Origin of the sequence: Nonomuraea lactucae (genome assembly GCF_003313395.1) — a bacterium.
GTDB lineage: Bacteria > Actinomycetota > Actinomycetes > Streptosporangiales > Streptosporangiaceae > Nonomuraea > Nonomuraea lactucae.
Genome location: NZ_QNFZ01000035.1, coordinates 1 through 55,209, shown reverse-complemented (window position 1 = coordinate 55,209; position 55,209 = coordinate 1). Strand labels below are relative to the sequence as shown.

Annotated in this window: 60 protein-coding genes, 1 tRNA gene and 2 pseudogenes; 23 read left to right on the top strand and 40 right to left on the bottom strand. The window is 66.6% G+C overall.

Features of this window, described 5'->3' with window-relative positions; genetic code table 11:
- Positions 1-211 precede the first annotated feature (211 nt).
- Positions 212-285, top strand: a tRNA-Ala gene (locus tag DQW85_RS02590).
- 81 nt (positions 286-366) lie between these two features.
- On the opposite strand, the gene DQW85_RS02585 is transcribed toward DQW85_RS02590, so the two are convergent.
- The 17 genes from DQW85_RS02585 to DQW85_RS02515 all read right to left on the bottom strand — a co-directional run bounded on the left by DQW85_RS02585 (position 367) and on the right by DQW85_RS02515 (position 9,834).
- Positions 367-1,539, bottom strand: coding sequence for a site-specific integrase (locus DQW85_RS02585; RefSeq protein WP_113698830.1), 1,173 nt, complete (start codon positions 1,537-1,539; stop codon positions 367-369).
- A complete protein-coding gene (locus DQW85_RS02580; protein WP_113698829.1) occupies positions 1,539-1,754 on the bottom strand; it encodes a helix-turn-helix domain-containing protein in 216 nt (71 codons plus the stop codon). The genes DQW85_RS02585 and DQW85_RS02580 overlap by 1 nt, the downstream gene beginning before the upstream one ends.
- A 31-nt stretch (positions 1,755-1,785) precedes the next feature.
- Complete coding sequence (locus DQW85_RS02575) at positions 1,786-3,414, bottom strand: replication initiator (protein ID WP_205314817.1); 1,629 nt, start codon at positions 3,412-3,414, stop codon at positions 1,786-1,788.
- A 4-nt stretch (positions 3,415-3,418) separates the two neighbouring features.
- Complete coding sequence (locus DQW85_RS02570; protein WP_113698828.1) at positions 3,419-4,015, bottom strand: DUF2637 domain-containing protein; 597 nt, start codon at positions 4,013-4,015, stop codon at positions 3,419-3,421.
- Positions 4,006-4,422 (bottom strand): RRQRL motif-containing zinc-binding protein, encoded by a 417-nt coding sequence (locus tag DQW85_RS02565; RefSeq protein ID WP_113698827.1) that lies wholly within the window; start codon positions 4,420-4,422, stop codon positions 4,006-4,008. Before DQW85_RS02565 ends, DQW85_RS02570 begins: the two co-directional genes overlap by 10 nt.
- On the bottom strand, positions 4,422-4,676 hold the full coding sequence (locus DQW85_RS02560) for a hypothetical protein (protein WP_113698826.1): 255 nt from the start codon (positions 4,674-4,676) through the stop codon (positions 4,422-4,424). The genes DQW85_RS02565 and DQW85_RS02560 overlap by 1 nt, the downstream gene beginning before the upstream one ends.
- Complete coding sequence (locus DQW85_RS02555; RefSeq protein WP_205314816.1) at positions 4,673-4,966, bottom strand: RRQRL motif-containing zinc-binding protein; 294 nt, start codon at positions 4,964-4,966, stop codon at positions 4,673-4,675. Before DQW85_RS02555 ends, DQW85_RS02560 begins: the two co-directional genes overlap by 4 nt.
- Before the next feature lie 148 nt (positions 4,967-5,114).
- Positions 5,115-5,498 (bottom strand): hypothetical protein, encoded by a 384-nt coding sequence (locus DQW85_RS02550; protein WP_113698825.1) that lies wholly within the window; start codon positions 5,496-5,498, stop codon positions 5,115-5,117.
- Positions 5,495-5,869, bottom strand: a complete 375-nt coding sequence (locus DQW85_RS02545) for a hypothetical protein (RefSeq protein ID WP_113698824.1) — start codon at positions 5,867-5,869, stop codon at positions 5,495-5,497. Before DQW85_RS02545 ends, DQW85_RS02550 begins: the two co-directional genes overlap by 4 nt.
- Entirely contained in the window at positions 5,866-6,063 is a 198-nt protein-coding gene (locus DQW85_RS02540; protein ID WP_113698823.1) for a hypothetical protein, read from the bottom strand. The genes DQW85_RS02545 and DQW85_RS02540 overlap by 4 nt, the downstream gene beginning before the upstream one ends.
- Positions 6,053-6,259: a hypothetical protein gene (locus DQW85_RS02535; RefSeq protein ID WP_113698822.1), complete on the bottom strand. Its 207-nt coding sequence runs from the start codon at positions 6,257-6,259 to the stop codon at positions 6,053-6,055. Before DQW85_RS02535 ends, DQW85_RS02540 begins: the two co-directional genes overlap by 11 nt.
- A gap of 13 nt (positions 6,260-6,272) precedes the next feature.
- Complete coding sequence (locus DQW85_RS02530) at positions 6,273-7,133, bottom strand: FtsK/SpoIIIE domain-containing protein (protein ID WP_113698821.1); 861 nt, start codon at positions 7,131-7,133, stop codon at positions 6,273-6,275.
- Positions 7,134-7,221: 88 nt separating this feature from the next.
- Complete coding sequence (locus DQW85_RS02525; protein ID WP_113698820.1) at positions 7,222-8,166, bottom strand: hypothetical protein; 945 nt, start codon at positions 8,164-8,166, stop codon at positions 7,222-7,224.
- A 163-nt stretch (positions 8,167-8,329) separates the two neighbouring features.
- Positions 8,330-8,533: a hypothetical protein gene (locus tag DQW85_RS44055; protein ID WP_162794669.1), complete on the bottom strand. Its 204-nt coding sequence runs from the start codon at positions 8,531-8,533 to the stop codon at positions 8,330-8,332.
- Positions 8,534-8,556: 23 nt separating this feature from the next.
- Positions 8,557-9,006 (bottom strand): DUF3307 domain-containing protein, encoded by a 450-nt coding sequence (locus DQW85_RS02520; RefSeq protein WP_113698819.1) that lies wholly within the window; start codon positions 9,004-9,006, stop codon positions 8,557-8,559.
- A 221-nt stretch (positions 9,007-9,227) separates the two neighbouring features.
- Positions 9,228-9,395, bottom strand: a complete 168-nt coding sequence (locus DQW85_RS44050) for a hypothetical protein (protein WP_162794668.1) — start codon at positions 9,393-9,395, stop codon at positions 9,228-9,230.
- 121 nt (positions 9,396-9,516) lie between these two features.
- A complete protein-coding gene (locus DQW85_RS02515) occupies positions 9,517-9,834 on the bottom strand; it encodes a hypothetical protein (protein ID WP_113698818.1) in 318 nt (105 codons plus the stop codon).
- Between the two features lie 179 nt (positions 9,835-10,013).
- Between DQW85_RS02515 and DQW85_RS02510 the strand changes: the two genes are divergently transcribed.
- From DQW85_RS02510 to DQW85_RS02490, 5 genes are all read left to right on the top strand, one after another.
- On the top strand, positions 10,014-11,393 hold the full coding sequence (locus DQW85_RS02510) for an NsdA family TPR-like regulatory protein (RefSeq protein WP_205314815.1): 1,380 nt from the start codon (positions 10,014-10,016) through the stop codon (positions 11,391-11,393).
- A gap of 33 nt (positions 11,394-11,426) precedes the next feature.
- A complete protein-coding gene (locus DQW85_RS02505) occupies positions 11,427-12,122 on the top strand; it encodes a RibD family protein (protein ID WP_113698816.1) in 696 nt (231 codons plus the stop codon).
- On the top strand, positions 12,119-12,577 hold the full coding sequence (locus DQW85_RS02500; protein WP_113698815.1) for a cytidine/deoxycytidylate deaminase family protein: 459 nt from the start codon (positions 12,119-12,121) through the stop codon (positions 12,575-12,577). The genes DQW85_RS02505 and DQW85_RS02500 overlap by 4 nt, the downstream gene beginning before the upstream one ends.
- A gap of 246 nt (positions 12,578-12,823) precedes the next feature.
- Positions 12,824-13,243 (top strand): SANT/Myb-like DNA-binding domain-containing protein, encoded by a 420-nt coding sequence (locus DQW85_RS02495; RefSeq protein ID WP_113698814.1) that lies wholly within the window; start codon positions 12,824-12,826, stop codon positions 13,241-13,243.
- 447 nt (positions 13,244-13,690) lie between these two features.
- A complete protein-coding gene (locus DQW85_RS02490; protein ID WP_113698813.1) occupies positions 13,691-14,716 on the top strand; it encodes a DUF4365 domain-containing protein in 1,026 nt (341 codons plus the stop codon).
- A 364-nt stretch (positions 14,717-15,080) separates the two neighbouring features.
- Here the strand turns inward: DQW85_RS02490 and DQW85_RS45575 are convergent, their stop codons facing one another.
- From DQW85_RS45575 to DQW85_RS02480, 3 genes are read right to left on the bottom strand one after another with little or no spacing between them, the layout of a single operon-like run.
- Positions 15,081-15,710: a site-specific integrase gene (locus DQW85_RS45575; RefSeq protein WP_275888162.1), complete on the bottom strand. Its 630-nt coding sequence runs from the start codon at positions 15,708-15,710 to the stop codon at positions 15,081-15,083.
- The gene (locus tag DQW85_RS48080) at positions 15,711-16,058 is read right to left on the bottom strand and encodes a tyrosine-type recombinase/integrase (RefSeq protein WP_205314813.1); all 348 of its coding nucleotides are present in this window, start codon (positions 16,056-16,058) and stop codon (positions 15,711-15,713) included.
- A gap of 53 nt (positions 16,059-16,111) precedes the next feature.
- The gene (locus DQW85_RS02480) at positions 16,112-16,942 is read right to left on the bottom strand and encodes a hypothetical protein (protein ID WP_113698812.1); all 831 of its coding nucleotides are present in this window, start codon (positions 16,940-16,942) and stop codon (positions 16,112-16,114) included.
- Between the two features lie 72 nt (positions 16,943-17,014).
- Here DQW85_RS02480 and DQW85_RS44045 point away from each other — a divergent pair, with 72 nt between their 5' ends.
- Complete coding sequence (locus DQW85_RS44045; RefSeq protein ID WP_162794667.1) at positions 17,015-17,320, top strand: helix-turn-helix domain-containing protein; 306 nt, start codon at positions 17,015-17,017, stop codon at positions 17,318-17,320.
- A 256-nt stretch (positions 17,321-17,576) separates the two neighbouring features.
- Here the strand turns inward: DQW85_RS44045 and DQW85_RS44040 are convergent, their stop codons facing one another.
- Positions 17,577-17,720: a hypothetical protein gene (locus DQW85_RS44040; RefSeq protein WP_162794666.1), complete on the bottom strand. Its 144-nt coding sequence runs from the start codon at positions 17,718-17,720 to the stop codon at positions 17,577-17,579.
- Positions 17,721-17,767: 47 nt separating this feature from the next.
- Entirely contained in the window at positions 17,768-18,100 is a 333-nt protein-coding gene (locus DQW85_RS02470) for a hypothetical protein (protein WP_162794665.1), read from the bottom strand.
- A 206-nt stretch (positions 18,101-18,306) separates the two neighbouring features.
- Between DQW85_RS02470 and DQW85_RS45565 the strand changes: the two genes are divergently transcribed.
- Complete coding sequence (locus tag DQW85_RS45565; RefSeq protein ID WP_240196874.1) at positions 18,307-18,945, top strand: DUF6461 domain-containing protein; 639 nt, start codon at positions 18,307-18,309, stop codon at positions 18,943-18,945.
- Positions 18,946-19,043: 98 nt separating this feature from the next.
- Here the strand turns inward: DQW85_RS45565 and DQW85_RS48075 are convergent.
- From DQW85_RS48075 to DQW85_RS02460, 3 genes and pseudogenes are all read right to left on the bottom strand, one after another.
- Positions 19,044-19,370, bottom strand: a pseudogene (locus DQW85_RS48075) (reverse transcriptase/maturase family protein); the annotation flags it as partial.
- A 77-nt stretch (positions 19,371-19,447) separates the two neighbouring features.
- Positions 19,448-19,558, bottom strand: coding sequence for a reverse transcriptase N-terminal domain-containing protein (locus tag DQW85_RS48070; protein WP_205314811.1), 111 nt, complete (start codon positions 19,556-19,558; stop codon positions 19,448-19,450).
- A 301-nt stretch (positions 19,559-19,859) separates the two neighbouring features.
- Positions 19,860-20,450 carry a TetR/AcrR family transcriptional regulator gene (locus DQW85_RS02460; RefSeq protein ID WP_113698810.1) on the bottom strand — a complete coding sequence of 197 codons (591 nt, stop codon included), beginning with the start codon at positions 20,448-20,450 and terminating at the stop codon, positions 19,860-19,862.
- A gap of 120 nt (positions 20,451-20,570) precedes the next feature.
- On the opposite strand from DQW85_RS02460, the gene DQW85_RS02455 reads away from it, so the two are divergent.
- Positions 20,571-21,512 carry an alpha/beta hydrolase family protein gene (locus DQW85_RS02455; protein ID WP_113698809.1) on the top strand — a complete coding sequence of 314 codons (942 nt, stop codon included), beginning with the start codon at positions 20,571-20,573 and terminating at the stop codon, positions 21,510-21,512.
- Positions 21,513-21,910: 398 nt separating this feature from the next.
- Here the strand turns inward: DQW85_RS02455 and DQW85_RS02445 are convergent, their stop codons facing one another.
- The 3 genes from DQW85_RS02445 to DQW85_RS02435 all read right to left on the bottom strand — a co-directional run bounded on the left by DQW85_RS02445 (position 21,911) and on the right by DQW85_RS02435 (position 23,544).
- On the bottom strand, positions 21,911-22,441 hold the full coding sequence (locus DQW85_RS02445) for a hypothetical protein (RefSeq protein WP_113698808.1): 531 nt from the start codon (positions 22,439-22,441) through the stop codon (positions 21,911-21,913).
- Positions 22,442-22,443: 2 nt separating this feature from the next.
- The gene (locus DQW85_RS02440; RefSeq protein ID WP_113698807.1) at positions 22,444-22,761 is read right to left on the bottom strand and encodes a hypothetical protein; all 318 of its coding nucleotides are present in this window, start codon (positions 22,759-22,761) and stop codon (positions 22,444-22,446) included.
- Between the two features lie 93 nt (positions 22,762-22,854).
- Positions 22,855-23,544 carry a DJ-1/PfpI family protein gene (locus tag DQW85_RS02435; protein WP_113698806.1) on the bottom strand — a complete coding sequence of 230 codons (690 nt, stop codon included), beginning with the start codon at positions 23,542-23,544 and terminating at the stop codon, positions 22,855-22,857.
- A 208-nt stretch (positions 23,545-23,752) separates the two neighbouring features.
- Between DQW85_RS02435 and DQW85_RS02430 the strand changes: the two genes are divergently transcribed.
- Positions 23,753-24,691 carry a GlxA family transcriptional regulator gene (locus DQW85_RS02430; RefSeq protein ID WP_113698805.1) on the top strand — a complete coding sequence of 313 codons (939 nt, stop codon included), beginning with the start codon at positions 23,753-23,755 and terminating at the stop codon, positions 24,689-24,691.
- A gap of 358 nt (positions 24,692-25,049) precedes the next feature.
- Here the strand turns inward: DQW85_RS02430 and DQW85_RS48065 are convergent, their stop codons facing one another.
- Positions 25,050-25,754 carry a serine integrase family protein gene (locus DQW85_RS48065; protein WP_420819138.1) on the bottom strand — a complete coding sequence of 235 codons (705 nt, stop codon included), beginning with the start codon at positions 25,752-25,754 and terminating at the stop codon, positions 25,050-25,052.
- A 109-nt stretch (positions 25,755-25,863) separates the two neighbouring features.
- A pseudogene (locus DQW85_RS48060) lies at positions 25,864-26,064 on the bottom strand (recombinase family protein); the annotation flags it as partial.
- Here DQW85_RS48060 and DQW85_RS02415 point away from each other — a divergent pair.
- From DQW85_RS02415 to DQW85_RS02400, 5 genes are all read left to right on the top strand, one after another.
- On the top strand, positions 26,018-26,875 hold the full coding sequence (locus DQW85_RS02415) for a hypothetical protein (RefSeq protein ID WP_205314809.1): 858 nt from the start codon (positions 26,018-26,020) through the stop codon (positions 26,873-26,875). The pseudogene DQW85_RS48060 and the gene DQW85_RS02415 overlap by 47 nt on opposite strands.
- The gene (locus tag DQW85_RS44035; RefSeq protein WP_162794663.1) at positions 26,872-27,021 is read left to right on the top strand and encodes a hypothetical protein; all 150 of its coding nucleotides are present in this window, start codon (positions 26,872-26,874) and stop codon (positions 27,019-27,021) included. The genes DQW85_RS02415 and DQW85_RS44035 overlap by 4 nt, the downstream gene beginning before the upstream one ends.
- A gap of 25 nt (positions 27,022-27,046) precedes the next feature.
- Positions 27,047-27,979 (top strand): helix-turn-helix domain-containing protein, encoded by a 933-nt coding sequence (locus DQW85_RS02410; RefSeq protein ID WP_113698834.1) that lies wholly within the window; start codon positions 27,047-27,049, stop codon positions 27,977-27,979.
- Between the two features lie 23 nt (positions 27,980-28,002).
- A complete protein-coding gene (locus tag DQW85_RS02405) occupies positions 28,003-29,253 on the top strand; it encodes an acyl-CoA dehydrogenase family protein (RefSeq protein ID WP_113698802.1) in 1,251 nt (416 codons plus the stop codon).
- Between the two features lie 105 nt (positions 29,254-29,358).
- Positions 29,359-29,916: a flavin reductase family protein gene (locus DQW85_RS02400; RefSeq protein ID WP_240196873.1), complete on the top strand. Its 558-nt coding sequence runs from the start codon at positions 29,359-29,361 to the stop codon at positions 29,914-29,916.
- Between the two features lie 693 nt (positions 29,917-30,609).
- On the opposite strand, the gene DQW85_RS02395 is transcribed toward DQW85_RS02400, so the two are convergent.
- Complete coding sequence (locus DQW85_RS02395; RefSeq protein WP_162794662.1) at positions 30,610-31,275, bottom strand: hypothetical protein; 666 nt, start codon at positions 31,273-31,275, stop codon at positions 30,610-30,612.
- Between the two features lie 420 nt (positions 31,276-31,695).
- Between DQW85_RS02395 and DQW85_RS02390 the strand changes: the two genes are divergently transcribed.
- Together DQW85_RS02390 and DQW85_RS02385 are read left to right on the top strand one after the other, a co-directional pair.
- A complete protein-coding gene (locus DQW85_RS02390) occupies positions 31,696-39,561 on the top strand; it encodes an RHS repeat-associated core domain-containing protein (RefSeq protein ID WP_162794661.1) in 7,866 nt (2,621 codons plus the stop codon).
- The gene (locus tag DQW85_RS02385) at positions 39,561-40,190 is read left to right on the top strand and encodes a hypothetical protein (protein WP_113698799.1); all 630 of its coding nucleotides are present in this window, start codon (positions 39,561-39,563) and stop codon (positions 40,188-40,190) included. Before DQW85_RS02390 ends, DQW85_RS02385 begins: the two co-directional genes overlap by 1 nt.
- A gap of 55 nt (positions 40,191-40,245) precedes the next feature.
- Here the strand turns inward: DQW85_RS02385 and DQW85_RS02380 are convergent, their stop codons facing one another.
- The 3 genes from DQW85_RS02380 to DQW85_RS02370 form a co-directional block, all read right to left on the bottom strand.
- On the bottom strand, positions 40,246-40,446 hold the full coding sequence (locus DQW85_RS02380; RefSeq protein WP_113698798.1) for a hypothetical protein: 201 nt from the start codon (positions 40,444-40,446) through the stop codon (positions 40,246-40,248).
- A gap of 118 nt (positions 40,447-40,564) precedes the next feature.
- Positions 40,565-40,807, bottom strand: a complete 243-nt coding sequence (locus DQW85_RS02375; protein ID WP_113698797.1) for a hypothetical protein — start codon at positions 40,805-40,807, stop codon at positions 40,565-40,567.
- 14 nt (positions 40,808-40,821) lie between these two features.
- Positions 40,822-41,037 carry a histidine kinase dimerization/phospho-acceptor domain-containing protein gene (locus DQW85_RS02370; RefSeq protein ID WP_162794660.1) on the bottom strand — a complete coding sequence of 72 codons (216 nt, stop codon included), beginning with the start codon at positions 41,035-41,037 and terminating at the stop codon, positions 40,822-40,824.
- Here DQW85_RS02370 and DQW85_RS44030 point away from each other — a divergent pair.
- The gene (locus tag DQW85_RS44030) at positions 41,036-41,173 is read left to right on the top strand and encodes a hypothetical protein (protein ID WP_162794659.1); all 138 of its coding nucleotides are present in this window, start codon (positions 41,036-41,038) and stop codon (positions 41,171-41,173) included. The two genes, DQW85_RS02370 and DQW85_RS44030, sit on opposite strands and share 2 nt — an antisense overlap.
- Positions 41,174-41,300: 127 nt before the next feature.
- Here DQW85_RS44030 and DQW85_RS02365 read toward each other — a convergent pair whose 3' ends face one another.
- Together DQW85_RS02365 and DQW85_RS02360 are read right to left on the bottom strand one after the other, a co-directional pair.
- Positions 41,301-42,350, bottom strand: coding sequence for a zinc-binding dehydrogenase (locus DQW85_RS02365; protein WP_113698795.1), 1,050 nt, complete (start codon positions 42,348-42,350; stop codon positions 41,301-41,303).
- 7 nt (positions 42,351-42,357) lie between these two features.
- The gene (locus DQW85_RS02360) at positions 42,358-42,909 is read right to left on the bottom strand and encodes a cytochrome P450 (RefSeq protein WP_275888161.1); all 552 of its coding nucleotides are present in this window, start codon (positions 42,907-42,909) and stop codon (positions 42,358-42,360) included.
- Between the two features lie 437 nt (positions 42,910-43,346).
- Between DQW85_RS02360 and DQW85_RS02355 the strand changes: the two genes are divergently transcribed.
- Positions 43,347-43,856: an SDR family oxidoreductase gene (locus DQW85_RS02355; protein ID WP_205314807.1), complete on the top strand. Its 510-nt coding sequence runs from the start codon at positions 43,347-43,349 to the stop codon at positions 43,854-43,856.
- A gap of 241 nt (positions 43,857-44,097) precedes the next feature.
- Here the strand turns inward: DQW85_RS02355 and DQW85_RS02350 are convergent, their stop codons facing one another.
- The 3 genes from DQW85_RS02350 to DQW85_RS02340 all read right to left on the bottom strand — a co-directional run bounded on the left by DQW85_RS02350 (position 44,098) and on the right by DQW85_RS02340 (position 49,525).
- Positions 44,098-45,597 (bottom strand): aldehyde dehydrogenase family protein, encoded by a 1,500-nt coding sequence (locus tag DQW85_RS02350; protein WP_113698832.1) that lies wholly within the window; start codon positions 45,595-45,597, stop codon positions 44,098-44,100.
- Positions 45,598-45,668: 71 nt separating this feature from the next.
- Complete coding sequence (locus tag DQW85_RS02345; RefSeq protein ID WP_162794658.1) at positions 45,669-47,639, bottom strand: AAA family ATPase; 1,971 nt, start codon at positions 47,637-47,639, stop codon at positions 45,669-45,671.
- A 383-nt stretch (positions 47,640-48,022) separates the two neighbouring features.
- Positions 48,023-49,525, bottom strand: coding sequence for an FAD-dependent monooxygenase (locus DQW85_RS02340; RefSeq protein WP_113698793.1), 1,503 nt, complete (start codon positions 49,523-49,525; stop codon positions 48,023-48,025).
- Between the two features lie 60 nt (positions 49,526-49,585).
- On the opposite strand from DQW85_RS02340, the gene DQW85_RS02335 reads away from it, so the two are divergent.
- On the top strand, positions 49,586-50,260 hold the full coding sequence (locus tag DQW85_RS02335; RefSeq protein WP_113698792.1) for a TetR/AcrR family transcriptional regulator: 675 nt from the start codon (positions 49,586-49,588) through the stop codon (positions 50,258-50,260).
- Between the two features lie 219 nt (positions 50,261-50,479).
- Here the strand turns inward: DQW85_RS02335 and DQW85_RS02330 are convergent, their stop codons facing one another.
- Positions 50,480-50,809, bottom strand: a complete 330-nt coding sequence (locus DQW85_RS02330) for a DUF1330 domain-containing protein (protein WP_113698791.1) — start codon at positions 50,807-50,809, stop codon at positions 50,480-50,482.
- A 503-nt stretch (positions 50,810-51,312) separates the two neighbouring features.
- Here DQW85_RS02330 and DQW85_RS02320 point away from each other — a divergent pair.
- The 3 genes from DQW85_RS02320 to DQW85_RS02310 all read left to right on the top strand — a co-directional run.
- The gene (locus DQW85_RS02320; RefSeq protein ID WP_113698790.1) at positions 51,313-52,335 is read left to right on the top strand and encodes a LacI family DNA-binding transcriptional regulator; all 1,023 of its coding nucleotides are present in this window, start codon (positions 51,313-51,315) and stop codon (positions 52,333-52,335) included.
- On the top strand, positions 52,335-53,066 hold the full coding sequence (locus tag DQW85_RS02315) for an SDR family oxidoreductase (RefSeq protein ID WP_113698789.1): 732 nt from the start codon (positions 52,335-52,337) through the stop codon (positions 53,064-53,066). Before DQW85_RS02320 ends, DQW85_RS02315 begins: the two co-directional genes overlap by 1 nt.
- 210 nt (positions 53,067-53,276) lie before the next feature.
- A partial coding sequence (locus tag DQW85_RS02310; RefSeq protein WP_240196872.1) for a non-ribosomal peptide synthetase occupies positions 53,277-55,209 on the top strand: 1,933 nt, incomplete at its 3' end.

The following is a 55,209-nucleotide window of genomic DNA, read 5'->3' as shown; positions in this document are numbered from 1 at the left end:
CCAGGCCCGCGCCGAGCGCGCGCGCCGGCTCCGCGAGCAGCGCCGCGCGGCCAGGCTCGCAGCCGAACAGGCGGAGGCCGAGATCATCGAACTGACGGCCCGCCAGGGCGACGTCCTCTTCGACCAGTACGCGGACCCGCCCGCACGGGCGGTCGGCGACTGAGGATGGCGCGAGAACCTCTGGGAGTTTGCTAACCTGGTCGAGGTTCTTGGGGATGTAGCGCAGTCCGGTAGCGCACTTCGTTCGCATCGAAGGGGTCAGGGGTTCGAATCCCCTCATCTCCACCCAGGTCAAAGGCCCTTTCGGATGATCCGGAAGGGCCTTTGTGATCTTCTGAGTGACAAACTGAGTGACATGTTGCAGGACTAGACGTCCCTGCCGTCAAAGATTCGGTCCATGGCCAGCGCACCAGTCTGAATGACAGGCCGGATCTGGTGGCGGTAAACGGTCTCGGTCACAGTGGTGCTGGCGTGACCGCACAGCTTCGCGATCTCATCGATGGAAAGACCGCCATCATCAGAGAGCAGAGATACAAAGCTGTGTCGCAGCTCTCGTGGTGTCCATGCGTCGGCGTAGATGCCCTTGATTCCTCTGATGGCGTTGCGGAACTCGCGCCGTACGTTGTGGGCATCAAGAGGGGTGCCGATAGTGCTCGTGAAGACGAGCCCGTGTTCCTTCCAGCGCTGACCAGCCGCCTTACGCTCTTGGGCTTGCTGGCGCTTTTGTTGCTTGAGCACCTCCACGGCCCGCGTGGGTAGGGCGAGCGTACGTCGTGATTTCTTGGTCTTGGTGTCGCTCCCTGCTCTGACTGACCGCCAGACGGCGATGTGCGGAGGTATCACCGGTTTGCCAAGAGCAGCTTGCTTGCCCTTTAGATCGACGTGGTCCCAGCGAAGGTCACGTAGTTCCTCCGTGCGTGCTCCGGTGAGAAGGGAGACCACGATGTAAGGATGCATGCGGTGGTGCTTGGATGCGTTGAGGATGGCAAGGGCTTGCTGGAAGGTCAGTGATCGCGACGGTCTTCCGCCTTGGCCCTTGGGGATAGTGCAGAGCTCGACGACGTTGCGCTTCACCTTCTCGCGAGCCATGGCGCGTTTGACGATGCGGCTCAACGCGGAGTAGAGGGCTTGCAGGGTTCGCGTGCTGAGTGTTTGGGCCTTGATCCTTAGCCACTTCTCGACGTCCATGGCCTTGAGATCCTTGAGCTGACGAGCGCCAAGATCTGAAATGATGTGGACTCGGCACAGGATCGTGTTTGTCTCGATGGTCTGAGGGTCACGGCCGGTGAGACCGTACTCAAGCCAGTCCTCGGCGGCCTGCTTGATGGTGTAGCTGCCGGACTCGGTCAGTGTGCCGTCTTCCAGGTCTCGGAGAACTTCCTTCAGTTTGTTCTTGGCTTCGGTCTTGGTGCGTCCTGCGGCTTTGCGGGTGATGCGTCGGCCGGCGGGGGTGTAGCCGATGGTGATTTCGGCGATCCAGCGTTGGCGGGCTTCGCTCCAGTACAGGCCGCCGTCGCCGTGTGAGCGTTGCTTGGGCATCAGGCGACCTGCGTTTCCTGCTCCAGGAGTTTGACGTACTCGGCGATGGCGTCGGCCGGGATGCGTCGGGCGCGTCCGGCCTTGACGGTGCGGAGTCGTCCAGCGCGGATCTCCTGGTAGAGGTAGCGGCGGGACAGGCGCAGGACAATGACGGTTTCGTCGACGTCGTAGAGCGCTTGGCCCGGGTAGCGGACGACCTTACCTGCGGTGGGCATGGTGGTGCTCCATTCGCGTTCTGAGGGTTGGTCAGGCGGCGAGCGGTGTGGACGAGCTCTGTTCCCTGGCGTGGTGGGCGAGTTCTTCGTGTCCTGCTCGGGTGCGTTCGCGGGCTTGTGCCGCTGCCGTGTTGGCGAGGAGTTGGTCACCGGTGCTGTGCCAGCCAGTGCCTGCATAGGTGAGGAATCCGACGATCAGGGTTGTTTCCTCGGTTTTGGTGTCAAGGTCTCCTTGACGGTAAAAGCGCGATGTTTCGGGGTGACCCTCTGACCTTGAGGGAGTGCTGTTGAGGGCTCGTGCGCGCTTGTAGGCGGCTCGTTCTTCGCGGATGGAGCCGAAGGTGATCGAGTAGCGGCGGGCTTTGGTGAGGAAGTGTCCGCCGAAGCCGAGCATGTGCGCCCACCGGCGTAATCCTCTCCACTCGGAAGTGTGGCCGAGCGTCCAGGCGGCGGCGATGAGCCGTTCGGGGTGGGTGCCGTGGGGGTTGGCGTACAGGTCAATGGTGTCGGCGGTGAGCCTGCGGGAGGTGTGGCCAGTGGCTTCGGTGCCTTTGGTGGAGTACTTGGCCAGGTAGGCGGCGACGGCCTGGTCGTCGAGGGCGTCGCCGGAGGCCGACAGGGTGATGGGCCGGATCTCGTGCTGGTCGCCCCAGGTGATGGGCCAGCCGTCGAGCTGGTCGGGGTGGGAGGGGGTGGTGTAGGCGATGGTGGTGGCGGCCAGGGTGACGGCGGCGGTGATGTCGTCGGTGGTGATGCCGCCGGGGGGCGGGGTGATGGCCTCAGGCTGGTCGGGGTCGATGCCGTCCAGGCGGAGCAGGATGTGGAAGTGGACGGCGCCGCGTGCTTGGTATTCGGCGGCTTTGCCGTGGGAGAGCCGGATGCGGGGCAGGCCGCGTTGCCGGGCGAGCTGGTTGAGGTGTCGTTCGGCATGTTGCTTGGTGCGGCGCCAGAGTTCTCCGGCGTGGTGGTTCCACACGACGTGGTGGGCGTAGTTGTAGCAGTCGACGCACAGGGGCCGGCCGAGCTGTTCGTCGCCGGGGGCGTGGCGTTGCCAGCAGGCCAGCGGCCTTCCGTGGGGACAGGTGGGGTTGTCGCGGCGGGCGTGGCAGGGGGCGGGGCGGCAGGTGCAGCGGGTCTTGTCGCGGCAGGCGCAGTGGCGCACGTCGCGGGTGTGGACGGGGCCGAAGGAGGGGGCGGTGAGGGTGGCGAAGACGGCCGGGTGAGTGCGGACGGTGTCGGGGATGGCCTTGCCGCCGACGAGTCCGGCACGGACGAGGTGGTAGGCGTCGTGTTGGTAGGTGGTGGCGCAGGCGGGGCAGACGGTGTGGCGGCGGTTACCGCAGGCCTTGTAAAGGACGCCGTCCGGCAGAGCGGAGGTGTGTCGGTTGGCGAGGATCTCGCCGGTACGGACATCGACGGTGGCGAGGTTGCCGTGCAGGCGGATCGGGTTCGTGCACGCGGCTGCGGATTCGACGTGGCCGAGCCAGGCGGCGTAGTCGGGGCGTGCGGCGCGTTCCAGGGCGGTGCGGATGTGCTGGCGAGGTTCGTGCGCGAAGGGGCTGGACAGACGGGTTTCGGTGTTCGCCCCCACGCCCGGGCCTGGAGAAGCGGTCCCGGGGGTGAGAGCCAGCGCCGAAACGGTGTCGAGCTGGGTGGGCATGGGCTTAGTGCTGTCCTTCCAGGGCGGGAGTGGGCAGGTGCAAGACCGGCAGGGCTGAGGGCCGCTCCTGGGGGTTGCGGTGGTCGGTGTGCGCGTGATCCTGACGCTCGTGGCCGAGGGGCGCCACCGCAGGTTGAGGCGTGGTTTCCGGGTCAGGTTCGGGTGTGGTGGCCTCTTGGGGTGTCGCCGGTTCGGTGGTGGCGGTGCGTGAGAGCACGAGTTTGGTGAGGGCGAGGAAGGCCAGTGCGGGGATGGCGGCGATCAGCCAGCCGGTGGGGTGGGGTTTGGCGACCGCAATCTGTGCCGCGACGGACAAGACTGCGGAGGCGATGAGAACGGCCATCGGGTAGGCGATGGGTTGGCCGTTGCGCTTGCGGCGTCGGACTTCCAGGCCGGAGGCGGTGGGGGTGAGTTCGGAGATGACGGCGTTGGCCCAGCCGAACCATTCGCCGGTTCCTTCGGGGCTGTTGACCATGGTCCAGTCGTGGACGTGGGTGAAGGAGGCTGCTCCGGCCATGAGGCCGACCAGGAGCAGGATGAGAAGCTGGACGCGCGATTCGAGCTGTTCGCTGCGGGAGGCGCGTGGGGTGTTCAGCTGCATGTGAACCTCCACTTGTCGGCGCAGTCGTTGCATTCGCCCAGGGAGCGGGCGATGTAGTAGGGCTTTTCTGTGTGGCAGGTGGAGCAGATACACCGAGCTCGTAAGGCTTTGGCGATGGCGGCCAGTTGTGCCGGGGTGGCGGTGCGCTTGGGCTTGGCGAGGTCTTCGCGGTAGAGGTAGGCCACGCGCCGGCCTTTCCGCCAGATGATCTGTGCGGCGATGTCTTGGCCGCCGGGGCGCAGCTGCTTGGCGCGCAGCTGTCGTACGGTGAGCAGACCGGGCGGAGCCCAGCGGTAGGGGTAGGTGGGGAGTCCGCCGTGACGGATGCCGTCAGGGTCGTAGAACTCCAGGTAGACGCCCTTGGTGCGGGTGACGTGGTCGAGTTGGGGGATACGGGGGCCGGTCATCAGGTGTCACCGCCCCAGCGCTGTTGCGCGGCCTGGCGGGTGATGCCGAGGGGGCGGGCGATGTCGGCCCAGGAGTAGCCGTACTCAGCACGGAGCTTGGTAACGGCTTGAGCGATGGCGTGGTCGAGTTCGGCAACAACGCCGGACAGGTTGGCGAGAGCCTCGATGTCGCCGTCGGCGATGCGCTTGGTGTAGGCGCGGATGATCCGCTTGAGGAACGCGGCGTAGTCGGGGTTTTCGGTCGAGCGGCTCATGATGCGCTCCGCTTGGTGCGACGCGCACGCAGGGCTTTGTCGAGGGCGGCGAGCTGCTTGCTGGTGGGCTTGCGCTTGGGCAGTGCGCGGGCGATGTCGTAGAGGTAGGCGACGCGGCCGCCTTTGCGCCACATGATCTGGGCGACGGGGGCTTGTCCGCCGGGGCGCAGGCCGAGGGCGGCAAGTTGGCGTCGGGTCTTCAGGTGCTTAGGGGCCCACTTCCAGGGGTAGGTGGGCAGGCCGTACTGACTGCCGGTGGGGTCATAGAACAGCACACGGGTACCGGGCATGGCGTTGAGCCGATCTAGCTGCGGTATCCGCGCAGCCTGCGGGGGGCTAGTGTGCATGGTGGTTCTACTCCTCTTCACTAGGCGGAGTGGGATTTAGTGGGGCGGGGGCCGGAGATTCTTTGGCGAGAGATCCGGCCCCACGCCGGAGCTAGAACGGGACTTCTTCGACCCACTGCTCGGGATCGACATCACGTTCGCTGGTGTAGTCGCGTGCCTCCTCGATGAGGAGGTACTGATCGAGGAGCATCAGAAACTCCTCCGGAGAGAGACACTCCAGACCCATCCCAATGACGTGTTCAGAAATCCGATTTCGATCGCGATGGGTAGGTGCGGTGCGGACGCCGGAGATGGAATAGCCGGTGGCAGTAGCCAGGTCGCTCAGCCGGTAGGGCCGGTAGCCGGTGAAGTGGCGGGCATAGGCGACCAGGAGCCGGATCTCCTCGTGTGCGCGCTTGATGCGCTGTGCGGCCTCGTGGAGCCGATCGAGAATGGGGTCGTTGTAGGACCCGTGCTCGGGCGGTGAGGAGGTCATTGGTCGATCCCTTCGTCGGTGATGGTGATGGGGTCGCCGCAGCAGGCGCAGTGCCAGCCGCCGGCGGCGAGGTAGGTGGAGCGGCATTCGCCGTCGCACAGGATGAGTTCCGCGGTGCCGTGGCTGTCGGTGCCGAGGGTGAGCTGCGGGGAGCCGCAGGCTGGGCAGACCAGCGCCCAGGAGATCAGGCACATGGCGAACACCTCGGCGCAGGCGGGGCAGTAACAGTTCGAGTTCTCGCGTTTGCCGATGAGCCAGCCGGAACGTGTCGCGTTCAGGATGGCGATGGTGTTGGGGCAGCCGTTGTCGCACTGGACGACCCAGCGGCGAAGGTCGGGGCTGCCGTTGGGGTGGTAGACCTTGTGGATCACAACGGCCTCCACTCGGGATCGTCGTAGGCGGAGGCCGGGACGGTCATCGCCGTTGCCTCGCTGGTGTCGGTTTTGAGCCAGAACATGGGCAGGCACCAGGTGTAGGGACGGCTAAGTTCGTCGTACCAGCGGGTGTGGCCGATGATCTGCGGGCTTTCCAGCCAGGCAACGCCAGGATCAAGGTCAGCGGGCATCGGGGTACACCTCCCCGCAGTTGTCGCATTCCAGGGCGATTTCGCGTCCCCGCCGGTCGGTGGTGATGGAGATCTCGACGAGTTCGTTGTTGCCGCACTCGGGGCAGCACAGGGCGAGGAGCTCCAGGTCGTGGAGTGGCTGGTCGGGCCAGGGCACCCAACCCAGGATCGGGACCGTGTGGTGGTCGTCGGGCATGGTGGTTCTCCGTTCAGGCAGCCAGGGGTACGGGGACCTGGTCGCCGTTGCGGCGGATCCAGGTGACGTAGTCGACGAGCTGGTGGATTTGCGCGTCGGTGAGGTAGGCGGCTTTGACCAGGTGGGGGATGCCGCCTTCGGCGATGAGGTAGAAGACGCCGGGTGTGGTCGGGCTGATGGCTTGGGCGTTGAATCCGGCCGAGGCCCAGCCGTGACCGAGGATGATGTCGGAGCTGTTGGGGGTGGTGCAGCGGAAGGCTGCCCGGTAGCCGAACAGGTCGCGCAGCGAGGTGGGGATGATGTCCACGCTCGGGCGTTGAGTGGCGGCGATGACCGGCATGGCGCAGGCGCGGCCTCGCGCGACCAGGTCGCGGACGAGAGCGATGAACTCTTTCTGCTGCTCAGGAGTGCCGGTGGTGGCTGTGTAGTAGGCGAGTTCGTCGATGAAGATGGCGATGACTTTGATGAGGTCGCTCGGCAGGAACTTGCGGCGGCCGTGCGCCACCAGCCAGGAGTAGCGTCGGTCCATCACCTTTTGCAGACGCCGCAGGACGCGAAGGCCCTTGTCGATGTCAGGGCCGACGAACACGCCGCCGGTTGCTTCGGCGGCTTCCATCCACATCCCTAGTTCGACCCATTTGGGGTCCAGCAGGACGGGGGTGAAGTCGTGGCACAGGAAGGCGTGCCCGACGAGGTTTTGGATCAGTACGGACTTGCCGCCGCCGGGTTCTCCGGCGTCCAGCAGGTTGTGGTAGACCAGGTCGAGGTAGGCCGGGTTGCCGAATTCGTCGATCCCGATGAACACCGGGTCGAACATGGACATTGACGGCGCTACCGGGATCGTGACCGGGGGGTCGGGGAAAGCCGCGTGCATGGCAGCGTCACCTCTTACGTGTCTCAAGGCGATGTGAGAGGTGCTACCGGGAGGGGCAATCGAGGTTCTCCCGGTAGCGGACGACGCCTCAGATCCAGTCGAGGTCGGGGTTGTCCGTGGCCGTCTTGGCGGGGGTGCCGGTGACGGCCGGGGGTCGGCCGTTCTTCTTGGCCGGACGCTCGGTGGGTTCGGTGTCGTGGGTGTCCGGCACGTCAGCGAGGTCAAGCTGTGCCGGAACGGTGGCGACCGGCCGGGTGATGGCCGGGACGTCGGTCGGCAGGTCCTCGGTGAGGGGGGAGCCGACCAGGCCGCCGAGGACATCGCGGCGTTTGATGTCCAGGTAGATGGCGGCGGAGTTGGAGGTGCGGGCCTTGGTCACGGTGACCGAGGTGGCCCAGCAGGCGACGGCGATCTTGCCGAGCTGGGTTTCGAGCTGCTCCAGGGACAGGCCGGGACGAAGCCAGACCCGGACGCGTTCCCCGACCGGGATGGGCTTGGCCAAGCCGATGAAGGGTAGGTGGCCGTGCCGGTCGGTGGGGAGGAAGGTGTTGAAGCAGGTGCGCAGGCGGTGCCGGACGATCAGGCACCACAGCAGCGCCAGCGTGTAGCGGCGCAGGGCCGGGATGAGGCCGATGGTGGCGATGATGCTGGCGTAGATGACGCCCGTGAGGATCGGGTTGATCTGGTCTTGGAGGTACACCCAGCCGCCGATCAGCAGCATGGCGAGGGTGATTTCCGGCAGCCACCACCAGATGGCACGCAGGACGGGCCAGATGGCGATGATGCAGGCGATGAGGCCGCCAGCGATGGTGCCGGCCACCAGGCCGAGTGGAACGGCGGCGAGCGGATGCAGGTAGTGAGTGGAGATCACGGCGGCGAAGGGGCCGACGATGGCCATCACGACATAGAAGGTGATCTTCGCTGTGCGTAGGTAGCTGTACTGCACGTTGGTCTGAATCATCGTGACGGAGCTACCGCGACGGCCGATGCCGCCTCTGTTGGTGTGGCGCGTCCCGAAGGTACGCTTGGACATGGCTCTCCTCCTCGTGGCGAGGGTGGGGGGTTGGAGCGGGGCCGTGCGTTGTAGCAGGCGATACGGTCCCGCTTACGTTGATCGTGATGATTGCGCGAGGCCGGATCCAGACAGATTCGCGCCCTCGCGCACATTTTGTGCGAACGACGATTCATGCCCGTGATCAGGGATTCTGGATAACGTCGTCGTAGTCGCCGTTGGCGAATCTGGTTGCGGTCTGGTCGCAGTCACGCGCCCAATCAGTCCATGCCCTAGAAGCTTCGTGGTCTCCGGCCTTCTGAGCCTCAGCGGCTTTGCGCCACGCATTGGCAGCGGCATCGGAGTTGCATGTGATCGCGTCTTCGCGACTCTTGAAGAGCCAGCCCATGGTGGAGATCCCTTCTGGTTGGATTACGCGCTGATGATGAGTGCGGCGATGAATAGCCAGCCCACATGCCAGGACTGGTCGAGGGCGTAGGCACCAGTGCCGAGATGTACGGCGTCGTTGGTGCCAGGTCGGGGCTGCCCCATCCGGAAGAAGTCGCCGTGACCGGTGACCTCGGCAAGCCGAGCCAGTGTGGTGCGGCGATCAGCCCAGTAGTGCGAGAACGCATCCACCGCAAGCCCAGCAACCAGGAGCAACGGCTCCGTCGTCAGGCCGGTGGTCAGCGCGAGCGCGGCCAACGCGATGACCTTGGTGATGGTCAGAGTGGCCACGTGCCGAAGGCACGCCAGCCGTCCCGCGATGGTGGGCGCGCCCTTGGCGCACGCCTGATGGTGGGTCTGAACCCAGTGATCTCCTACGCTGTGTGCGGCGTAGAGCGTCACGAAAATCGCAGCGAAGTCAGCGGTGTTCGTCACGAGGACGACTCCTTCTGTACGTCTGTGGATTCGAGCCGATTACGGCTCAGTAGGAACCTGGGATAGCCAGGTGAGACCCTCCTTTTGAGGGCACGCCGAGACCGGTCCTCATGCGTAGGCAGGACCGATCCCGGGCGACCGAGCAATCAGGCCGGAGAGGTAGCAGAGACTCTCCGGACAGCGATGTGATTAGGCGCTATGTAGGGCGCCCTGGTACGCGTCTAGTTCGAGGTGAAGTAGAAGTCGGTGCCACAGACGAGGCACGTAACCTCGCCGCCACGCGAATCCATGGACGTGATCTGGAAGCTGTCCGTCTGCCCGCACTCGGGACAAACCACGTCCTTGCCAGCGATGTTGAGTCCCATTACGCCCTCCTTGATCGTGATCACGGATGACTTGTTGTGGTTGTGTTGATCGGACTGGAGCTGATCGCTCCGCAGGAGCAGGTGTAAACCTGCTGCGTGGGGTGGCCGTTCGCCGCTGTTCCTTGGCGCACGTCGGGGATGCGGTCTACTTGCTGGCCGAAGCACCAGCGGGCTTGATGTCAGCCGCGCGGAAGGCCACGCCGTTGCGACCGTTGGTCGCCCAAGGCAGTGCCTCCAGCTTGAACAGGGCGATCTGAGAACCAACGGTCACCGTGGGCCTTTCACCGGCCGTAGTGACGTTGATCATCTCGCCGCCCGTCTCGTCCAGCGCCATGACCTGCGTGACCCACATCGGTCGGCCGGTCTCCCGCTCGGACTTCTGACGCCCGTTCTGGTCGGACTTCTCGACCGCTTCCTTCGTCACCATGAACGACTTGCCGGTGACGTCGATGAAGAGCTTCACAGAGCTCACCTTTCTGATTTAGGGCCGCGTCCCTGTGACGCGAACTCCCGTAATTGCAGGTTGCCCCGTACCATCGAATTCGGCGATAGTTTCGATGTGGCCACGGCGGAAGGCCACATAGACCTCATGGAGGTGGAATGGGACAGGCACGCAAGCCTCTATCTCCCCAGCGTTCCCCCTTGGACTTCTGGGGTTACGAACTGCGAGTCCGCCGCGACAGCAAGGGTTTGTCGCTGACCGATTTGGGAAAATTGGTCAGGTACAATCCAAGCTATCTGGCCAAACTCGAACGGGGTGAGCGTAAGCCTCCCCGCGAAGTCGCCGAAGCGCTTGATCACGTTTTGAAAGCATCCGGCGCGCTCATCCGTCTCTGGGGTGCCATCGGAGAGCCGAACGGCATTCGTCCATCTGACCATGTGGCCAACATCGGTGACCATGTGGCCAACACGCGCCAGGTTCTAGCTCAAATGCCCGACTTCCCCGCAGAGTCAGGGGAGGCGGGGGTCACGATCCCCTGCCGTACCCACGACGGAAGGATCATCTTCGTGACTCTGCCACGCCGTACGTTCCTTGGCGGAATTGGCTTGGGCGCGATCGCGGCAACGGCCGCTAGCCCTTCGGCCGCCGCACAGTCGAGGACTCCGGCATCTCGATTCGCTGCGGCCCCGGACCTCAATCCGGCTGAGCACTTCCGCCAGCTCCGCCAGGTCCTCATCGACAACGACAACCTCTTGGGGCCGCTCCGCGCCATCCCGACTGTTGAGAGCCAGATCGGCGCCCTTCAGCAACTCCGCCAGGTCCATCAGGGGTCCGATGCCCGAGAGCTGCTCTACATCCAGACCCAATACGCCGAGTTCTGCGGCTGGCTGTATCAGGACGCGGGCGACTTCCGGTCAGCTCAGTATTGGCTGGACCGATCCCTCGAGTGGTCGTATGCGACCGCCGATCGGGACATCACGACGTACATCCTCGCGCGCAAGAGCCAGCTCGCGGGGGACATGGGGGATGCAACGACCGCGATCGACCTTGCCGCAGCGGCGAGTACGCAAGCTCACCCGGATACCCGGCTGGGTGCCATCGCTGCGACGTTCGGTGGGTACGGCCATGCCCTTGCGGGTGATACCGCCGGTTCCGAGCGGGAGCTTGATCGGGCTCACGACATCCTGGCGAACCTTGACCCCGACCCTGCTTCGACCTGGGGTGTGTGGATGGACGACGCTTACGTCGACGTCCACCAAGCACGCGGCCGGTACGCCCTTGGCCAGCATCAGCAGGCCGCCGAGGACTTCCGTACGGCTATCGCCGCGCTTCCGGCCGGATACCACCGCGACAAGGGTGTCTATCTCGCTCGGGAATCTCTCGCCCATGTAGGTGCGCGAGAGCCCGAGCAGGCCGCGCAAGCCGGTCTCCAAGCGCTCCAGGTTGCCGAGTCCACCGGCTCTGCAAGAATCATGACCGAATTGGCACGGCTCGACACCCAGCTGGAGCGCTGGCCGAAGATCCCCGCTGTCTCCGAGTTCCGGCAGACGTTTGATGTCCTGATGCCGCGACAGGCTTAGGATCGAGAAAAGTCGATCTAAGGATTGTCCGCCATGCCCCAGCGTCCGTACGTCCTGCTGAGCGTCGCCATGTCGGTCGATGGCTACATCGACGACACCACCCCTGAACGGCTGCTGCTGTCCAACGCCGCTGACTTCGACCGAGTCGACCAGGTCCGCGCCGAGAGTGACGCCATCATGATCGGCGCGACCACCATGCGCAAAGACAACCCCCGGCTCTTGGTCAACTCCGAGGAGCGCAGAGCCCACCGAGAAGCCCAAGGGCTCCCTGCCTATCCGCTTAAGGTCACCGTCACCGGAAGCGGAGATTTGGACCCTGACCTGAAGTTCTGGCACCACGGCGACAAGAAGGTCGTCTACTGCCCGGACTCAGTCGTCCAGAAGATTCGGGAGACTTTGGGCTCATTGTCCGATGTTGTCGGCACCGGCATAGCACTTGATTTGTCCGTGATGCTTGATGATCTGGGGGCACGAGGAGTGCGCCGTCTCATGGTCGAGGGCGGCAGCACCATCCACACGCAGTTCCTCACTCAGGGACTGGCCGACGAAATTCATCTCGCTATCGCGCCGATTTTCGTGGGTGACTCGACAGCTCCGAGGTTCGTTCACGACGGCTCATTTCCAGGAGGAACAGCTCACCGGATGAAGGTCGCCGAAGTCCAGACGATTGGCGATGTCGTCTTGGTCCGCTACCTGCCCAAAGAGACCTCCGGGGATTTGACCTCATGAACCCATCCGAAGCGAGTGACACCGACCATCACTGGCTTGTCAAAGCAATCGAACTCGCGAAGCAGTGCCCGTCGTCTTCCACAGCCTTCTCAGTTGGGGCGATCATCGTGGACCAGCATGGCCGGGAGATAGCCAGCGGGTACTCACGCGACACTGACGTGCATGTCCATGCCGAGGAATCCGCCCTTTCCAGGGCCGATCCGCTCTCTCTCTGTCATGCGACGCTCTACAGCAGCCTGGAACCCTGCTCAACCCGAAAGTCGCGACCAACGAGCTGCACAGACCTCATTCTGAGGGCCGGTATTCCTCGCGTCGTGATCGCATGGCGAGAACCCAGTCTGTTCGTGGCCGATTGCCAAGGAGTCGAGCTGCTCCAAGCTCACGGCGTCGAGGTCACCGAACTAAGCGACCTTGCCGATATGGCCCGCTCCGTGGGTATGCCTGAGAGCAGTTAGACCACTGTGGCCTGTGAGAACTTTCTTCTCATACTTAAAGCGGCCCGAAAGCGGGCCGCTCGGGCGGCCGACCTGGGGGAGAGCATGAGGTGCTGGGACTGGGGGTCCCAGCACCTCAGCCGCGTCACCGCGCCCCGCGTCGGCTCGCCCGACAACCCAGCAGATCGGGCCGCAAGAGAGACGCGCAAGCAATCCACGACAACCAGACCACTGGCCGAGCCTGGATTGATCACGAAAGATGGACGTATGCCCCTAAAGATCAAGATCGCTGCGTTCATCGCAGACGGCCACGAGGAAGTCTCCGACATCACCATGGAGATCGACCGAATCGTGTTCAACGGGGACCGAATCAACCTTCTCCACAACGGCGAGGTCCAGGCGGAGTTAGCCATCGCCATGATCAGAGATATCGAGTTGGTCGGCAAAGGCCCAACACTGGAGCAACTCCGCCAGAAACATCCCCGCGCCTACGAACCATGGACCCCCGACGAAGAACAACAGCTCATAGATCTCTACACATCGGGCTCCAAACCCGCCGCCATCGCCAAGCAGCTCCAACGGCAGTCCGGTGCCATCCGCTCACGGCTGCGCAAACTCGGATACGACGAACCCCGCATCGAACCGACCGACGAAGCCCTGAACTACGCCGACAACGACGAGAGCTGAGGTGCCAGAGACCTGGGCTGGCGCGGTCCGGGACGACTCCCGCCAGACTTTCGCGCCCGGACCGCGCGGCGCACAACTCGGGTCACGGGGTTGAGCTCGCTAAGCGCACGCGTGCCCAGGCGCCGGCGGGCGTTACCGCATGCCTCCGGCGGGGGCGCTCCGGCTCCGGGCAGGCCAAGATCGTTCCGAGGCGTTGAGGTTGCGGCGGAAGCCTGCCCGTCTGCCGCCGTCCCAGGGCAAGCCCTAGCAGACCAGCCGCGGGGCCGCCTCCGCTCCATCACGGGCCCTGGCACCGGGCGCGCGGCCAGGGCAGCCCCGCGGCTGGCCCGCTACCCCTTCGGGTGGGACGACGGCAGACGGGCAGGCAAGTAGGTGGCAGAGTAAGGAGAACTGTCGGTGTGTACAAATATGATCAGCTGTGCTGAGTGACCTCCTAGGAGGGATTGCGTGGCACGAATCAGGAAAACCCGACGTGTTGAGCGTGCGGGAGTTAACGCGCTGCGCACCTTCCTCGAAGATAACGACCACCTCGTGCAAGAGATTGATGGCGGAGTTGATCACGGCGAGGATCTCTATGTGATGTTTACTCGAAATGGTCGGAGGACGGGTCATGTAATAGCTGTACAAGTTAAGAGTGGCGCAAAATACAGGCGAGCGGACGGTTATGCAATTCCTGTAGGGGATCATGCGCAAGATTGGGGACTAAGTCGTATACCTGTTATAGGTGTGGTTTATGATCGTGGCTCAAAAGAGCTTTTCTGGGTCAATTTAACCAAGGTGCTCAAGGAGTACGGCGGCACAATAAGTTGGATCCCAATTCCAAAGGAGAACATACTTAGTGATTCTACGCTTCGAGGCGTAATCGCCGAAATAGAGGTGTTCATTGACGTAGAGGGAATGAGGGTCCGCCGGTCGTCTGCGGCCGAGATTATAGAAAGTGCTAGAAGAGCACGGCATGCAAGTATCGGTGCTAACCCGCGCGACGTCGACGACCCTAACCCTTTGTTTGAGCCTCTCGCCGATTTTGCGCTCAAGCATGAGAAGGTCTTACGTTATATCACCCGGCGAGCTCACAAGTATGCCTTCCTCATGGCCCTTGGCATGATTATGGCCTTCGAATGGCCGCACCAGGTTCGGTTTGTGCAAGCCTACTCGGAAGCAGACCCATTGATATGGGTTGGAAACATTTATCTATTTACATATATCCTGGCCTTGGTGATGTTCTTTGAGTTCAAGGCCAAGCGTATGCCCAGATTTACGGGTTACGCCTTCGCCCTAATTATCGGCACCTTCTACATAAACCCATTCCTTGCGCGAGGAGGCAAGGATGAAGTCGACATAATCTGGGGAAACATCTGGCTCTGGGTTGGAGTTATCGTTCCCTCGCTCGGATATAAGCTAATACTACTTCATTACATTCGAGAAGCGATAGCTCGAAGAAAGCGGAAGGCGCGTAGCGCGGGAGCAATCTAGAGGATGAATCAGAACCCGGCTTATTGGCCTGATCTCCTGCCAAATTTTCCGCGAGCTGATCGACACCGCGTGATCCCTGGTTCAAGTGCAATCGCGGGAGTGAGTGACAAACTGAGTGACATCAAAGGCGCCCGCGACGACCCATCCGTGCACTACGATGCACACGATCAGGCAGGTTGACCAGGCACAACTCAAGGTCTAGCAATCAACTCGAATGCTTCGCATCGAAGGGGTCAGGGGTTCGAATCCCCTCATCTCCACCAGGAAGATGCAGTGGGACAGGGTTTCGGAGTTGATCCGGAACCCTTTTTTCATGTCTGGAAGTCGATGGGAGCCAATCGGGGAGCCATCTCAGTCGGACTCTCTACCCGTGTCGGCTGTCGCCGAAGATGGTGTTCATGGTCTGGGCCCCCTTGGTGATCACCGGTCTGAGCTGGTGCCGGTAGACCGCTTCTGTGACGCTGGTGCCCGCGTGCCCGACGAGATCGGCGATGGTCACGATGGGTACGCCCTGGTCACTCGTGATGGAGACGAACGAGTGACGCAGTTCGCGGGGACTCCAGGCGGTTCCGATTCCCGCTTCTTTGGTGATCTTGCGGAATGCCCGTCGCACGTTCGACGCGTCTAGTTGGGTGCCGACGTTCGTACAGAACACCAGGTTGTGATCTTGCCACGCCTCGCCTGCTTTGAGCTTCTGTGTGGCTTGGCGTACGTGGTGCTGTCGGAGGGCCTGAGCCGCCAGCTTGGGCAGTTCCAGCGTGCGCCTTGACTTGCGGGTCTTGGTGTCACCTCCTTCTCGGTCGGCGCGCCATACGTAGATGGCGAACTTCTTGTGCTTGAACCCCATCTCGGTGACTGGTCGCCACTGCTTGAGGTTCGGTATCCAGGCGACGACGTGATCCCAGCGCAGCGCGCGGGCTTCCTCGGTGCGAATGCCGGTGGTGAGGCTGACGACCACGTAGGCATGGAGTTCGGAAGACTGGGCGGTCTTTATTTAGTACCGCCTCTGCCTGTTGCCGGGTGAGCGCTTTGCTCGGTCGTCCGTCCGTGCCCCTGGGCGTGGTGACCAGCTCGGCAACATTTCTGAGCACCAGGTCACGTGCCTGAGCTTGCCGGATGGCCCTCTTCGGGATGCTGTGAATCTCCGCAGGGTGGTGGTGGCCAGCTTGCTCGCGAGCGTGTCAAGCCAGTCATCCACGTGATCGGCGCGTAGCTGCTGGAGCTTGATCTTCCCCAGCGCCGGTATGACGTGTGTCTCGGCGAGGATACGCAGCTTGGTGACGGTGTTCTCGGATCGGCCCTTGAGACCCTTGCTGAGCCAGTCGTTGACGGCATCGCGCACGGTGTAGTTCTCCGATGCGGTGATGCCTGCCTCAAGGTCTTTGACGGCCTTGATCAGCTTGTCCTTGACAGCTGTCTTGGTCTTGGCCTTGCGCTTGAGGCGCTGGCGCTTGCCGTCGGGGCCGAACCCGAGGGAGATAGCTCCGGTGTAGCCGTCTCCTTCGGGGTAGATGGTCGCTTCGTACTCTTGGCGTGCCGGGCGGCGCGCCCGGGCCGGAACACGAACCGGTCGCCCGGCTGGTCGGCGGCGCGGGCCAGGACGTCCTCCCAGGCGGCGCGGCAGACAATCAACCGCTCGGTGTCGGAGACGGTGACCACGATCGCGCCGGAGTCCAGGCGGCGCAGATGCCCGGTGCGGACGGCGGCCACCTCCCCGGAGGTCAGGCCGCAGCCGAAGGCGAGCGCCATCAACGCCAGCGCGTCGCCTCTGGCCTGGCCGGGCAGGCGTTCGGCCCAGCCGCGCAACTGTCCGAGCTGCGCCGGCGAGTACGGCGGGCTGACCGTCTTGGGCGCTGTCATCGGCGGCGGCGCCTGTTCGCCGCGTTCCAGCCAGGCCAGCATGGCGCGCATGGCGCGCATGTGCCGCAGCCAGCTGCGGTAGGTCTGCGCCGAACTCGGGGCCAGGTCGGTGCAGCCGGTCAGGATGAACGCGTCGATCGTCTCATGCCGCAACCACACTTCCGGGTCATCCGGCAGGCCGGAGCGGTGACACCACACGGCCAGCCGGGTGGTCGCGGTGAGCAGCCGCTCCACCCGGTAGGGCGAACGGTCAGCGCTGGCGGCGACCAGCATCCGCACATGCCCGCAGATGTGGTCCCACTCCGGCGGAGCTTTCTGCGGCCGGTAGCCGGTGATCTTCTCCGAGGTCGCGGGATCGAGGGTCACACCCCATCCGTAGTGGCAGGACAAGCAGCCGTTACGGAGCGCGACGACATCCACCGAAAGGAGTGTTTTGCCATGGTCGGAGGACGTGCGCGCTCGGCCGCCCCCCGGGACCTGGCCGAGGACCCGCAGGCCTGGCCCCACGCGGACCTGGCCCGCCATCCGGCTGCCGCCGTCGTCCAGGCCATCGCCGCCGCCCTGGCCGGCATCCTGGCCGAACGCCGCCTGAGCCTGCTCGGCCTGGCCACCGCCTCCGGCGTCAACCGGCAGTCCATCGCCGACCTGCTGGCCGGGCGATCCTGGCCGGACGTGGCCACCATCGCCCTGCTGGAGACCGCTCTGGCTGCCCGGCTGTGGCCGGACAACGCTTCGGCGCCCTGATGACGGCGCCGAACGCCGTGATGACATCGACGGCATGGTCGAGCCTTCCCTCCGCCGCCCCGAAAACCCGGACATCTGGGCAGAAGCGGCCGTCATTTGGCTCGACAGCCTCCAAGCGATCACCTATCGCGTTACGCTCGGAAAGCGCGAGCCTTCAAAGAGTTAGGTCTTCTGGGTGTTCACGCAACCCGGTGCCGTAGAGCTGCAACTCGGCGGCACCACTGTTTGATCCGGCAGGCAGACCGGCACGCCGTACTCAGCTCGTGGCGGCGCTCCCTTCGCCGGCGAACCCGTTCACCTCGGACGCGATCGCGAACAAGCCCTGCTCGCGCTCGACCAGCCAGCCATCGACCACCAGCCGCTTGAGCCGCGCGCATCCCCTCCACCTGGCCGCGGACATCCTGCTGACCCAGCGCCCGCACCACATCCCGCGCCCGCAGCGGCTCATCAGAGCTGGCCAGCAACACCGCCGCGTCCTTGCGCAACCCCCCGCAGGGCCGGACGCTCCTGGGGGACCTCGGCGTGCCTGCCGGTTCCCGGGGCGAGGTGGCCCGCACCACCATGAGGATGGGCGTCGGCGGCCTCGCCGAGTCCCGCGTCGGCCGGCTCGTCGTCCGCCTCCAGCGCGGTCAGTTCCTCGCGCGTGATGGACAGTCGTTCCAGGTGCCGCTGCGCCACGGCCAACCGCTCCTGCAGCTCCTCCATCTGCCTGGACAGCTCAGCGCATTGCTGTCGCGCGGCCTCCTCGGCCAGGTCCAGCTTCGTCAGCAGCGACGTCACCGTCGCCTCCCTCACGGCAGTCCCCGGACCACGGCCATCACTCACCGCATGGCTGCAACTCCACACTGTAGGCGGCGATGGCATCGCTGACCCCAAAGACTGCAAGATCCCTTCAGAACCTCAGCAACGGCACCGACGATCAACCAGTCCTACGCCGTCTCTGCGAGGATTTCCAAGATCCGTTCCGACAGGCAACGGAGCGATGCGTGAACAGCGGACAGCCGCCGACTGCCGACCTGCGCGAGCACTACCGGCAACTCCGCTCCACCCAGCCATGGCTCGACATGGCCATGTGCTGGACCGTCGTGGTCGCAGACAATGGACAAACGTTCGCCCTGAACCAGCTCGCCGCCCGGCTCAGCGGGGATGCGCCGCACCAGCTTCATGAGCCGGCACTGCCCGACGCCCTCGGGCTCCCTTACGACATCGACAATCCCGTGTTCGTCGATTGGTGCGGATCCGCCGCCATGCTCGTGGAGGGCGACTACCTCGGATCAACCCCCGCCGTGCTCCGGCGGCTCAGCCAGGGGGCCCGGGCCTACAGCGCCTGGTGGAACGTCAACGCCCACAACCGGCTGAGCTTCGCGGCCGGAGGCGAGCTCGTCTTGACGATCGACGCGTTCGGCCCCGGGAGACCGGAACACCATGCCGGCATCGGCCAATGGCCTGAACTGCAGGCGATGACAGACTTCTTCGTCGACTTCGAGGAACGCGACGAGGACTACGACTGGCGAGCCGCCATGCTCGCGGTCATCGACCAGACCACAGGAGCAAGGCTGACCAGCGAGTGGCTGGAACAACTACACCCATACATAACGGTCCGCATGCCCGACGCAGCACGCTGAACCCTTGAGCGCTCAGCTGGGGAACGATCACATGCATCTCGGGAAGTGATCTTCGCCAGGGCGTCATCGGCGCTGGTCACCCACACTCGTGAACGCCCCAGCCAATCCCGGATCATGTCCCTGGCGGGGAACGTCCCGATGGACTCCAGCAGCCGGGCATGATCGATACGGTCGAACGCCGCCGCCAGGTCCGCGTCCAGTACCCACATCCGTTTCGCCAGCTTCTGGCTGGTCGCCTGGAAGATGGACTGGATCGCATCCTGGCAGCCCCGACCCGGCCGGAACCCATAGGAACGAGGTTCGAACCGGGCTTCCCACTCGGGTTCCAGCGCGTTGCGGACCCGTGCCTGATGGCACCGGTCCATGACCACTGGTATCCCGAGGGGGCGGAGCTTGGCGGGGTTGCTGGCTTTCGGAATGTGCACCCGCTTGACCGCGTGCGGTCTGCAGGAACCGATCGAGGCATGCACCCGCACCGCCGTCTCGGCCCTGGCCTCAGAAGTCAGGGCGACTTCCGGTCGATGCCCGCGGTCTTGCGGCCAGCGTTGCGCTGCGTTACCTGCCGCACGCTCACCAGCGTGTTGGCCCGGCGTCCTCTGTACCCCGAGGGCAACGGTAATCAGCATCCCGTCTCGCGGCGTGGGCATGACGAGGTATCAGCAAGGATTCACGGTCGTTCGCCCTTCCAGCCTTCCCCTTGCCTGTGGCTCCCGGACGGAACGGGCACCCTTGGGCTTTCCTCTGGGCTCCGCACCCCGCGGTTACCCGCGACGCACGCCAGAGCAGGGACAGGCCTCAGACGCTGACCTGGATCACGGTCCCGACATTGCCGGGCCTCCTTTCGCGTGACCACTCAAAACGTGCGACCTCATGTCGCAACCGAAGCTGACCCCAGCTCCAAAGTAGAGGCGGGGTTAGGCCTCGGACCGCAGTCCGCGCAGGAGCAGGTCGATCAGTCGGCGCGGGTCGTAGTCGGGGTTGTCGTCTCGGCCGATGCAGAGGTTGCCGATTCCCCGCAGCAGCTCGTAGGGCTGGGTGCCGGGTCTGATCTCGCCCGCCTCGACCGCGGCGTCGAGCAGCCGGGCGGTGACGGGTAGGAGCCGGTCGAGGAAGTAGGCGTGCAGGGTGGCGAAGCTGGCGCTGTCGGATTGCAGGGCGTCGGCCAGGCCGTGTTTGGTGACCAGGAAGTCGACGAACAGATCGACCCACTGGCGGAGCGCGGCCAAGGGGGTGTCGGCGCTGGCCAGGAGGGCGGGGCCGGCGTCGGCGCAGGCCTCGATCTGGTGGTGGTAGACGGCGGTGACGAGGTCGGCCCGGGTGGGGAAGTGGCGGTAGATCGTGGCCAGGCCGACGCCCGCCCGCGCGGCGATCTGGCGGATCGGCGCGTTGACGCCCGAGGTCGTGAACACCTCGGCCGCCGCGGTGAGCAGCGCCTGCTGGTTGCGGACCGCGTCGGACCGCTTGCTCCGGGCCGCCATCCTCCGGCCGGGTTCCTCGCCGGCCATCGGACTCCTCGCGGCAGAGTTGACAAAACGGATCGTTGTTCCGCATATTAACGGGAACAGCGTTCCGCTTAAGTTTAGCGAACGTCCGGAGCCCCCCTGCCCAACCGAAGGGATCACATCATGATCACATCCCCCACTCTCGACCGGCCCGCTGCCGTGCTGTCGTACAGCCCCGTCGTCCTGTCGGTTCCCGGCCGTCCCGTGGACCTTCACCTGCGGGTGTCGGTTCCCGACACGGGGACCGGACTCCCGGTGATCCTTCTGTCGCACGGGCATGGGCCGTCGAACAACCTGTCCTCGCTGAACGGCTACGCGCCGCTGGCGAACCTGTGGGCGCAGCTGGGGTTCGCAGTCATCCAGCCGACCCACCTCAGCTCCCGGACGCTGAGCTCCGTCCTGGCCGGCGAGCCGGGTGGACCGTTCTTCCTGCGGTCGCGTCCCGAGGACATGACGCACATCCTCGACGCTCTGGAGGAGATCGAGAAGGCCGTGCCGGGACTCGCCGGCCGGCTCGACCACGACAAGGTCGCAGCAGCCGGGCACTCGCTCGGCGGCTTCTCCGCGAGCCAGCTCCTCGGTGTCCGGCTCACCGACGACCCCGACTCCGATCTCCGCGAGCCCCGGATCAAGGCCGGGGTGCTACTGGCCGCGCCCGGCCGGGGCGGCGACGCCCTCAACGGGCCCGCCGCCCACCTGGTGGCCGACTTCCACAGCATCGACTTCTCCACCATGACGACGCCCACGCTCGTCGTCACCGGCGACAAGGACAACCCCGCGCACTTCACCGACATGGGCCCGGCCTGGCACGCCGACCCCTACACCCTCGCCCCCGCGCCCAAGGCCCTCCTCACCCTGCACGGCGCCGAGCACGGGCTGGGCGGGATCGCCGGCTACGACGCCGCCGAGACCACCGACGAGAACCCCGTCACGGTCACCGCCCTGGCCCGGCTCACCGCGGCCTACCTGCGCAGCGAGCTGTACCCCGGCGACAACGCCTGGGACACCGCCCAAGCAGAACTGACGACCGGAGCAGACGCGGTCGGGCGAGTCGAGGCCAAGTGAGACCGGACGGGAGCCCGGGCATGACGCACGGGCTCCCGTCCGCCTCCTATCGGCAGAACCCGCCACCCAAGGTCCGGCCGCGCAGGTGTCGGGATTGGAACTAATTCCGACACCCTGGGTGACCTTTTCGAGATTCGGACGGGTGGGGCTGGAGCGGTCCAGCAGTCGCAGGGCGAGGACACCGCCGATGCCGGGGATGATGGCGACGGTCTTGGCGGTGGTCGCGGCCTGCTTGAGGCGCCAGGTCGCGATCACGACGAACAGGTAGGCACAGCCGTGGATGGGACCCATCAGGGAGGAGATGGGTTTGAGGTGGGCGGTGGCCATGTTGGCCAGCATGACGACCAGTGAGATGAGCTCTGTGTGCGCCGCAATGCGCAGGGGCCGCAGGTGCACGGTCATACTCCTGTTGTGGAGCCGGGGCGGATGATCATCAGGATGGTGACCGTGGCCCACAGCAGGTTGAAGACGCCTGTGAGCATGGCCAGGCGGCCCGGTGCGCGAGAGCCGGTGCCGGAGGCCGGTTCGGGAGAGCCGGCTTCCCGTACGAGAGCGCCGTCGCCCGGTACCGGGGAGCCGGTGCCAGACGCTTCCGCCGTGGTCAGGGACTCCTCCTGGATGGGCAGGATCAGCAGTGCCAGAACGCCGGCGGCCACAGCGGTCAGGACGATCGAGGTGATGAGCCACGCACTGCCGAGGACGCCGAGGCTGCTTGCGGTGGCGAACCCGAAGACGGGCACCGCGAGGCCGAAGCCCGCGTAGACGCGGCAGACGCGGTGCAGCATCCGCAGGGTCGTGAGCGGCTCCGGGGCACCCGGTTCGCTGTGCGCGCGGCGCAGCGCCTTGGGGAACATGCTGGCGGCGACGGTCACCGGGCCGATGGCCACCACGGCGGCCAGGACGTGCAGGGAGAGGAAGAACTTCGTCACGGTCAGCGTTCCGCCGCTCGAGCCGTGCGCCGCTCGCCGGTGACCTTCGAGGCCGGAAGGCGCCCGGCCTTGGAGGTCCCCTTCATGGTGTCGCCGTCGACCGTCATGTCGAAGGCCAGGTTCAGCCGCAGGGGCTTGGTGATGGCTTGATGCCACGTCAGCCGGCCGCTGTCGAGGACGACAGCGACGAGCGGGACCTCCTCGCCCGCTCCGTGGGCGACGCCGGTCAGGACCCCGCCCTCGCGCCGGAGCTCGACCACGGCCTTGATCCTTCCGATGGGAGTGGAGACGGACAGGTCCCAGATGCCTTCGACGGACACGCTGCTGTTCTTCCTTACGGTGTGTGCGAACGAAGAGGGGGCGAAACGAGAAGCAGGGCGTGCGGCGCCTGACCGCGCGCGTACGGCGTCCGGTCAGAAACCGGCGGGCACCGGGCCCTGATCGCGCCAGACGGTGCCGCGGCGCTCATGGGCGAACAACTCCTCCACGGCGTGCGCGATACGCGGCCCCACCTCGCGCTCCAACAGGTACAGGCCCAGATCGAGACCGGAGGTGACGCCCGCGCCGGTGACGAGGTCACCGTTGTCGACGACTCGCGCCCGCACCACGTGGACGCCGGTGGCGTCGAGCATGTCCAGGCCCATGTGGTGCGTCGTGACATGGCGTCCCTCCAGCAGGCCCGCCATGGCCAGAACGAGCGAGCCGCCGCACACAGTGCTGACCGTCACCTCCGGGTTCTCCATGGCCGCCTTCAGCAGCGCGGGCAGCTCGGTATTCAGAGTCCGGCCCAGCAGGACGGGGATGAACTCGTCCTGCCGCCACTCCCCGTCGCCCGCATCCTGGTCGGGGACTTCACCGGGCTCGCCGACGCGGCCCGACGCACCGGGGACCACGATCAGACCCGAGCGCGAGGGGTCGAGGGCAGCCGTGGCCCGTAGCGCCAGGCCCCCGGTGCCGCTGACCACCTCTCGTGCCCCTTCCGCGGAGACCAGTTCCACGCTCACCGCGCCCCCGGAGGCGATACCGCCGGCGTACAACACTTCGTAGGGGGCGACGACGTCGAGCGGATCGAAGCCGTCGAACAGGACAATCTGGACGTGCATGGAGAGTTCCTTCGCGTGAGGGCGAACCGGCCCAGGCCGGGGACGCCTCGAAGGTATGTGGTCGTCGCCCTGTTCTCCCAGTGGCATAAGTGACACTCTGCAACGGGATACTGCCATGGCCGCCACGAGGGCTCTGAACTCGGACGGACAACATATTTCAGGGATCGGAACCGGGTTCTCCCGCCCGGTGGACAGATATGTTCTCGCCATGCACACCGTTGCCGTTCTCGCCCTGGACCAGGTGATCCCGTTCGACCTGTCCACCCCGATCGAGGTCTTCACCCGTGCCCGCCTCCCGGACGGGCGCCCGGGCTACCAGATCCGCGTCTGCGCCGAACAGCCGGAGATCGACACGGGCACGTTCACCCTGCGCGCGCCGTGGGGCCTTGAGGGGCTCCAGGGCGCGGACACGGTCATCGTGCCCGGTACGGTCACCCCCACCGCCCCGCTTGCCCCCGCCGTCCAGGATGCGTTGCGCGCGGCGGCCAAGGAGGGCACGCGGATCGCCTCCATCTGCTCGGGCACCTTTCCCCTGGCCGCCACCGGGCTGCTCGACGGCCTGCGGGCCACCACTCACTGGATCGCAGCCGGCCTCCTGGCCACCGCCTACCCGGCGGTCACGGTGGACCCGGACGTCCTGTACATCGACAACGGGCAGATACTCACCTCTGCCGGTGCCGCCGCGGGCCTGGACCTGTGCCTGCACATGATCCGCAGCGACTACGGATCGGCCGTGGCCGCCCACGCGGCGCGCCTCTCCGTCGTACCTCTCGAACGCGAGGGCGGACAGGCGCAGTTCATCATCCACGACTACGCACCCACGCCGCAGGGCTCCACCCTCGACCCCCTGCTGACCTGGCTACAGAACAACCTGGGAGGCGACCTCAGCCTCGCCGACATCGCAGCCCACGCCGGAACCAGCACCCGGACCCTGATCCGCCGCTTCCGCGAGCAGACCGGCACCACCCCGCTCCAGTGGCTGCACCGCGCCCGTATCCGCCAGGCCCAGCACCTCCTGGAGACCACGAGTCACTCCGTGGAGCGCATCGCCGGCCAGGTCGGCTTCGGGTCGCCCACTGCCTTCCGTGACCGCTTCAAACGCATGACCGGCGTCAGCCCGAACACCTACCGCCGTGCCTTCAGCTGACGCCTCTCGCCTTCCTTCCGGAAGCGCCGCCTTCGCATCACGACGGGAGCGTCGCGTATCGTGCACCGCCTTCCGCGCCGCGGCCGGGTCCGGCCTCCTGGCCGGGCCCGTCCGCCGCCGCGCATGTCCCCCGGGACCAGAACTTCGACAGCTTGTCCAACAGATAGCCAGATCACCGAAACGACAGATCCCGGGGTGTGAGCGTCCATCCCGTGCAGGAATTCCAGCTTCGCGATCTCGGCCCTCGCCGCCGCGGGCGAGGCATCCACCGGCCCCTTGCCCAGCCACCGCAGCCGGGTCATCCCGATCGCCGGATCGGTCACCCCGTACTTCCCCCTTTTGGAAGGCGGGGAGTTGATCAAAACCTACTTTGGGGCTGGGGACAGCTTCGGTTGCGACATGAGGTCGCACGTTTTGAGTGGTCACGCGAAAGGAGGCCCGGCGTGATCCAGGTCAGTGTCTGAGGCCTGTCCCTGCTCTGGCGTGCGTCGCGGTAAGCGCGGGGTGCGGAGTTCAGACCCGCTGGAAGGCGGCGAACGGCGGCCGGGGACCGAACCCGGACCGTGTAGACACCGTTGCCCTCGGGGTACGGGGTCCCTGTAGCAATGGAGCAGAATCCAACGAACCTACCTCTGACCTGCAGTGACGCGGTTTTCCGTGCCGAGGTAGAAGGACTTCGTCGTGGTTGTTGGTGCTGACGGCTGATCCGCGGGTCAGCGAGGTTAGAGCCCTTTGTAGAAGGCGGCGTACTCGGCGCGGGCCCGTTCGACAGCGGCGGGGTGGCGCTGGGCCTTCTCGTGCTCTGCGAGGCGCGGTAGATGCTGGCGAGGGAGGGGTGGTGACCTTTGCGCTTGCCGGTGGGGATGATCAGGTCTTTGCGGATCTTTTCGACGGGTTCGCCGGCCGCGCGGCGCCGTAGGACGGTGTGGATCATGTCGTTGATGACGGCGGGACGGCCACCGTGGTTGCCCTTGCGGGCTGCGGCGTCCAGTCCTTCCCGCGTCGCCTCGCGGCTCGCTTCTCGCTCGGTCTCGGCCATGGCGGCGAAGAACGCGAATAGCATGCGGCCGGACCCGGCCGGGCCCGGCCGGGTCGTAGATTCCGGCGAGGGGGCCGGCGAGCATTTCCAGGACCAGGCCGTGCGCGGTGAGGTGGTCGGCCAGGGCGGTGAGCTCGCCGGCGTCGCGGCCGAGCCGCTTCATCTCGTACACGGTCAGGATGACGCGGCAGTGCGGAGCATGGGCCTTGATCTGCCGGGCGGTGGCCAGAGCCTTCTCAAACGCGGGGCGGACCTCGAGGCGGGTGGAGAGCTTCTCGCTAAAGATCTTGTCGCGGCGGAGAGCTGCGCCCGCCGCCTGGACGCGCTGCTCCACCGGCCTGACCGGCGACGGTCCCGCCCAGGAGGACGCGACCGCGCAGGACGACGAAGACGACGTGGAGTCGGTGCTCGCGGACATCAAGGCCCATCCGGGCAACGTCAGCCTCAACTCGCTGCTGGAGGAGATTTCCAAGCTCAAGCAGGTCCGTGCCGTCGGCATCCCGGAGAAGGTGTTCACCGGGATCGGCGTACAGGTCGTGGGCGCCTGGCGGGCGAGAGCGTCGGCGTCCTCGCCCAGCCGCCTGCGCCGCTTCGCCCCCGAAGTGCGGCACGTCCTGCTCGCCGCCCTGCTCTTCCAGCGCCAGCGGGAGATCAGCGACACCCTGGTGGGGCTGCTGAATTCCACCGTGCACCGTATCAACGCGCGGGCGGAGAAGAAGGTGACCGAGGCGTTCGTCGCAGAGTTCACCAAGGTGAGGGGCAAGGCCGGGCTGCTCGGGCCGATCGCAGCGGCCTCGCTCGGCGCCCACCTGGTCGCCGAGATGAAGGTGACCAATGCCGCCTTCGCCCGCTCCAAGCGGGAGGTGTTCAAGTCCTCCTACAGCAACCACTACCGCGCCGGGCTGGTGAACCTGCTGGAGGTGCTCGACTTCCGCTCCTCCAACGACCGGCACAAGCCCGTCATCGAGGCCCTGGCCCTGATCGAGCGGCACAAGGACTCCTCCACCACCTACCTGCCGCTCGGCGAGACCGTCCCGCTGCAAGGCGTGGTCCGCAAGGGGCCCAGCGCGTCATGCGCACCGTGTACGAGGCGTGCGTCTTCCAGGCCCTGCGCGACCGGCTGCGCTGCAAGGAGATCTGGGTGATCGGCGCCGACAAGTGGCGCAACCCCAACGACGACCTCCCCGACGACTTCGAGACCCGCCGCGCGGAGTACTACGAGAAGCTGAACACCCGGCTACGGCCTGGTGACATGTGGGGTCAGGTGGGACTGTTTGGGCCAGGCTGCTAGAGCAGTGGCCCGGCATACTGGGGGCGTGACGAACGGCGATGATCTTGGCTTCTTGCTCCGTCGTTGGCGCGATCGTGCGGCACCACCCGCGGTCGGCCTTGGCGACGGTGACCGGCGGCGCGCTCCCGGACTACGCCGTGAGGAGCTCGCCGAGCTTGCCGGGGTCTCGGCGGACTACATCAAGCGTCTGGAGCAAGGCCGGGGCCGGCCGTCCGCCGGCGTGCTGAACTCGTTGGCCCGCGCGCTTCGCCTGTCCCGGGCGGAATACGAGTATTTGTGCGTCCTTGCCGGCCACGCCGCCATAGGAACTGATCAGGTGCCCCGCCACGTTGGAGCCGGCTCCCGGCGGCTGCTCGACCGGCTCAGTGACACGCCGGTCGCTATTTTCGACGCTACGTGGACGCTCCTGGCGTGGAATGCCTCATGGGAGAGCATGAAGTGCGATGCCATCACATCGCACGGACGCCACCGGAACATCGTCTGGCGGACCTTCACCGGTGATTTCGAACTGCTCAGCAGAACATCGGAGCGGCAGGCCCGTTTCGAAGCCTCGATAGTCGCCGACCTGCGCAACACGGCCCGCCGCTACCCGGCTGATGAATGGCTGGGAGACCTGGTCGCCGATCTCCTGGCGGCAAGCGGCACGTTCGCGAAACTGTGGCAGAGCGAGAGTACCGCCCGATATCAGGATGACCGTGGCACGCTCCGGCACCCCGATACTGGAGACGTCACCCTCGATTGCGACATTCTTACCATCCACGACGGCGATCTGCGCGCCCTCGTTTTCAGCGCTGAGGCAGCTTCCGTCGACGCCGCGCGCCTCGCCATGGTCAACGCCATGAAACCCGAGAAGGAAACGCGCATCGGCATCGACGACTTTCCTGGCTCGGAACCGACCCGGTTCGGCGTTCGCAACGCTCGAAACCGTGCATCGTCGCCGGACATTCAGACCGCGTAACGACGACTTCTCACCGGCCGCCCATGGTGGCCGACCACAAGAAGATCGACATCGCGCATCCCGACACCCTGGGGGCTGTCTCCATGAATACCGTCCTGTTCGAGGGCTGCGCGGCCGAGTCAGAGGACGTGCTGTTGAGGCGCGCCCGTGAAGCCGTCCCCACGCTGGCGGCGAACGCCGCTCAGACAGAGCGCGACCTGCGACCGACGGACGAGAGCATGGCGGCGGTCCGGCAGGCCGGGCTCCTCGCGCTGACCGTCCCGCAAGATGCCGGTGGCCTCGATGTGGATCTGCGGACGCTGGTACGCGTCACCGCCGAGCTCGGGCAGGGCTGTGCCTCTACGGCGTGGGTCACCTCGCTGTCGGCCGCCGCCAAGAAGCTGGTCAGCAGGTTCGCATCCGAGGAGGGCCGCGGCGCGGTCTTCGCCGATCCGGACGTGGTGGTCTGCGCATCGGCTCTGCCGAGCGGGAGCACAGGTCGCCGGGTCTCCGGGGGCCTGCGTATCTCGGGGCGGTGGCGGATGGCCTCCGGCTCCGAGGTCGCCACATGGGCGTCGATGATGGTCCCGGTCCCGGGCGACGAGCAGTTGGTCCGGGTCTGCTCGGCCGTGGTGCCCACGACCGATCTCACCGTCGAGCGCACCTGGCTGGCCGCCGGACTCTCAGGAACCAGCAGCCACACTCTGGTCGCCGATGACGTGTTCGTGCCGGCCGCACATGTGACATTCCCGCCCACGCCCGCGACCGATGACGCCCCCAGGTTGGCGCCACCGCCGCACCTGACGTTCACGGCCGTACTGGCCACACTCGCCCCGATGCTGGGAGCGGCACGTGGCGCGCAAAACGTCGTGCAGGCCGCGCTCGACGGCGGACGGGCGCCCTATGCCACCACGTACAAGCGCCTCGCCGACTCCCCTCTCGGCCGGTACTGGTTCACCGAGGCGGTCCAGCTCATCGACACGGCTACGCGGCGTGCACTGAACGTGGCGGACGTCCTCGACGCGCTCGGCCCGGACGATGTCTCCTTGCCGGTGCAGGAACGGGCACGGCTGCGCATGGAGCTGGCTTCCGCCGCGCGGGAATGCCGTCACGCCGTCGAAAAGCTGCTCGACCTCCACGGCGCGAGCGGCTTCACCCAGGACAACCCGCTGCAGCGCTTCTGGCGGGACCTGGCGGTGGGCACCAGACATCCCCACTACGCCTCCTACATCGTCGCGGAGGACTACGGCCGTCTCATGTTCGGCACCGAACCGCCGGTGCTCCTCAATCTCTGACCGCTCCGCGCTCTCGGCTCATGGTCGGTCGTGCCCAGACCAACGCCGCAACGGGACCGACGCACAGCCACGAGCCCAGCGAGCGACCATGACGAGAGGATCACGGTGCGGAGGACCAAGCGCGGCAAGGGCGGCGGTCAGGTCAGCCCTGAGGACGAACGGCCGCTGGAACCGGACAAGTTCCGGCAGCTTATGCGCCGCCAAGCATCCACGGTCGTCATCGTCACGGTGGCCGGGAAGCGGCCGACCGGCTTCACCGCGACCTCGTTCACCTCGGTGTCGCTGAACCCGCCGCTGGTGCTGTTCTGCCTGGACCGGTCCTCGTCGAGCTGGCCGGCGGTCGCCAGGGCGCGCCACCTTTCGATACACCTTCTCGCCGACGGCCAGGAGGACATCGCCCGCACCTTCGCCACGAGTGGGATCGACCGATTCGCCGACTCGACCTGGAGTCCCGACGAAGACGGAATACCATCCATCAAAGGCGTACTCGCTCGGCTGACATGCCGCGTAGTCGAACGGACGGCGGCTGGGGACCACAGCATCGTGCTGGCCGAGCCGGTGCGCGCCAGTACGGCGACACCCCCCGGCGCCGACCGCTCGTCTACCACGACGGCGGTTACACGGCGACTGGCCTCTGGTGACGACCTGGCCGACTCTGGGTGAGGAGTAGCCGGTCCGGATGAACGGCTGCCTGGTCCGCTCCCGTCTTCCTGAGGCTGCACAGGTAGCCCGAATCCCCGTCGTTGGGCCTTCCGGATAAAGGTGGGCAGGCATGGTCGATGGCCGGCTCGCGCGCGATGGACAGTCGTTCCAGGCGCTGCTGCGCCACGGCCAACCGCTCCTGTAGTCCTCCATCTGCCTGGACAGTTCAGCGCATTGCTGCCGCGCGGACTCCTCGGCCGGGTCCAGCTTCGTCAGCAGCCACGTCACCATCGCTCCCTCGCGGCAGTCCCGGACCACCGTCATCACTCAACGCATAGCCACAACTCCACGCTGTATGCGGCAATGGGAGCGCTGACCCCAAAGACTGCAAGATCCCTTCAGAGCTTCGGCACGGCACCGACGATCAACGAGTCCTATGCCGTCTCTGCGAGTCTTTCGAAGATCCACTCCCGACGAGCAAAGGAGTGATGCATGACGCAGCACGCTGAACCCCTGAACGCTCGGCTGGGAAACGATCACGCGCACCTTGGGAAGCGATCTTCGCCAGGGCGTCATCGTCGCTGCTCAACCACACTCGTGAACACCCCACCAGGAAGATGCAGGTGACAAGGGGTTCCGGAGCTGATCCGGGGCCCTTTTCCTCTGTCTGGAAGTCGATGGGAGCCAATCGGGGAGCCATCTCAGTCGGACTCTCTACCCGTGTCGGATGTCGCCGAAGATGGTGTTCATGGTCTGGGCACCCTTGGTGATCACCGGTCTGAGCGCGGCCAGGGACACCGCGTCGAGGGGTGGGCGGTGTTCGGCGTGCCGTTCGGCGGTGGCCTGTACGCCCTCGCCGTCGAGAAGGTAGGTGCGGGCGCGGCGGGGGATGTCGTGTTCCGGGGAGCTGATCAGGAACTTGCCGGGGGCGTCCAGCTTGTGTGGGTGCCATCCGGCCTTGACCATGCCTTGTCCCAGGATGAGGTCCCCGTCGCGGGGTTCGCGGACGCGGAAACACAGTCGGACATCCATCTGGGAGCGGACCGCGCTCTTGCCCATGGCGTCCTTGGAGGGGCGTTGGGTGGCGGCGAGCAGGTTGACCGCTGGGGCGCGGCTACGTCGGGCGATCGAGTCGGCGATGGCCTGTGGGGCCTCGCTGGCCAGTTCTGCGTACTCGTCGATGACGATTACCAGGGCAGGTCTGTCCGGCGATGGTTCCCGCACGCGTTCGCCGCGCTTGGTGAGGTCGTCGGCGCGTCCGTCGAGGATGACCACGGCGTCGGCCAGCAGGCCCTCTGCCTCCTGCGGGGTGGTGGCCAGGCGATCGATGCATGATGCCCAGGGCTGTGCTCCATGCCGCGCTTGAGGTCGATCGCCCACAAGATCACGTCCCGTTACATCCACGGCGTTGGCCGCTGGGGGACACCTCCATGCAAGGCGCTGCCTGCAAGATCCTCTGGCGAGCCAGCAGGCAGCGGAGCCCGCGGACCCCATAACTCCAGTGGCTGGTGAGCAGGAGCGCCAGAGCGACCGTCCAGCCGACTGCGTGCGCAGCCGATGGGGACGATGCAGTTGATCACTTTATGTGCACCTTATGTGACAAGATTGGATCTTGTAGTGCCTGTGGGTGGAAGTTACGCTGCGTCCGTTTGGCAACGTGCTCCGGGCCGCACGAGCTAGTGACCTTGTTTCTGCGCTGGGTGGGTGGAGCTTCGTCCGGTGCCTGCGGGTGCCCTGCGTGGTTTCGGAGCGTGTTGGCGCATGTGCCTGTTGTCGTCGTGGACTCGATCGCGCTGGTCCATGGTCGGTGTTGTCGGCATTCTGTTGTCCGGCTTGCTGGTTACGCAGCCCAGCCCGGCTGCGGCGACGGCGAGTGCTACTGACAGCGGTTCTGTTGGTGTGGGTGCTGCGCCTGTTCAGATGTCGGGCAATGCGGCAGGATTGCCGTCGTTAGTGGGGCGCGACGCGACCACGACGGGCGTGGATCTGGAGCCCGGCGGAGGGTGGAAAGCGGATCCGCAGCCGCCGAAGGCTGCGGTGCCGGCTGAGCGGCGTCGCGGGGCGGAGTTGCAGCAGGAGATCAGCGCGGATCTGGACGGTTTGCCGTCCGGGGTGGCGCGGGCGGAGGCCGCGGATGCGCTGGTGGCGGCGCCGCCGTTGGTGGATATGTATCCGTTGTCGGGGTCGTTGGTGGATTCGTTGCGGCCGATGCTGCGGGCGTGGGCGGATAGCGATTCTGCGATCTCCTATGAGTTCGAGCTGTGTGACGTTGAGACGATGTCGGGTTCCGGGTGCACGAGTTCTGGATACCTGCCGAGCAACGGCAATGCGTGGAAGATCCCGGCAGGGAAGCTGGCCTGGGGCAAGCAGTACTGGTGGACGGTCACGGTGCGCGATTCGGTGACGTGGGTGACGTCGACCTCGTCGACGCTCACGTTCACTACCGGGGTGCGGCAGCCGGCGGTGGGCTCCCGGCTGGCCGATCAGGGGCCGCAGGGGCGGGAGTTCGACCCGCGAACGGGCAACTACACGACCTCGGTGACGGATGTGTCGGTGCCGGCGGCAGGGACGCCGCTGACGGTGCGGCGCACCTACAACAGCATGGACCCGCGCCGGGATGGCATGTTCGGCGCCGGCTGGTCCTCCTCCTGGGATATGAAGATCGTGCGGGAGGAGCGCGGCGGGCGGGTTTCGGCGCTGGTGACCGGCCCGGACGGGCGGCTGGTCCGGTTCGCCGCGCCGGATGCGGGCGGGGTGTTCCAGCCGCCGCCGGGGATGCAAGCCAGCTTGGCGCTGGTGCCGCCGTCCTGCTACACGCCGCCCGGGATATCGTGTCCGGCCGGTGGTGCGGCGACCTGGTGGCATTTCATGGACAAGTCGGCCACCAAGTACGTCTTCGACGATCAGGGCCGGCTGCGCAAGGTGATCGACAGCCGCAGCCGTGCGCAGGATCTGTCCTATGGCGGCGACGGCAAGCTGGCCACGGTGACCGCCACCGGCGGCCGCGCCCTACACTTCACCTGGTCAGGCAGCCGGGTGGTGCAGGTGTCCACCGACGCGGTCGATAGTGCGCCGCTGAGTTGGACGTATACCTACGAAGATGATCGGCTGGTGCGGGTGTGCACGCCGACCGCGGCGCCGAACTGCACCAGCTACGCCTACGGGAGCGGTTCGCAGTACCGCAGCCGGGTGCTGGATGGCGACCCGTTCGCCTATTGGCGGCTGGGCGAGGCCTCCGGCACGGTGGCGGCCGACCAGAGCCAGGCCGAGCGGCACGCCACCTACCAGTCGGTGACGCTGGGCCAGCCGGGCGCGCTGGCCGCCACCCCGGACACCGCCGCGAGCTTCACGACGGGGTCGGTGCTGAAGCTGCCCAGCAACATCGTCTCCCATCTGGGTGATCAGGTGTCGCTGGAGATGTGGTTCAAGACCAGCGCCTCGGGTGTGCTGGCCGCGGCCGGTAGCCAGCAGACCAACGGGGCGGCGCACGGGCCGATGCTGTATGTCGGCACCGACGGCCGGCTGCGCGGCTCGCTCGGCACCGTGACCAACCCGATCACCACGTCCGGGGCGGTCAACGACGGCGCCTGGCATCACGTGGTGCTCACCGCCTCCGGCGCCAGCCAAGCGCTGTATCTGGACGGGCAGAAGGTCGGCACCCTGACCGGAACGGTGACCGGCTGGCGGCAACTGGCCAGCGTCGGCAACGGCGTCACCGACCCGGCCCTCTCCCCCGCGGTGCCGGCCACCCAGCAGGCCTTCCCGCTGCAGGGGACGATCGACGAGGTCGCCTTGTACGGCCAGCCGCTGACCGAGGTGGAGATCGCCGACCACTACGCGGCGCGCGCCCAGCAGGTGCACAAGCTGACCCAGGTGACACTGCCCTCAGGCCGGGTGTGGGCGGCCAACACCTACGATCCGGTCAGCGACCGGCTGACCGCGCACACCGACCGTCATGGCGGCACCTGGAAGATCGGCCCGCTGGCGGTGGAGGTGCAGTCGGGGGAGTCCACGGTGGTGGTGACCGACCCGGCCAATGAGAGCCTGAAGTTCTACTACGACGCCTGGCGCGGCTACCGCCCGGTCGGCGAGGTCGACCAGCTCGGGCACACTACCTGGTACAACTACGACCAGGCGGGCTACCTGCAGACGATCACCGATCGCAACGGCATCGACACGCGCTTGTACTACGATGCGCGGGGCAACGTGATTGCCCGCTGGTACTGCCGCGCTCAGGGCGAGTGCGCGGTGGCGTTTTGGAGCTACTACCTCAACGCCAATGATGCGTTCGATCCGCGCAACGACCGTATCCTCGTCCACCGCGACGGCCGCTCGGCCGGCGAGAGCGACAACACCTACGCCACGAAGGTGGAGTACAACGCCTACGGCGAGCAGACGAAGGAGACCACCCCGGCCACATCTGACTTTCCTACCGGCCGCTCCGTCACCATCGCCTACACCAACGGCAGCGAGCCGGCGGTCGGCGGCGGCACCGCCCCGGCGGGCCTATTCGCCACCAAGATCGACGCCCGTGGCAACACCTGGACCTACCGCTACACCGCAGCCGGTGACTTGGCCGAGCAGACCAATCCTGAAGGTCTGAAAGCCAAGCTGGGCTATGACCCGATCGGCCGCCTGATCAGCTCCACTCAGGTCTCGCAAGCCCACCCGCAAGGAGTGACGACCACCTTCACCTACGACGGCTTGAGCCGCCCGGTGACGCAGACCGAGCCGAGTGTGAAGAACGAGATCACTGACGTCACGCACACCAAGCGCACCACATACGTCTATGACGCTGACGGCAACAAGCTGAGCGAGAAGATCGCCGACCTGACCGGCGGCGACGCCGAGCGCACCACCGTCTATACCCACGATCCTTTCGGCAGGCTGGAGACGATCATCGACCCCGAGGGTGGTGTGGTCCGGCAGGCGTGGAACAGTCTCGGTCAGACTGTGCGGGTCACCGACGCCCGCGGCACGATCATCGACAGCGGCTACAGCAAGCGCGGCGAGCTGATATCAGGCACGCTGAAGGGGTGGACCGGAAGCCCGGTCAACCCCCAGCCTGCCGCCGATCTAGTGCTGGAGTCATTCGCCTACGACCCGGCGGGGCGGCTGGCCGCCCAGACCGACGCGATGGGCCGCAAGACCACCTACACCTACTGGGATGACAATCGGCCGTCGCAGAAGATCGCCGACGACGCCAAGCTGAACGCTTCGACCACTCCTCGCGACCTGGTGCTGGAAAGCCACGAGTACGACCCTGCGGGCAACCTCATCACGCAGACCATCGGTGGCGGCACCGCGACCACCGTGTTTGACTACGACGCCGCGAACCGCCTGACCGCCATGATCTTCGACCCTACCGCGCTGGAGCGGGCGACCTCGTTCGTTTACGACGCCAATGACAACGTGCTGAAGAGGACGCTGACAGGCGCTGGAACCTCGCGGACCGAGGTGACCGAGTTTGCCTACAACAAGGTCAACCAGCTCACCACAACCTCCGTGGACAATGGTGCTCAGGATCTGGTGTCAACGTCCACCTACGATGATCGCGGCTTGGTCACCGCAGCCACTGACCCGCGCGGCCACGCCAGCGGCGCCAGCGCGGCGGACTTCACCTCCGCCATGCGCTACGACGTCCTCGGCCGCTTGGTCGAGGTGATGGGCCCACAGGTGCAGGTCGACAAGGCCGGCACCTCTGGCACAGCCCGCCCATCGACCCGCCACGGTTATGACACCTTCGGCGCCCAAACGCACCAGACTGACGCGGAGGGCCGCACCGTCACCTCGGTGTTCGACAAGGCCGGCAGGTTGACCACCAAGAGCGCCCCTGCCTACACACCGCCCAGTGGCACCGCTGTCACCCCGACCACCAGGCATGTCTACGATCCGGCGGGTCAGCTGGTCCGCACCACGAATCCGCGCGGCTACATCACCACGTTCGAGTACGACCAGCTCGGCCGCCAGGTCCGCACCACCGACCCCGCACCCGAGGGCCAGTCCCCGGGACAGTGGGTGGCCGAATATGACCTGGCCGGCGAGCAACTGGCAGGGGTCAACCCGACCGGCGCACGGGTGGAGGCCACCTACGACGACCTCGGCCGTAAGATCACCGAAACGCAGGTAGAGCGCAAACCGGCTGCAGCCGCTTACACCACGACATTCACCTACAACGACGCCGACCTTCTGACCAAGGCGGTCGCCCCGGGCAACCGCACCACCAGCTACACGGTCAACGCTGCCGGTGAGGTGACCGAACAGACCGACCCGGCCACCAGCACCACGAAGATGACCTACGATCCGGCTGGCCGAGTCACCAAGACCACCGATCCGCTGGGCAACGCCACCACGGCCGAATACGACCTGGCCGGTCGCAAGATCGCCGTCAAGGACCTGAACGCCTCCGGCACCGTGCTGCGCACCACCAGCGTCGGCTATGACTTGGCCGGCAACCAGACCAGCAGTACCTCGCCCGAGGGCCACGTCACCCGGCAGACCTTCGACGCGCTCAGCAGGCTCACCTCGCTCATCGAGCCGGTGAAGACTGGTGAGTCGATCACCACCAGCTTCGGCTATGACGCCACCGGTGCCCGCACCAGGCTGACCGACGGGCGTGGCAATGCCACCTGGACCACCTACAACAGTCTCGGCCTGCCCGAAACCGTCACCGAACCCGCGACTGCCACCCACCCCAACGCGGCAGACCGCACCTTCACCACCGTCTATGACGCCGCGGGCAACCCCATCGCCGAAAACCAGCCAGGCGGGGTGCGCATCGACCGCACATTCGACCACCTGGGCCACATGACCAAAGAGACCGGCGGCGGAGGCAACGCAGCGAGCGCGGAACGGACATTCGGTTATGACCTTGCCGGCCGCCGTACGGCGATCGGCGATCTGACCGTCGACTACAACGACCGCGCTCTTCCATTGACCGTCAAGCGCGGCACCACCCAGCAGACCGCCTACACCTACGATGCGCTGGGCAACCCGACCCAGCGCATCGACGCCGCCGGCACGGCCACCTTCACTTGGGACAACGTCGGCCGGTTGGAGACGGCGACGGACCCGGTCACCACCCGCAAGATCACCTACGGCTACGACCGGGCCAGCCGCCTGACGTCGATGAACGCCGCCGTCGGCACCACCGGCAGCGACAGCCAGGCCTTCACTTATGATGCGCTGGATCGGCTGGGAACTCACACCCTCAAGAACAGCACTGGCGCTCAGCTGGCGAAGATCACCTACGGGTGGGACAAGGACGACAACCTCACCACCAAGACCACCGCCGGGATCGCCGGCGCGGGCACCAACACCTACACCTACGACCACGTCGGCCGCCTTACCAGTTGGAAGGCCCCGAACGGTACGACTACCGCCTACGAGTGGGACGCCGCTGGCAACCGCACCAAGGCCGGCACCAAGACCTACACCTACGACGAGCGCAACCGGCTAACCTCCGGCGACGGGATCGACTACACCTACACCGCGCGAGGCACGCTGGCCACCGAGACCAAGAACGGTGCCACGACCCAGCTGACCTTCGACGCCTTTGATCGGCTCATCGCCGACAGTGACTCCCTCTACAGCTACGACTCCCTGGACCGTGTCACCTCTCGCATCAAGGGCGCGAGCAAGCAACTGTTCGCCTACAGCGGGCTCGGCAACGACCTGGCCGCCATCACCGACACCAGCGGAGCCGTCCAAGCCCGGTACGGTCGTGACCCCTCCGGCGCGCTACTCGGTCAGAAGGAGGACACCAACCCAGCGCTGGCCACAATGAGTGACCTGCACGGCGACCTGGTCGCCACCTTCTCCAGCACCGCCCTGGCCACCACCACCGCCTACGACCCCTTCGGCACCATCACCGCGCAGACTGGCGTCAAGACCAACCTCGGCTACCAGGGCGAATACACCGACCCGGACACCGGCAAGGTCAACATGCACGCCCGCTGGTACCAACCCGGCACCGGTGCCTTCGCCAGTCGCGACACCGCCACCCTGGCTCCCACCCCCTCCGTGCAGGCGAATCGCTACACCTACGCCAACGCTTCTCCTATGACTGGCATGGACCCCACCGGCCACTACACCACCCAACTTGACAACCCGGGCAACTACAGCCCCGGCTACGACCCCGAGACGGTTGCCGACGCCTACGCCCAACACGGCATTTATCTCGCAACCGGCGGGGGAAGCGGCCTCTGCAGCGGAACGCCCTGTTCGATAGGCAACATCGGTGGTGGCATGACAGCATGCGACCCTTGGGGCTGCTACGGAGCCGAATGGGGATTCACCGTCATGTCGGATAAAGACATCAAAAGGACCGGCGTACTGCCCAACGGCCGACCAGTCCCTAAAGGCTTCTGGAAGGCGTCGAAGTGGGCGCGCGAACTGTTCATGTACACCCCGGTCTTCGGCTGGTCCGATAAGCAGGTGGCAGACCACTGGAAGCGAATCCAGATGATCGACGCCATGAGTGCGCCGGGATCGGCAGGATCACGCTCGAGGGATCCAATCACCGACGACCCGAACTTCAAAGCCTGGCGTTCCTGCACGAAAACCTACGGCAGTTCACTCTGCAAGGCTTGGCGCGACCTGGCCACGACTGCGAAGATGATCGAAGAGTTTAGCGCCAACTGCGCCAATGGTCGTGGGTTTACCGATAAATTCCATGGTTGCGCCATACAGGCGCGCTATATCGGGATCGACGATAAAGAGTGGACGAAAATTACGAGGGAGAAATATAACAACTGGCTTGTCAAGGCTTTGAATAGCGATGTGATGGACTTCTTCTTCGGGGACGCCGCAAGATGCATTATGGGAGATTTGGGTTCATGTGCCTGGATGGCCACAGGCGGGGCGGGCAAAGTGGTCAAAGCAGCAGCAAAAATCATCGGTAAGCTAGGCAATGCACTGAAAGCTGTTGAGAACGCCTGCAAGAAAAACAGCTTTGTCGCTGGAACTGTCGTACTCATGGCAGACGGCAGTCACAAGCCCATCGAAGATGTACGGGTTGGGGACACAATTCTTGCCACCGATCCGACCGCCGGGGAATCGGCAGGCAAGTTGGTAACGGGCTTGATAGTCGGTGCTGGCCCGAAGGATCTCCTAGAGATTTCTGTAAGCTCTCAGGGGGCTGGGGAATCCTCGGCTGCGTCCGTGACAACGACGGCGAACCACCCCTTCTGGGTACCGTTACTTCGCGAATGGGTAGACGCGGCTGCCCTTCGGCCTGGCTTGTCGCTGCAAACTTCGGCCGGCACCTGGGTTCAGATCACTGCTGTTGCCCGCTGGACCGCCACGCAAAGGGTTCACAGTCTGACCGTCGCCGACCTCCACACCTATTATGTGCTGGCGGGCAAGACTCCGGTACTCGTTCACAACAGCAATGGTTGCCCGATTGTCTCACAGTACGGGGACACCACCGGTCGTGGCGCTCGCATGCTGAACAAGTCGACGGACGTAGGCCCTAGGGAATTCGGTAAGAACCTTGAGGCGAATGGGTGGACTCGTACCGACAAGGGGCCGAACATCATGTACGAGAAAGACGGGGCTAGGTATTTCCTTCGCGGGAAGGCTAACAGTCACGAAGGATGGACTGCCGACTTCTACAAGGCGGGCTCCAAGAAGGCCGATATCAAGATTAGGCTGGGTGAGGACTGATGCCGGAGATCAGTTCGATCGTTGATCGAAGTGGATACCTGAATGTCCGCTCTCGTGGTGCAGCAGCCTTCAATCTTGATGCCAGGCTGCCTAACCAGGTCTTCGTGGAGGGTGCGCAGGATTCTCTGTTCTGCGAGTTCGACGCTGTCCTCGCCCCGGATTTCTGGCCGGCGCTCTGTGCGATGGCTCGATGGCACGGTGACACGCGGGTTGAGCTGCTGGTTCTCGAACCAGATTGCGAAGGGTTTTACCTCCCGGAGTATGGGATGTATCCGGCAATTTCGCTGTCTGTCGATGCTGACATGGACGACTATTGGGCAGGGGTCGGTTATGAGCCGAACGGCGACATCATGGGGTCGATTGCAATTTCTGCGAACGTCATTGCAGTGACCGGACCTTCCGGAAGATGGGGGTGTTGGGGTGAAAGAGATCCGGAAGTCGCAGTTTTTCGTGGTTTCCCAAATCTGGCCGCACGAACTGAATGGCGTGCTCAGTTCGGCCCCTTCTTGGAGGCGGCAGGCGCGCTGGATTCCTATCTCCCCTTGACCTTCGCTGGTCGGACCGTCCCAGACGAATACGCTGAGACTCTGACGGCCAACTACGGTCCCATGAGTGGTGGAGCGAGGTAATGTCGCAAAAACCTCGCCGGAGCATCTGGGCCCAATGCCACTCAGCCTAAAATGATCATGAGGCAAGGGTCAGTTCGGGAAGGTTTGCCAGACTGACCGTCACGGGCCCACCGTGGAGTACCCCGACGTCACCCGGCCGCTTGACGCGGTAGGAGTTGTGGCGGGCTCGCTTGACCACGCGCGGGTGGCTGCGGTCGCGCCGCTTGGGGTTGAGGTGCTTGTTTCGGGTGATGTCCCGCATGAGCGCCTCGATCATGCGGTTGTGCCGGTCAAGGGGAAAGCCGCAGCATCATCGGCGGCTGCGGACTTTGCGGACGGTGCGGTGAACTTGACTCAGTCGGGGTCGATCTGGGCCTCGGTCGCGGCCCCGCAGATCAACGCAGGACGGTGCCCGGTAGCCACGGCCACGAGTCGCGATCGCCGTTCTGGTCCTCGCGTAGGGGATATCTGACGAGGATGAGGGTGTCGCTGGGATTTCGAGGCAGTCGGGCAATCCTGATCGGCACTGTCTGGACGATCACGCCAGGTTGCAGCCAGAGGTGGACCGTGAGGTGATCGACCCGGCGGGAGACCTCGTCCCGCACCAGTTCTGCGAGATCGACCTGCTGGGACTCCACGGTTGGACCTGCCTCTATTTCGCCGAGACTCGCAGGTGGGTGAGGATTGCATCCAACCGGTCGACGCCTCTCAGCGCCCTGGCGAGCAGGTCGCGGAGATCTGTCTGCTCGGGATACAGGCGGCCCTCCTCCAGCCCCGCGCGCAAGCCCGCGAGGGCCGGGCGCATCTCGTGCGAGGCGTCGGAGGCGAATTGCCGGCTCCTCTCAAGCTCCTGCTCCCCTCTCCGCATGTCATGGGCGGGACCGGGGCTGTCGGCTTGTATATCCACGGGCAAGCTGCTGCCGCACTCCGCGCATCCTGCCGGCGCGGTGCTGCGCGCTGCCTGGAAGACGTACGGGTCGGTGATGTCCGGGCGCGGGCCGTAGCGGATGATCGAGGGTTTGAGGCGAGACGTGTCGCTGTCGTTTCTCTTCGGTGCTCGGAAATGCGGCCAAGGCCGGGGCCCGCTCGCACAAAGCGTCCTGCGTGGCCTTGGCCGGTCGTCCTCAGCCTTCAGGGAACGAGGATGAGGCGGATCGGGTCACCGATCTTGTGTTCCAGCCGGTGGATCGCCTCGGCGGCGTCGGCGAGCGGGATGTGGTCGGTGATGGAGGGAGCCAGGTCGAGCCGGCCGTTGCAGGCGAGCCGCACCAGCTCGGGAACGGACTCGGGAAAGCCGCCGAAGTGGCCGCGCACCTGCTTGCCCAGGTAGTTGAACATCAGGCTCTCGCTAATGGTGAGCGGCTCGGGCGTGATGCCCACCAGGATCAAGGCGCCGTTCCGGCCGAGCACAGCGGCGGCCTGCTCGCGCACAGCCGGCACTCCGGCACAGTCGAAGGCGAAGTCCAGGCCGCGCCCGGCCGTGGTGACACGGACCTGCTCGGCGAAGTCGCCGGCTGCCGGGTCGAGGGCGATGTCCGCGCCGAAGGCCAGAGCGCGTTCCCGGGCGCCGGGCAGCGGGTCGACCGCGATGATCGGGGCGGCGCCGACCAGGCGGGCGACGCGGAGGCTGTGCGCGCCCACCCCGCCCGCGCCCCACACGCCTACGGCCTGCGCAGGGCGCACCCCGGCGGTGGCCACGACGGCGGCGTAGGAGGTGGAGACCGCGTCAGGGATGATCGCGGCCTGGTCGAACGGCAGCTCGTCAGGGATGGGGACCAGGGTGTCCTCACGGGCGATGGCGTACTGGGCCCAGCCGCCGTCGTAGTCGATGCCCCGGGTGCGGACCTGAGCACAGGGGCGGCGGCGCGCGCAGTCCGCGCACTCCTCGCAGCTCTGTCCCGCCTGCAGGGTGACGCGGGTGCCCACGGTCAGGCCCCGCTTGAGACCGGGGCCCAGGGCATGGATGACGCCGGAGACCTCGTGGCCGACGGTGACGGCGTCGCAGGCGCCGGGGTACAGGGGGACGAGGGTTCCGTCGATCAGGTGGAGGTCCGACAGGCACACGCCTGCGGCTTTGACCTCGATGAGGACCTCTCCCGAGCCCGGCACGGGGACGGGGACCTCCTCCACGAGGAAATTCCTGCTGTCCAGGTGGAAGCGTCCGGCGAGCATGGTGTCCATGGCGATCTCACTTTCTCGTGCTTTCGGTGGTGCGCGTCCGAAATCTGGCTCGGGCCACCGTGAACGGGATCAGGCGAAGACGTCCTGCTGGTAGCGGCCGTCCGCCTCGAGCTGGTCGAGCCACTGCCGGGCGGTTTCGTCGTCGCCGCCGGTGCGGCCGCGGTGGATGGCAGCGAGTGCTTAAGGAGTCGAACCGGTAGCCGAACCCCGACAGGGCGATGGTGTCCAGCGTGAGCCGGGTGTAGTCGTCGGTCACCTTGACCAGCCGCGCCTGCTCGCGCTCCCACTTGCCCACGAGGTTCTGGGCGATCTCCAGCATCTGCCCGAAGTAGCCCTTCATGGCCCGCTGGCTGAAGGCCGGCATGAGGATCCGGTGGGCCATGCCCCAGGCATCCTCATCGTCGTGGGCGGTGAACAGGCCCGCGCCGGCGTAGTCGCGGACATGGCTCAGTGGCGGGAGGATCGGCTTGCCGAAACGGGTCTCGTCGCAGACCTCCGCGACCAGGTCGGGGTCGTAGACGAAGACGTCCTCCTGGCCGGCATTGTCCATGCTGAAGATGCCCTCGGGGAACTCCGGGACAGCTCGCCGAAGTACGCGACCGGGTTGGTGTCGGGGATCTGGGGTGTGTGGCCGAGGACCGCGATCCCGCGCGGGGACCGGATGGGAAGGAGCCCGGGTGCGGGCTGGGTGGCGGTCAAGAATGTCTCCTTTCTGATGATTTCGTCAGTTCTTGCTGGTCAGTCGGCTGGAGGTCTGTCAGGCACGTCAGGTAAGTAGACCCCGGCATGCCGAGCATGGTGGGGCCCGCGCGAAGGTATTTGAGCGTGTGGAGAGGCGATCCATCAGCGATGGCGGTTGCGATGAGGCGTCGCAGTGTGGAGTGGGGCGCGCCGGGCAGAGCGCCTCGACGAACTCGCCCGGGACATTCGGGACCGCGGCGGGCGTGCCATCTTCCGCGCCACAGACGTCACGCGGCGCGAGGACCTCGTCAGGCCGTGGCGGAGTTCGGCCGGCTGGACGTGCTGGTGAGCAATGCCGGCATCAGCAAGATCGGGCCGGTGTCCGAACTCGACGTGGACGGCTGGTCGGCGATGATCGACGTCAACCTGCGCGGGGTGCTGCACGGGATCGCTGCCGCGCTCCCGGTGTTCCGCCGGCAGGGCCAGGGCCACTTGGTGACCACAGTGTCGACGTCCGGCCTGAAGATCGTCCCTACCCAGGCGGTGTACGCCGCGACCAAGAACGCCGTACGGACCCTGCTGGAGGGACTGCGGCAGGAGTCGACCGACGGCGTGTTGCGGACGACGGCGGTGTCACCGGGTGTGGTCCGCACCGAACTCGCCGGTTCGATCGAAAATCCCCAGGTCCGCGAGCAGACCCGCCGCAACATGGACGAGTTCGCCATCGCTCCGGAAGCCGTCGCCCGCGTCATCGCCTTCGCCATTGAACAGCCCCACGATATCGAAATCGGCGAAATCACCGTCCGCCCGACCGTTCAGGGCTAGCGCGAGCCGCCACCCTGGACCTCGCCGGCCCCGCGCCCCTGGTTACGGACGCCTGCTCTTGTTGCATCAAGCCCATGCTGCGTCAAACGCAACGGTGCGGTGCCGAGTGCTTCCAGAGACACCATCAGCGTGACCAGCAGGGTCTGGGCGACACGGCCGTGGGCGAGCCGGTTCTTCGGCTAATCCAGGTCGGCCGAGTGCTCGGGGACGCGCGATCATCGGCCGGGCTGTTCATGGAGCACTACGCCGGCCGTTCCGTCCCGGTCCCGGCATCGGCGGCCGCCAAGAGCAGCGCTTCGACCATCGATTTGGTCTCGGCGCTGTGGGGCGGGCACAGTTCCGATGTCATGTCCTGTCCACCGCGGACGAACACGCCACGGAGGTTGGAGAACTCCCGGAACCCGTCGATACCGTGGTAGCGGCCCATACCGCTGGCCCCGACACCGCCGAACCCGAGTGACGGCAGACCTCCCTGCCACAGCGCGGCGTTGATCGCCGCACCGCCGGAGGTGACGCGGTTCAGCAACTCCTCGTTCTCGTTCGCGTCGTCCCCGAAGACGTAGACAGCGAGCGGCCGGTCACCATCGTTGATCTGGTCCAGAACGCCGTCCAGGTGGTCGTAGGGGCGAACTGGCAGGATCGGTCCGAAGATCTCCTCCTGCATGATCCCCAGCTCTGGGTCCGGGTCGATGACGAGGCTGATCGGCACCCGTCGTTCGCCAGGGTCGACGACGCCGTCCACGTCGATGTCGACGACCTCGCTCCCGGCGTCGCGCGCGTCGGCCAGCAGCCGCACGATACGGTCGTAGTGCGCCTGCGTCACCAGTCCGGTCGTGTCGTCACCTGCGGAGAAGGCCGGAGCCCGGCGCGCCATGATCCCCCGAGCCAGGTCCACGAAGCGGGCGAGCTGGGCCCGCGGCACGAACACGTGGTCGACCGATATGCAGTTCTGTCCGTTCCGCACACGCTTCACGTCGATGATCTGCTCGACGTTGCGCTCGGTCACGCCGGTCGCGGTGAGGATGGCGGGACACTTTCCCCCTAGTTCCAGGGTCACGGGAACGAGGTTCTCGGCAGTGGCCTTCATCACCTGCCGTCCGACCGCTGTGCTGCCGGTGTACATCAGATGGTCCCAGGGCAGCGTCGGGAAGAAACGGGCCAGTTCGAGGCCGCCCACCGCGGCGGTCACGTGGTCGGCGTCGAAGGTCTCGGCCAGCATGTCGGCGATGACGATGCCGCATGCAGGGGTGTGATCGGACGGTTTGAGGATCACGCGGTTGCCCGCGGCGAGCATATCGATGAGCACCCCCACGCCGATCTCGAACGGGGTGTTCCACGGGGCCATGCTTCCGATCACCCCCTTGGGCTGGGGGCGTACGAACGCACGCGCGTCGCCGTAGATGAACGGATCGACCTCGCGCGGTTCGTCGGCCATCCACTCCGCGAGGGATCCGGCGGCGGCTTGCGCGCGCACGATCACGGCGACCAGCTCACCGATGTCAGTCCACGTCCGCGAGTGGACACGGAAGTCCTCGCTCATCGCCTCCTGGATCCGCTTACGGTTGCGCACCAGCATCGCGGCGAGCGCCTGGAGATGGCCGGTCCGCTCCCGCAGGTCGGGATATGGGTATGCCTGGTGCGCCCGGCGCTGCGCGGCGAACGCCTGCCGCAACGCGGTGATCGCGGCCTGGTCACCGTCGTCGATCCGGCCGAGCTGAGAGGTCGCTGTCATGGGCCTCATGCTGGGCATGTCCGGTACTCGGGTTCCAGGTCGGTTCCGTGCTCACTGTTGCTCAATCGGTTGGCGGTGGGTTACCCGCCGTACAGCTCACGGCGCCACAGCACCTCGCAGAGCCGCTCGACGCCTCTTGTCAGGTGGCGGCGATAGGTGCTGAACGGCAGCCCGAGCCGGGCGGCCGCGGCCTCCTGCGTCGGCGCGCCACTCCAGTACGTGGCTCGCACCGCCCGGTGGTACTTCTCCCCACCTCGCTCCGCGAGCAGATCCTCGACGGCCGAGGCGAGAACCTCCGCAAGGTCGCGTTCGCCCACAAACCGGCTGCCCCGCAGCGGGTTGCGATCGAGTCCGTGGGGCTGCCGTACGGCGCGCAGCGCGTCGCGGACCGCGGCGTCGAACTCCGGGCGCGACAGCACGCTGAACTCGGCGCGGGCCTGCGATTCGGCGAACATCCGCCGCATCCTCAGCTCGGCCCAGGCGACGGGCGGGTTCGCGTGCCAGTCATGCGCGAACAGGGCATAGCTGTGGGGGCCCACGTGGGGCCTGGCGGCGATCGGTGGGATGTCGACGTCCACCAGGTGCCGGTTCCAGAACCCGTCGTCGCGCTTGACGAAGAACGACCAGCTCAGCTGCTCAGATCGGAAGATCTCGCCCAAAATCCGCCACTGCATGAGGTCCATCACCGGTGACGGTCGCTGATACCGGGCGGGGTGCACCGCGAACCGTTCCACTGCCAGGTAACGGCCGGCCTGCAGTGGCGCGGTGGTACGCGCGTGCGCCCACGCGGCCGAGACCACGGGGTCCACTTCCTCACCGGTCGGATCCTCGCACCGCAACCAGGCAAAGCACGCGATGATCTGACCACTCTGCGTCGACCGGTAAACCCGAAACGCCTCCGGCTGCCGGTCCAGCCAGTAGCGCGCGATCCGGGCGGAGGCCTCCCCCTCGGCCTCGGCGACCAGGCGCAGCACCACGGCATGGTCGGCCGCCTCCAGCACATCCTCGTGCACCTCACCACCGCCCTGCCAGGTGTGGACCTCGGAGTTGTATCCGTCGGCGCGGTGAACGTACAGCAGCTCGCCGACGGCGGCCGATATCTCGGCCTCGGGGGCAGCCCGGACCCGCTGAAGAAAGTGCAGGTGGAGCCGGCGGTGCAGCGCCTCGTACCCGTCGGCGTCACGCCAGCGCAGGTCGGCCTCCAAAGATTCACGCACCGCGTCATGCGGGAAGACCCCTTGCCCGCTGGACTCCATGAACGGCAGGCAGCGCAGCCAGTCGAACAGCCGCCAGCCGTCTTCGCCGAGCACCGCGCGCAACAACGCCTCGCTCGTCACCCGGACATGTGCACACACCTGCAGTGCCCGCTGGTGCATGGCCGAGGGAACCTCGCCGACCAACTGGCGCAGCAACGTCTGCACCACGTCATGGCTTGGAGTCCAAGCCGCCGCGGCGGTCGCGTGGTCCACGGTCACCGCCGCCGCCAGTGTCAACGCGAGCGGGTTGCCGCCAGTGAACGCCAGCACCGCCTCATGCACGGCCGCGGGTACGCCTCGTGCTTGGAGCAGCGCAACCGCCTCAAGCGGCGCGAACTCGCGTAACGGAGCTACTTGCAGCAGCCCTGCCCACCCGGGATCGGAGGTCCAGTTGTCATCCGGCGGCTCGCGTCCGGCGATGACCACTATCGCGCCCGCGGCCATACGAGGCAGGAAACGCTCACGCAGCCAGCCCTCCAAGCCCTGGCACCGTTCGAAGCTGTCGATCACAAGCACGACCCGCTCCTGTGCCGGAGCCGGGTGGGCCTGCGCCTCGAACGCGACAGGGGTCGGATCCACCATCCGACCATCGATCTCCACGACCACGCGCCCAGCCGCCTCGGCCTCCGCGGCCAGGCGTCGCAGCAGCATGGACTTACCGACGCCGCCCGGGCCGTGCAGATAGAGCACCGCGCCGGCACTTGGATCGCCCCGCAGGGCCGAGCGAAACAGCTCCAATTCCTCCGCCCGGCCGACGAACGCGCAGTCGCGCGCCGCCTGAACACGCCGGCCCAACCGGTCATCGCCACCGTTGCGGGAGTTCAAGGGAAGCGTGGACATCATGATGTGCCCCAGAGGCGACTCTCATCGCACCACATGAACTATCACCATAGATGACCGCCACTCGAAGGGCGGACGACAATGCGATCACTGCGCTCAACAAGAGCAACGAGATCGTCGACCTTCTCGGCGGCGTGGCCTGGAAGCTCCGCCACAAGCCCCCTTGGAAACGCCTGATCCCGGGCCAGAGGCACCGACGGCAGCCCGATCTCGAGTATCCCGTCACGCGCCAGTCGTACCGCTGTGGCGGAGGGCGCTGGTGCTGTCCGGCTGTTGTACGGGCCCGGGGCCGGCCCGAGACCCGTTCAAGTAACCGTCCTGCTGGTGACGCGTCCCGACTACGGCTGCGCAGTGCCTGTACGGGGTCGAGGTGACGCACCGACGTCGTCGGGGACGCCCGCCCAGCGCAGCAGCGCCTGCCGCGCCTGATCGCCCTGCCCGGCCCAGGCGAGGTGCCCGTCGGGTCGTACGAGCACCGCGTCGGCCCCGTCCAGTTCGGGGGGTGCCTGCCACGCCGTGGCCGTGACGTTCTCCACCCGGTCGCCCCATGCGTGCGCACCGGCGATGCCGACGTGCTTCGATGTACGGATCAACAGGAATCGCCCGCCGTGCAACAGCTCGTACAGGCGCTCCGCCTGCGGATGTTCCGTGACGCTGACCGGCAGGTCGGGCACCCTGGCCCCGGCCGGGGAGCCGTCGCCGTATCGCGTGCCGATCGCCGAGACGGACGCGGCCAGGCGGCGGTTGACCTCTTCGATCCCGAGCAGGCCGTCCAGCATGTCACGCAACGCCATGGCCGGCTGCCGGTACTGCGGCATCAGCGTCAGCTCCATGAGCAAGGTCTGCGCCTGGGTGTTGGCGGTGACCGCCGCGCCGACCGGGCGGCGTTCGGCGTCGTAGGAGTCCAGCAGCCCCGCCGGGGCCCAGCCCTTGACCTGGGCGGCGAGCTTCCAGCCCAGGTTCATCGCGTCCTGCAGGCCGGTGTTGAGGCCCTGGCCCGCCGCGGGGAAGTGGATGTGGGCCGCGTCGCCCGCCACCAGGATCCGGTCCTGCCGGTACCGCCCGGCCAGGCGAGTGGCGTTGCCGAAACGCGAAAGCCAGCGCGGCTGGGCGATCCCGAAGTCGGTGCCGGCGACGCGTTTCAGCGACTGCTGGAACTCCTCGAACGTCACCGGCTGGCCGGCCGGTATCCGCATGAGCTGCGGGTCCATGACCACGAACCGGGTCAGGCCGCCTTCCAGCGGCACGGCCAGGACGCCGTGGGCCTCGGCCGTCTGCGCGGTGCCGGGGTCGGTGGCGGCGAAGTCGCCGAGCATGCCGGTCAGGGTCTCGTCGGTGCCGTCGAAGGGGATGCCGGCCGCCTGCCGGACGAGGCTGCGTCCGCCGTCGCAGCCCACGACGTAGGCCGCGCGTAGCGACTCACCCTCGGCTGTCTCGACGACGACGGCGTCCTGCTCCTGCCGCACGGCGGTGACCTCGCGGCCACGGACGATCTCGGCGCCCAGCTCCCGGGCGCGGGCGTCGAGCAGTTCCTCGGTGCGGGCCTGTTCCAGGAACAGGGTGTAGCCGTGCCGGGTGTCCAGGGCGGTGAAGTTCAGGCGGGTGTGCAGGCCCGCGAAGTGCCAGCCGGGCACGGTACGGCCGCGGGAGAGGAAGCGGTCGGCGATGCCGCGCAGGTCCATCACCTCGATGCTGCGCGGGTGCAGCGTGAGCGCCCGCGAGTCACGGGTGGGCGACATGCCCCGTTCCAGGACGCGGACCCGTACGCCGGCCAGGGCCAGCTCGGCGGCCAGCAGCAGCCCGGTGGGCCCGGCTCCGACCACGATCACGTCGATGTGCACGTCTTCGTCCCCCTATTAAATGAACATCGTTCATAAAAGAGGGCACTAGTATCACCGTCCATGGGAACCACGTCAACCTCCCTGTCCCCGCGGCGCCCCCGGGGCCGCCCGCGCAAGATGGCCGCGCCGGAGGCGGTCACCACCGCGCTGCGACTGGTGGACGAGGAAGGCCTCGACGCGCTGACCATGCGCCGCCTGGCCGCGGCTCTCGACGTCCAGGTCGGCACGCTCTACCGGCACTTCGCCACCAAGCAGGCCCTGCTCGCCGCCATGGCCGAAGAGATGCTCGCCGACTGCGCCGACCCGCTATCGGACGGGACCACCTGGCAGGAACAGGTCACCGAACTGGCCGGCAGGCTGCGCACGGCCCTGCTGCGCCACCGCGACGGAGCCCGCGTCTACGCCGGCACCCACTCCATCGGCCCCAACACCCTGAGCTACGCCGACACCCTCGTGGGCGTGCTGCGCGGCGCCGGCCAATCCACCGAGGCGGCCACCCGCACAGCACTCGCGATCATCCACTTCACCCTCGGCCACACGCTGGAAGAGCAGGCCGCCGGCGCGCTCACCGACTCCGACCTCTCCGCCGCGGTGACCACCTTGCACGCGGCCCTGGACCCGCGCCATTACCCCAACCTGGCAGCCGCCGAGGCCACGCTCACCAGCACCGACTTCGCCGGCCACTTCGCCCACGGCCTGAACCTGCTCGTCATCGGCCTGACTGCCACGCGGTAACGGAGCGGCAGTGGCCCGCCTCCATCGGCCGGATCCAAGACCACGGCTCCGCCCGGGCGGCGCCGTGGTCTTGGATCCGGGCAGGGACCCATCCGTTCGGGGAGTCCGACGAGCGATGGGGGACTTGCTCGTCGCGATCACTTTGGACAGGGTCCCGAACCAGGTCGCGAGCCCAGTGGACAACCGGTCTCGGTGACGCTGGTGTTCGGTGGCCGATGCTCACTCCTTGAGGATCGGGCGGAGGTCATCGAGGCGATCGAAGAGGTGCCAGACATAGGAGGACGTGCCGTTCTCCCTGTGTGGGTGGAGATCGGAGAGCTCCGGGTCGTTCAGGTAGCTGTCGAAGGCAGCCCTCGATTCCCATTCGACGAGGATGAGAACCTGCCGAGGCTCGATATCACCGGTGACGCTCTCCCGGAACCGGCCGAGCGCCACAACGCGTCCGCCGTGCGCGGTGACCTCGCGAACCGATCGGCGGGAATACGCCAGATACTCGGCACGATCCGACACGTCGAACAGGTTCAGCGCGTATATCTTCGCTTCGTCCATCGTTTCGCTCCTTCAGCTCAACCGGCGCGGCCCGCGGCTGCGTCCGTGGTGGCGGCCAGTGTGGCACCGGCCTCGGGTCCTCCAGCGAGCGGCTACGGGTCTCCTTCGCGGAGAGTACGGCGCCCACTGTGATCGCTGCCGCCAGGGCGACGTAGGCGGCGATCGGCTGGGTTCTGTCGTATGTGGTCAGCAGGGCGGCGGCGATCAGGGGAGCGGGTGCGCCTGCCGCGACCGACGCGAGTCGGGCACCGATGGAGGCACCTGAGTAACGCATCCGCGTGGCGAACAGTCCGGAGATCCCTGTCTGCCGTGTGGATTGGCGTGGACTGCCGCCCATGGTTGGTCGCATACGTATGTATGTCAATGGAGAAGCGGCGAGAATCTTCGCGCCGTCCACTCCGCGCCGACTGCGGTTACGCCGCACTTCCTCGGTGGACATCCGAAGTGAACCATGCTCTGATACATACGTATTCAGATCCACGCCGAGGCCGCAGGGAGGAGTGATGGCTGCCACCAGCAAAGACGTCGCCCGCCTGGCAGGTGTCAGCCAGCCGACCGTGTCGAGAGCGCTCAGGGGGCACCCGAGCGTGGCACCCGAGACAAGACGGCGGGTCGAGGAGGCCGCGAGAGCCCTCGATTACGTGGCGAGCGAGCGTGGACGGGTGCTGTCCCTGCGGAAGACCCATCGGATAGGGATCGTGGTCTCCGACCTGACGAACCCTTTCTATCCCCACCTCTTGGCGCCCTTGCACGACTACTTCAAGCAGGCTGGATTCCGGACCGTCCTGTTCACCGAGCAGGACGAGGACGGGCCGACGATAGAGGAGTTGGCCGACGGTTCGCTCGACGGGATCGTCCTGACGACATCGCTCGTCGATTCGCCGCTTCCCGCCGCGCTCATGCACCGTGACATACCTTTCGTATTCCTCAATCGCGAAAGTGACGCCACGGCCGACAGCGCCGTGGTGGACAACGTCTACGGTGCGGCACTGGTCGGTGATCTCCTGGTCGAACTCGGCCACCACAGGATCGGAGCCGTGTTCGGCCCCCGTGCCGCCAGCACGGGGCGGGATCGCGAGACGGGCTTTCGGCGCAGCCTGTCGAAACATGGCCGCTCTCTGGCAGACGAACTCGCTGTCAGCGTCCCGTTCTCCTTCAGTCACGGCCGCGCCGCTCTCGGCACGTTACTCGCGAGATCCGAACCGCCGACCGCCCTTTTCTGCGGGAACGACGTCATCGCGCTCGGCGTGCTGGACGGCGCCGTGGAACTCGGGGTGAGAATCCCGGAGGACCTGACCGTCGTCGGCTTCGACGACATCACGATCGCCTCGTGGGCCCACATCGGCCTCACCACCGTGCACTGCGACCTGGACCGGCTCGCCCGGACCGCGGGAGATCTGCTCCTCAAACGGATAGCCGATCCCGACCGGGAGCACGTTCGCAGCATTCAGCGCCCGCACCTCGTGCTGCGCCGATCCCACGCGCGCCTTCAACTCCCAAGCTCGCCTTCGAAGAAGGAGCACTGATGGGTGGACGCACGGCATTGGTGACCAATGTCCTCGACTATGGCGGGCCCGGAGCGGTGTCAGCCCTGGAGAAGGCGTCATACGTCATCGCCTGCCACGACCGAGGCTTCGCCGACCCCGAGGCGCGCGCCGCGTACTCGGCCGCGCATCCCCAGGTCCGGGTCCTGTCGGCGCAGGAGCCGGAAGCCGTGGTCGCCGAAACGATCGATCAGCTCACCACGATCGACGCGGTGATATGCAATGACGTGCATCCCATTCGTCACACGCCCATCGAGGACGTCTGCGTGGACGACCTGCGCGCCACCATCGAGGCGGTGTTGATCACGCCTTTCCGGCTCGCCCAAGCCGTGATCCCACACATGAAGCGACGTGGGAGCGGCAGCATCATCGCCGTCACGTCCGCACGTGAGCTCCGTCCGGAGCCGGGTTTCAGTGTTCCCACGACGGCACGGGCCGGTACGACGGCCTTCGCTCTCGCGCTGGCCCGCGAGCTCGCGCCATGGGGTGTGCAGGTCAACGCCATCGCGCCCAACTACCTCTACAGCGAGCTGTACTACCCACGGGCGGCGTTCATCGACGACCCCGCCGGTCAGCAGCTGATCAGAGACACCGTGCCGCTCGGCCGCCTGGGGACTCCGGAGGAGTTCGGGGCCCTCGTGGAGTTCCTCGCCTCCGGCACCGCGCCGTTCGTCACCGGGCAGACGATCGCCTTCACCGGTGGCTGGCCCTGAGACCCGTCCCGACCATCGCGGTCCCCCGGATGGGGCGGGCGCGGGTAGGGGTGACGATGCGCACACGCCGCAGATTGGGAAATATCCGGGATATTTGAGATCGTTGAAGGCTCGGCGGCGTGGGGAGCGTCGCCATGGGCCGCGATCGCCCGTGGAACGCGGGTATTCGTGAACCTGGGCCCGCATCGTCGACGTATGAGGTGAGCCTTGGTGACGAGTGCTGTTTTCCTGTCCGAAGCCGCGACACCGCCTGCCAGAACGCTGGTGGACATCCTCGACGCGACGGCCGCGGCGCACCCGGACGCGCCGGCGCTCGACGACGGGGTGACCGTTCTCGACTACGCGCGGCTGCGCAAGGAGGTCGCCCACCTGGCCGACACGCTGGGTGAGGCGGGGATCGGGCCGGGTGAGCGCGTCGGCGTGCGCGTGCCGTCAGGCACGGTGGATCTCTACATAGCCATCCTGGGGGTCCTGGCCGCGGGGGCAGCCTACGTCCCTGTCGACGCCGACGATCCTGACGAGCGCGCCGAGCTGGTGTTCGGCGAGGCCGACGTCTGCGCCGTCGTCGGCGAGGACCGCACCCTGACCGTACGGCGGGCGGCCGAGTCCAAGGCCCAGCCGCCGCTGCCGGAGGACGACGCCTGGATCATCTTCACCTCGGGATCGACGGGCAAGCCCAAGGGCGTGGCCGTCAGCCACCGCAGCGCCGCCGCGTTCGTGGACGCTGAGGCCGGACTCTTCCTCCAGGACGACCCCGTCGGGCCGGGCGATCGCGTGCTCGCCGGGCTGTCGGTCGCCTTCGACGCCTCGTGCGAGGAGATGTGGCTGGCCTGGGGCCACGGCGCGTGCCTCGTGCCGGCGCCGCGCGCCCTCGTGCGTACCGGGATGGATCTGGGGCCCTGGCTGGTGGAGCGCGGGATCACCGTGGTGTCGACGGTGCCGACGCTCGCGGCGCTGTGGCCGGTCGAGACGCTCGCCGACGTCAGGCTGCTGATCTTCGGGGGCGAGGCGTGCCCGCCCGAGCTGGCAGGACGGCTCAGCGTCGACGGGCGCGAGGTGTGGAACACCTACGGCCCGACCGAGGCGACCGTGGTCGCCTGCGCCGCGCCGCTCGGCCAGGACGGCCCGGTGCGGATCGGGCTGCCGCTGCGGGGATGGGACCTCGCCGTGGTGGGGGCCGACGGGCGGCCCGTGGCCATGGGGGAGACAGGCGAGCTGGTCATCGGCGGCGTCGGGCTGGCCAGGTATCTGGATCCCGACAAGGACCGCGAGAAGTACGCGCCGCTGGAGTCGCTCGGCTGGGCGCGCGCCTATCGCAGCGGCGATCTCGTGGTGGCCGACGCCGCGGGGCTCCTGTTCGTGGGGCGCGCCGACGAGCAGGTCAAGCTGGGCGGGCGGCGGATCGAGCTCGGCGAGGTGGACGCCGCGCTGCGGGCCCTGCCGGGGGTCACCGGCGCCGCGGCCGCGGTCAAGACCACCAAGGCCGGACACCAGGTTCTGGTGGGATATGTCGTGGCGACCGGTGAGTTAGACCTGGGGCGCGCGCGAGAGCGGCTCGGCGCCGTGCTTCCGGCGGCCCTGGTCCCGCGCCTGGCCGTCGTGGACCACCTGCCCACCCGGACCTCGGGAAAGATCGACAGAGACGCACTTCCCTGGCCGCTACCCGCGGACGACGCCCCGACCAGCCTGGAAGGGGCCGAGCTCTGGCTCGCCGAGCAGTGGCAGGAGGTCCTCGGCGAGCAGGTCAGCGGGCCGGAGGCCGACTTCTTCACCGCGGGCGGCACCAGCCTCGCCGCGGCCAGGCTGGTGTCGGTGCTGCGCACGCGCTACCCGGCCGTCGCGGTGACCGACCTGTACGATCATCCGACCCTGCGAGCCCTGGCCGCGCGCCTGGAGACGATCCAAGCGCCCACGGCCACCGAGCGGAACGTGACACCGGTGCCCCGCCGGGCCGCCATCCTCCAGGCGGCGCTGGTGCCGCCGCTGCTGACAGCGCGCGCGCTGCCCTGGACGGTCGGGGCGGCCGCGCTGGGCAACCTCGCCGGGATCACCGCCGTCTCGTGGTGGTGGGTGGTCGCGGGCGTCGTGCTGTTCGTGACGCCGATCGGCCGGCTCGGCCTGGCCGCGGGCGCGGCCAGGCTGC

Bases quoted from the DNA above. Each gene is read 5' to 3' on its own strand.
- DQW85_RS02585 (WP_113698830.1), bottom strand. From the start codon at position 1,539: ATGCCCAAGCAACGCTCACACGGCGACGGCGGCCTGTACTGGAGCGAA.
- DQW85_RS02580 (WP_113698829.1), bottom strand. From the start codon at position 1,754: ATGCCCACCGCAGGTAAGGTCGTCCGCTACCCGGGCCAAGCGCTCTAC.
- DQW85_RS02575 (WP_205314817.1), bottom strand. From the start codon at position 3,414: ATGCCCACCCAGCTCGACACCGTTTCGGCGCTGGCTCTCACCCCCGGG.
- DQW85_RS02570 (WP_113698828.1), bottom strand. From the start codon at position 4,015: ATGCAGCTGAACACCCCACGCGCCTCCCGCAGCGAACAGCTCGAATCG.
- DQW85_RS02565 (WP_113698827.1), bottom strand. From the start codon at position 4,422: ATGACCGGCCCCCGTATCCCCCAACTCGACCACGTCACCCGCACCAAG.
- DQW85_RS02560 (WP_113698826.1), bottom strand. From the start codon at position 4,676: ATGAGCCGCTCGACCGAAAACCCCGACTACGCCGCGTTCCTCAAGCGG.
- DQW85_RS02555 (WP_205314816.1), bottom strand. From the start codon at position 4,966: ATGCCCGGTACCCGTGTGCTGTTCTATGACCCCACCGGCAGTCAGTAC.
- DQW85_RS02550 (WP_113698825.1), bottom strand. From the start codon at position 5,498: ATGACCTCCTCACCGCCCGAGCACGGGTCCTACAACGACCCCATTCTC.
- DQW85_RS02540 (WP_113698823.1), bottom strand. From the start codon at position 6,063: ATGCCCGCTGACCTTGATCCTGGCGTTGCCTGGCTGGAAAGCCCGCAG.
- DQW85_RS02535 (WP_113698822.1), bottom strand. From the start codon at position 6,259: ATGCCCGACGACCACCACACGGTCCCGATCCTGGGTTGGGTGCCCTGG.
- DQW85_RS02530 (WP_113698821.1), bottom strand. From the start codon at position 7,133: ATGCACGCGGCTTTCCCCGACCCCCCGGTCACGATCCCGGTAGCGCCG.
- DQW85_RS02525 (WP_113698820.1), bottom strand. From the start codon at position 8,166: ATGTCCAAGCGTACCTTCGGGACGCGCCACACCAACAGAGGCGGCATC.
- DQW85_RS44055 (WP_162794669.1), bottom strand. From the start codon at position 8,533: ATGGGCTGGCTCTTCAAGAGTCGCGAAGACGCGATCACATGCAACTCC.
- DQW85_RS02505 (WP_113698816.1), top strand. From the start codon at position 11,427: ATGCCCCAGCGTCCGTACGTCCTGCTGAGCGTCGCCATGTCGGTCGAT.
- DQW85_RS02500 (WP_113698815.1), top strand. From the start codon at position 12,119: ATGAACCCATCCGAAGCGAGTGACACCGACCATCACTGGCTTGTCAAA.
- DQW85_RS02495 (WP_113698814.1), top strand. From the start codon at position 12,824: ATGCCCCTAAAGATCAAGATCGCTGCGTTCATCGCAGACGGCCACGAG.
- DQW85_RS44045 (WP_162794667.1), top strand. From the start codon at position 17,015: ATGGTCGGAGGACGTGCGCGCTCGGCCGCCCCCCGGGACCTGGCCGAG.
- DQW85_RS44040 (WP_162794666.1), bottom strand. From the start codon at position 17,720: ATGTCCGCGGCCAGGTGGAGGGGATGCGCGCGGCTCAAGCGGCTGGTG.
- DQW85_RS02460 (WP_113698810.1), bottom strand. From the start codon at position 20,450: ATGGCCGGCGAGGAACCCGGCCGGAGGATGGCGGCCCGGAGCAAGCGG.
- DQW85_RS02455 (WP_113698809.1), top strand. From the start codon at position 20,571: ATGATCACATCCCCCACTCTCGACCGGCCCGCTGCCGTGCTGTCGTAC.
- DQW85_RS02435 (WP_113698806.1), bottom strand. From the start codon at position 23,544: ATGCACGTCCAGATTGTCCTGTTCGACGGCTTCGATCCGCTCGACGTC.
- DQW85_RS02430 (WP_113698805.1), top strand. From the start codon at position 23,753: ATGCACACCGTTGCCGTTCTCGCCCTGGACCAGGTGATCCCGTTCGAC.
- DQW85_RS48065 (WP_420819138.1), bottom strand. From the start codon at position 25,754: ATGCTATTCGCGTTCTTCGCCGCCATGGCCGAGACCGAGCGAGAAGCG.
- DQW85_RS02405 (WP_113698802.1), top strand. From the start codon at position 28,003: ATGGTGGCCGACCACAAGAAGATCGACATCGCGCATCCCGACACCCTG.
- DQW85_RS02390 (WP_162794661.1), top strand. From the start codon at position 31,696: ATGGTCGGTGTTGTCGGCATTCTGTTGTCCGGCTTGCTGGTTACGCAG.
- DQW85_RS02385 (WP_113698799.1), top strand. From the start codon at position 39,561: ATGCCGGAGATCAGTTCGATCGTTGATCGAAGTGGATACCTGAATGTC.
- DQW85_RS02380 (WP_113698798.1), bottom strand. From the start codon at position 40,446: ATGATCGAGGCGCTCATGCGGGACATCACCCGAAACAAGCACCTCAAC.
- DQW85_RS44030 (WP_162794659.1), top strand. From the start codon at position 41,036: ATGTCATGGGCGGGACCGGGGCTGTCGGCTTGTATATCCACGGGCAAG.
- DQW85_RS02370 (WP_162794660.1), bottom strand. From the start codon at position 41,037: ATGCGGAGAGGGGAGCAGGAGCTTGAGAGGAGCCGGCAATTCGCCTCC.
- DQW85_RS02365 (WP_113698795.1), bottom strand. From the start codon at position 42,350: ATGGACACCATGCTCGCCGGACGCTTCCACCTGGACAGCAGGAATTTC.
- DQW85_RS02350 (WP_113698832.1), bottom strand. From the start codon at position 45,597: ATGAGGCCCATGACAGCGACCTCTCAGCTCGGCCGGATCGACGACGGT.
- DQW85_RS02335 (WP_113698792.1), top strand. From the start codon at position 49,586: ATGGGAACCACGTCAACCTCCCTGTCCCCGCGGCGCCCCCGGGGCCGC.
- DQW85_RS02330 (WP_113698791.1), bottom strand. From the start codon at position 50,809: ATGGACGAAGCGAAGATATACGCGCTGAACCTGTTCGACGTGTCGGAT.
- DQW85_RS02320 (WP_113698790.1), top strand. From the start codon at position 51,313: ATGGCTGCCACCAGCAAAGACGTCGCCCGCCTGGCAGGTGTCAGCCAG.
- DQW85_RS02315 (WP_113698789.1), top strand. From the start codon at position 52,335: ATGGGTGGACGCACGGCATTGGTGACCAATGTCCTCGACTATGGCGGG.